Genomic DNA, 56,086 nt, shown 5'->3' on the forward strand with positions numbered 1-56,086 from the left:
CGCCGGCAATACCTTCAACAGGTTGAGCAAGCCAAAGGTCGCCTGCGCCACCAGCCACTGCCGGAAATGCATGAGCGCCAGAACGATGCGGGTGATGACCATCTTCATGGCCGATCAATCCATGCGCAGGACGATCTTGCCGAAGATCTGGCGACCTTCCATCCGCTCGAGCGCGCGGTCGATCTCGTCGAAGGTGACTTCGGTATCGATAACCGGATGAACGATGCCCTGCGCCATCTTCTGCATAGCGTCGGCCATGTTTTCCATGCGGCAGCCGAAGGAGCCGAGGAGCTTGAGCTGCTGTTGGAAGAGCATCATCAGGTTGACGTCGGTCGAGACGCCAGAAGTCGAGCCGCAGGTGACCAATCGGCCGCCGCGCTTCAGGCAGAACATCGAGGCGGCGAATGTATCCTTGCCGACATGTTCGAAGACGACATCAACGCCCTTCTTCTTCGTCAGCTTGCGCACGACGCCTTCGAAGCGGTCCGTGCGGTAGTTGATGACGTGATCGGCACCAAGCGCCTTGGCCTTCTCGATCTTATCGTCGGAACCGACCGTGGTGATCACGGTGCAGCCGATCTTCTTGGCGAGCTGGATGGCCGCCGAGCCGATGCCTGAGCCGCCGGCATGAACGAGAATGGTTTCGCCCGGCTGCAGTTTTGCATTGTCGAACAGCATGTGCTCGACCGTGCCAAAGGTGACCGGAGCAAGAGCGGCTGCAACCGCATCGACGCCCGGAGGAGCCGGCACCAGCTGGCGGGCCGGAATGTTCGCCTTTTCCTGGGCAAAACCGTCGAGGTGGAAGCCGTGGACGCCCGAGACGTGCTCGCAGAGATTGTCTCGTTTTTCGCGACAGGGCTTGCAGAGACCGCAGGTGCGGGCGCCGTAGATCGACACAAGCTGGCCGGGAAGGACGTTGGAAACGCCCGGGCCGATGGCTTCTACGACGCCGGAGGCTTCGGCGCCGATCGTCAGCGGCATCTTGCGCTTGGCGAATGCCATGCCGCGCCAGCCCCATACGTCGATGTGGTTGAGAGCAACAGCCTTGACGCGCAGCGTCACTTCACCGGGACCCGGGGCATCCGGCTCGGGAATATCGACGGCTTCAAGTTTGCGGTCATCGATCAGTTGCAGCGCGCGCATGTACTTCTTTTCCTTCCGGATGCATGAGGCGGGCGCCGACGTTCAAAAATGCGTCATGCCCGGGCATATCCCGAGCATCTGCCAACACTCAATTTCACGTATCAACGTCAATAGATCCTCGGGACAAGCCCGAGGATGACGTCCTTTTTCTGTGGCGCAGGCCTTAGACCGGTTCCAGCGTCATGACAAGGCTGGCGTTCTGGCCGCCAAAGCCGAAGGAGTTGGACAGAACCGCCTTGGGCGAGCCGTCGCGCTTCACATTCGGCACCACATCGAGCTCGATCGTCGGATCGGGATTGGTGTAGTTGATGGTCGGCGGCAGCGTGCCGGTCAGCATGGTCTGGATCGAGAATACGGCCTCCACGGCACCTGCCGCAGTCAGCGTATGGCCGATCATCGACTTGTTCGACGAAGCCGGGATGTTCTTCATGCGGTCACCGAAGACGGCGAGCATGGAGCCATATTCCATCTTGTCGTTTTCGGGCGTCGAGGTGCCATGGGCGTTGATATAACCAATACCGCTTTCATCCATACCCGCGTCTTCGAGTGCGGCGCGAATGGTGGCGATAGCCGGGCCGCCATCCGGCGAGGACCGGGTACGGTGGAAATGATCGGCCTTTTCGCCAAGACCCTTGATGATGCCGAGCACGGTTGCGCCACGCGCAAGCGCGGATTCGACCGATTCAAGTACCAGTGTCGCAGCACCTTCGGCGATGACGAAACCGTCGCGATCCTTGCTGAACGGTTTTGATGCCTTTTCCGGCGGGTCGTTTTGCGTCGACAGGGCCGAAAGCAACGAGAAGCGCACCAGCGCCTCGACGCTGACGGAGCCGTCAGTGGCGGCAACAAGCGCCCGGTCGGTGCGACCCTGGCGGATTGCCTCGACACCAAGCTGGATTGCCGTTGCGCCAGATGCACAGGCGGTCGACAGCGTTACCGGCAGACCGCGCGTGCCGAACATGTCGGCAAGGCGCTCGGAAATCGAGCCGAACTGAACGGCTTCGAGGAAGACCGGATCTGGACGTTCGCGCATGGCAGTCAAGAAGCGATCATAGGCATCGCCCTCGGTCTTCGACGGCGGCGAACGATCGGCAAGCGCAAAACGGTCATGCCATTCGGGCTCGACGGGCGGCGCGGCGAGGAAGAGCGGGCCTTCGAAATCACCCGAAAGACCAGCCTGCGCCAGCGCTTCCTTGGTCGTTTCGCGGGCGAAAGCGAAAGAACGTTCGACGGAATTGTTGGCAGGAACGGCGATAAAATCCACCGTGCCGCTGATGCGGGTCGACAGACCATCGGTCGGGAACCGTGTGATCTTGTGGATGCCCGAAGTACCGGAGGTCAGCGCCGACCAGTTATCAGCAAGCCCCTGACCGAGCGAGGTGATGACGCCCATGCCGGTAACGGCTACGAGCGGGCGGCCAAGGTGGTCGGTGAAGCGGTTGTCACTCATCGTCTACTCCTTCACGCGTTCGCCGAGAGGACGGCAACACCCTCACCGCGCGTGTAACCCACCGTTGTCACCACGGCGTGATTTGCCGGCTTGGACATCGGCTTTTCGTGGTCCGTATCAAAGACCGGGACGAGGCTCTTGCCGTCGAGCGAGAGGGCCGCAAGGACCAGGCCGAGCGGGAACTGGGCTTCCAGCGCGTGACCGGTGACACCACCGAAACCACGGATCGCAGCGCCGTCGAATTCCTTTTCCAGCACGATCTTTTCGCGGGCTGCCAGATCCACAAGGCCGCTTGCGCCGGAAAACACCACCGTGTCGTCGCGCTTGAGGCCGGAGGCGGAGGCTGCGAGACGCGACAGGCGTGTTTCCAGCTTGCCTTCGTCGCGGTTGCCGCGATCACCTTCGACCGCATCGATGACGGCATAGATATGGGCGCCGCGGCTTTCGGCACGGGCGCGGGATTCCAGCACCAGGAATGCGCCGACCGAACCGGTGATCATTCCGCCGCCATTGTCGCCCGAACGGGACCACAGAGGCTGCCATTCGCCTGTCGCATGGGCACGGATGCCTTCAACGAGAAGCAGGATATCGGCGCGCTCGGCGATGAAGGCGCCGCCGACGAGGCTGTGGCTCGACTGGCCTGCCTTGATACGATGAAACGCCGTCTCGACAGCCGAAATGCCGGCAGCCTCTTCACCCATGAAGGTGCGCGAGGAACCGGTGACCTTGTGGACGATCGAAATATTGCCGGCCATCAGATTGGAGAGCTGCGCGAGGAAGAGCGTCGGCCGCAGTTCCGTCGTCAACTTCTCGTTCAGCAGAATGTCGCGGTCGTTGCGCTTCAAGGCTTCATCGACGATCAGCGAATCGACCTTGATGTCGCGCTCACCGCCACCGGCGGCGACAATCATGTCCATCGAGGCGCATGCTTCGGCATCTTCTTTGAGACCGGCGTCATCAAGCGCCAGACCGGCGGCAAAGACGCCGAGGCGCTGCCAGTTTTCCATCTGGCGCTGGTCGCGTTTGACGATCTGGGCGGACCAGTCGATTTCCGGAAGCGGATGGACCGGATAAGGCGCGAAACGCTCGGTTTCCACGGTCGGCTTGCCGGTGGTGGCCGCAGACAGGAGCGCGACATGCGCATCCTTGCCGACGCCCTGGCCGGTGACAATGCCAATACCGGTGATCACAACATCATTGTCAGACTTCATCTCTGTCCTCTTTCGCGGACTTGCAGCTTTTGCCGCGCCTTCAAAGCAAACCGCGACCCATCAGGATCGCGGTTCAAGCTTCTGTTTCATTCCATGCCGTGGCCACAAGGCCGCCGCGCGTTTCCGCGCAACAGTCTTCACCTGCCGGCATTCATCGCAGCGACCAGACCGACTTCCTCTGCACGCTTGCGCACGATCGGCGCCAGCGGGATTTCGGAAAAGGGCATGGTGCGCAGCTTCAGCTGAGCGTCGCAGACCTTTTTGCCGCCGGACGAAATCTTCGCCTTGGTGACAGCATAGCCAGAACCTTCGTGTTCGAGATACGCTTCGATATCGAGCACGGCTTCGGGCTCGACGAAAGCGCGCATCTTGGCGCCGTCAACGGACATCAGGAACGGCATGGCGGCAAAATCGGTGGCGGCAAGCACGAGCATGCCCGACGCCTGCGCCATGGTTTCGATGAGAAGGACGCCCGGCACGAGAGGCATGCCGGGGAAGTGACCTTCGAACACGGGGCTTTTCGCCGGCACGGTAGACCGCGCCGTCAGCGTCTTTCCTTCGAGATCGAGCGTTTCCACCCGATCGATCATCTGGAAATATTCAAGCAGCATCTGGTTTACGGCAGGACCTTAGCCCTTGGCCGCCTTCAGCTCGTCGATCTTGGCGCAGAGGTTTTTCAGAACGAAATACTCTTCGGTCGAAACCTTGCCTTCATTGACTTCCTGGGTCCACTGCTCGAGCGGAATCTTGATGCCGAATTCCTTGTCGATCGCAAACACGATATCGAGGAAGTCAAGGCTATCAATGCCGAGATCGTCGATCGTGTGGCTTTCCGGGGTGATGGTTTCCCGGTCGATTTCGCTGGTTTCAGCAATGATGTCGGCAACTTTGTCGAATGTAGCAGTCACGCCCATGTCCTTTGAGAATAGGTAATTCGTAGCTCCACATAGGGAAAATGGTTCCAAATGCCAATGGCTTCGTTTTTTCGGACGCAAAATTTGCACCGAAACTGTTGCCTAAACAGCAATCGTTGACACCGCAATCATGAAGGCTTGCGACTTATACCGCAATAGAGTGCCTGCCACGCCCGCTCTCAAGATAACGATCGAAGACCGCGGCGATCGTCCGGGTAAACGGCCGCCCCTCCGGCGTAATCGTGAAGGAGGCGTTGCCGACGCGACAGATGTCATCCGGATTGCTGCGGGCAAAAGCGCGGGCCTCGGAAATCAACGCATGAGCGCCGGCCGGAAAATTGGCGAGCAAGGGCATGAAATCGAAGCCGAAATCGCACATCAGCCGCTCGATGACATAGGCGCGCATACGATCATCTTCAGACAATTCCACGCCCCGGACTGCCGCCATCCCCTCGACTTCGACCATGCGCTGATACTCGCCGGTAGCCGGCATATTCTGCACATAGCCCTGCGGCAACTGACTGATGGAAGACGCGCCGAGACCTATCAACGCATCAGCGCTATCGGTCGTGTAGCCTTGAAAGTTGCGCCGCAGCCGGCCTGTCCTTGCCGCAACAGCCATCGAATCAGACGGCTTTGCGAAATGATCGATACCGATCTCCTGGTAACCCGCTTCAATAAGAAGCCGACTGGCAAAATTGCTCTGACGGAAGCGTTCGCCGATATCCGGCAATGCGGATTCGGGTATCATCGTCTGATGTTTCTTCATCCACGGAACGTGAGCATAGCCGAAAAGCGCCACGCGATCGGGCGAGAGGGACAAGATGTCGGAAAGCGTGCGCCCGACGCCTTCCAGCGTCTGATGCGGAAGCCCGTAGAGCACATCACAATTGACCGAACCGACGCCACGTGCACGGACGGCATCAACGACGGACTTGGTCTGTTCGAAGGTCTGGATGCGATTGATCGCCTTTTGGACGGTCGGATCGAAATCCTGAACGCCGAGGCTTGCGCGCGTCAAACCAATCGCCGCCAGCGCGTCATAACGGGCTTCGTCCAGATCGTTCGGATCCATTTCGACGCTGATTTCGGCATCGGCGGCGACATTGAATGATGCCCGCAGACAGGCCATCAGATCGGTCATGTCCTCAGGCTTCAGCATTGTCGGCGATCCGCCGCCGAAATGTATGGCCGTGACCTTTGCACCTTTCGGCACTTTTGCGCCGACAGCAGCGATCTCCAAGCGGAGTGGGGCGAGATAGGTTGTTATCGGATCATAGCGGAGCGTCTGCTTGGTATGGCAGGCGCAGAACCAACAGAGCCGATCGCAATAGGGGATGTGAAGATAGAGCGACAGATTGTTGCCGGTATCCAGTTTGGACAGCCACTGCGAATAGATGTCGCAATTTACACCAGTGTGAAAATGCGGCGCAGTCGGATAGCTAGTGTATCGCGGCACAGAGCCTGAATATTTTGCAAGCAATCTTTCGCTCATCGCACACCTCTTCTCATGTGCCTCAAGAGCTACCTGCGGAATATTTTAGCGACTTTGACTTGGATCAAGCATGAGAAGGGCAACTGAACCAAGTTCGGACCATCGATCGCCGCCTGCAGCGCCGCGCCTTTCGTCAGGTGAATGAGGAGTGCTGTAGCTTTTGAGCAGTGTATCAGGTTTACGAAAATCAATTCCGATTTTCGGGCCAGGTGTGCCGGCGTGGGGGAATGGGAATGGATGCGCAGCTAAAGATTCTGGACATTCACGAGGTGCCGCTGGTGTGTCGCGCCTGCGACGCCCGTCATAGCGGTATCTGTTCGACGCTCACCCCGCTTCAACTCACAGAGCTGAACAAGCATTCGCAACGCAGAGCGGTAGAAGCTGGTACGGAGCTTATCGGCCAGGGCCAGCAGGTTCATTCCTATTCGAATATACTCAGGGGCGTCATAAAGCTTTCGAAGATCATGGCGGACGGACGCCAGCAGATCGTCGGGCTGCAATTTGCGCCGGATTTCATGGGCCGGCCGTTTCTCGGCGAAAGCCTGATGGCAGCGGAAGCGGCAACAGATGCCGAACTTTGCGTGTTGCCGCGAAAAATTCTCGAACGAATGATTTCCGAATCATCGGAACTCGGCAGCCGTCTTCACAACCAGGCACTGACGGAACTGGACGAAGCGCGGGACTGGATGCTGACGCTGGGGCGCAAATCCGCCCGCGAGAAAGTCGCAAGCCTTCTGGTTCTGGTCGCAGCACATGCCGACCCCGACCGGCTTGGTGCCTGCGCCTTCGAACTGCCGCTGTCGCGCGCGGATATCGCAGACTTTCTCGGATTGACGATCGAAACGGTCAGCCGCCAGATGACCAAGTTGCGCAAGGACGGCCTCATTCACATAGAAAACAACCGGCAGGTTTATGTGCCGGATCTCGACAAGCTGGCCGTGACCGCGGGCGGCGACTGACCGCCCGCACACACCACGATTACGGCGTACGTCCTTCGACGAGTACAGCGCGGATTGCTTCGAGTATCGCATCCGGCTGAATGCCGGTGCAAACGAGCTGGCTCGGCACGCCGTCCCAGGCGCTGCCGACATATTTGCGGCCGTGATCCGGTGCCTGGATCGTCTTTCCATCCGCAAGGCCGCCACAAACGACACGAACCGGACCGGTGCGAACTTCAAAGAGATGCGGCTCGGTGAGATAAACGCAGGCGCAGCTGTCGTGCAACGCCATGCCGTCGAGACCGACGCGCTGGCGATAAAAATCGATGTAATATTGCGACAGGTCGGAAAGGAGCCTGAGCTCCGAAGGCCCGGCCTCGACCATTTTCGCCAGATAATCCGATGACATGGTTGTTTTCAGGGTCACGTCGAGACCGATAATCGTGACTTTCCAGGATGCGGTGAAGACGACATCCGCGGCTTCGGGATCGCCGTGGATATTGGCCTCGCCCGCCGGAGTGACATTGCCGTTAACGTCGAAAGCGCCGCCCATGATCACCACGTCCTTGACGAGGGCCGCGATTTCCGGATCGGCCTTCAGGGCGAGCGCCAGGTTGGTCATGCGACCGACGGCGACCAGCGTGACATTGCCGGGATCGGCTCTCACCGTATCGATGATGAACTGCGCCGCCGAACGCTCGTCAATCGGATGGTCGACGTCCAGCGGCACGCCAATATTGCCAAGCCCGTCCTCGCCATGAACGATCGGTGCGAAATGTGCGGCATCACGGCCATCGTCAAAGGCCCGCCCCGCCCCCTTGGCGATGGGCGCTTCGATCTTCCACTGCTGATGCAGGTACTGTGCGTTTCGGGTCGTGATCTCGATCGGAGCATTGCCGAACACTGTCGTGACACCGACGAGATCTATGCCCGGATGGCGGTGCAGGTAGAGGAGTGCCATGGCATCGTCCACGCCGGGATCGGTGTCGAATATCACTTTGAGCATGCGAGCTTATCCAGTCTTTCAATCGAATGCGAAGCCGCGCACCATAACGGCATTCGGATCAGGCGCAATCCCGAGGGCATAAGGCAGAACGCCATCAAGGCAGAGAGGGCTTGTCGGACCGGCCGTTCCATGGAAGAAGGCGGCACCTTCCTGAAATTGCCCTCCTCCGAGCCTGATCCCGTGCCCGATATCGCATTCGAACTTCTGTTCCTCCTGTTTCTTGCCGCCGTTTTCGCCGGCTTCGTCGATTCGATCGCTGGCGGCGGCGGGCTGATCACCATTCCCGTCCTGCTGATCGCCGGCATACCGCCGCTGGAGGCGATCGCGACCAACAAGCTGCAAGGCCAGTTCGGCGCGGCGTCGGCAACGATTGCCTATGCGCGCAAGGGACATATCAACCTGCGTAACCAGTTGCCCATGGCGCTGATGGCAGCCGCGGGCGGCGCTGTGGGGGCAGTGCTTGCTTCGGTTGTTCCGGCTTCGGCGCTGGCCGCCGCCATCCCTTTCCTGCTGATTGCAATCGCGCTGTTCTTCGCCTTCAAGCCCAGCCTGTCGGACACGGATGGGCGGCGGCGGGTGACACCGTTCGTTTTCGGCCTGACCGCCGTGCCGATCGTCGGGCTTTATGACGGCCTGTTCGGGCCGGGCGCGGGCTCTTTCTATATGCTCGGCTTCGTGCTTCTCGCAGGCTTCGGCATGCTCAAAGCGACGGCACACACCAAGCTCATCAATTTCGGCTCGAATTTCGGCTCGTTCCTGGTCTTCGTCGCGACAGGATCGATCCTGTGGAAAGTCGGCTTGCTGATGGGGGTCGGCCAGTTTATCGGCGCGCAGATCGGTTCGGGACTGGCGATGAAAAAGGGCGCGAAGATCATCAAGCCGCTGCTGGTGCTGTCATGTCTTGTGCTGGCGACAAAGCTTCTTGCGGACCCGAACCACCCTGCCCGGCTCTGGCTCGGCTGGTGAGAGGAAGATTACCCCTTCATACGAAGGGGTAGCCCAGCGGCCACGAAGAACACTTCGTCAACCGCGGCGGCAATCTGCTGGTGCAGGCGCCCGGCGTGGTCGCGGAATTCACGCGCCATCCTGTTCTCCGGCACGATCCCTAGACCGACTTCGTTCGAGACAAAAATGATCCGGGCGTCGAGGCTGGAGAGTTCTGCGGCGAGTTCGGCGCAGCGGATCGGGATATCTTCGCCCTCCATCATCAGATTGGTGACCCAGAGCGTCAGGCAATCGACAAGCACCACGCGTCCCGGCCTGTCGATTGCGCCAAGCGTATGGGAAAGTTCGACCGGCTCTTCGTGCGTCACCCAGGATGCCCCACGATCCTCCTGATGGCGGCCAATCCGTTCGCGCATCTCGTCGTCATAGGCTCGACCGGTTGCTATATAATGGCGCTCGAGGCCTGTCGCCTCAGCCAGGCGTTCGGAAAAGGCCGATTTCCCGGAGCGGGCGCCGCCGAGCACAAGAGCTGTTTTGCCGGATAGGATCATTGAGGAAGGTCGCATAGAGGCCAGACGAAACCGGACGATTCGTAGATGTCAGAGGCGTCCGGTCCGTGTTTGGGTTTGTCTGGATTCGTATTGCACGCAGATCGTCGGACATGCGGGGCTTGAAGTCAACAGGTCCCGCAAATCCGAACCGGATCGCCGCCTGCCTGCGCATTTGGACGCACTATTCATTTTGCGACATCGCGTGACGAATTACAGAGGGGCGTCGTGGGTTTGTGAGGCGTATTGGATCGACAAAACATAAGGCGTCGCGACGAGATCGCAGCCACTGAGGAAACACCCAAATGCTCTACGTGTTCAAAAACAGCAATGGCCTGCAGATCGCCTGGAATTCCGAACCCCCCAAGGCATTCCGTCAGACGCGCCCATCGGACATCTCACGCCGCATGTCGCTGTTCGGCTTCATCAGAACATCCAATTCCGGCTGAAGCCGGCACTGCCGATATTCCGGGCTTTCCGGCACATCACGCTGACAATCGGCAGACGATGGATCACAAAGCCGCCTTGATGCCACCTAGGAGAGCATCCTTGCTGCATCACAGCTCTGAAATATCTTAGATATGATGAACTAGCCTGAGGCCTATAAAGAGGCAGCCGGTACGCATTACCAAAATTCCGGCGCCACTGGCGGAGCTCTTGTCCGCGTCACGAAACTTAGCGACACTTCCTTACCGGATGGTTATTGAGGAGTGCGAGAAGCAAACAATATTCACCGGTCACACGTTTTTTCGGTGCACCGCACTTTTTTCTGAAATTTTTTCGCGCCGCTAATCGGCTACAAAAGGTCAAATCTCGGGCGTGACTTTATCGCCATTTATGATCGCGCCGAAGTTGCGCCGATACGGACAGCGCAGATAGGCGGCAATTGATCGTTTTTAGGCCTTCCAAGCAGCACAAATCACGTTCTTCCAAGGAGTTACGAGAAACTCTCGGATAAGCAACGCTGACAGCTGCTGTTGATTTATTTGATTTAAGCCGTACGCTGCCTGCGCTGACAGAAAAATGCGCCCTATCTGTGGCTGTTGACAGGTAGCAAAAAGACGCATGGGGACAGCGACCATTGAGAGGGTGCGGCCTCGTCGCTCCCAGGCGCTTTCATCACGGATTTCGGTAACACCGGCTCCACGTATCGATTGTCAACACCAAGACTGGGAGGTCTTACGATGAAAAAACTCCTCGCTTCCACCGTCTTCGCAGCCGGTCTTTATGGGTTTGCCGGGGCAGCCTATGCCGACTGCGGCTCAGTCTCTATTGCTGAAATGAACTGGGCTTCGGCCGGCGTTGCCGCGAATGTCGACAAGATCATCCTTGAAGAAGGTTATGGCTGCAGCGTTGAACTCGTTACCGGCGACACGATGCCAACCTTTACCTCGATGAACGAGAAGTCGCAGCCCGACATGGCACCCGAGTTCTGGGTCAATGCCGTGCGCACCCCACTTGATGCGGCGGTCAAGGAAGGCAGATTGATCGAGGCCGCCGAAATCCTTGCCGATGGTGCCGTCGAAGGCTGGTGGATCCCGAAATTCCTGGCTGACGCCCATCCGGATATCAAGACCGTCGAAGAGGCGCTCAAACATCCGGAACTCTTCCCTGCCCCGGAAGATCCGTCCAAGGGCGCAGTGACCAACTGCCCATCCGGCTGGAACTGCCAGGTTTCGACGGCCAATCTATATCGCGCCCTCGGCGCCAAGGATAAAGGTTTCGATCTGGTGGATACCGGGTCGGCTGCGGGCCTCGATGGCTCGATTGCCAGCGCTTTCGAGAAAAAGACCGGCTGGCTGGGCTATTACTGGGCACCGACCGCCATTCTCGGCAAGTATGAGATGGTGAAGCTATCCTTCGATGTGCCGCACGACAAGGCAAACTGGGACGCCTGCACCGCGGTTCCGGACTGCGCCGATCCGAAGGTCAATTCCTATCCGACATCGCAGGCCTTCACAGTCGTGACCAAGCAGTTCGCCGACAAGGCGGGTGTTGCGATGGATTATATCAAGGCCCGAAAGTGGACCAATGCGACGGTCAACGGCATTCTCGCCTGGCAGACTGACAACCAGGGCACCAATGCGGACGCAGCCAAGCATTTTCTGGAGACCCAGCCGGACGTATGGACCAAGTGGGTTTCACCGGAGATCGCCGAAAAGGTGAAGGCATCGCTTTGATGCGGACAAGGGAGGCGGCGGATTGCTGCCGCCTCTCCTCCGGATGACCTCACAGAAGCGCGCAGCATAAGATCCCTTATGGGCTGCGACACGCCAAGTCGTCCGCGATGATTGCCAGCCCGAGCATGAAGCGATGCCGGGAAGCCATGCTGGCAAGATGCAAACAGGCACAACAAGGGGAAGAGCATGGCAATCTGCGAGTTCCTGCCACGAGCCTTCTGTCGGTTCCCGGCCATCAGCGACAGTTATATTCGCCAGGCACGCCAAGTCATCGATGACGGTTTTAGAGGCCTCGTGCGGGAATACGGATATATAATCGATGCGCTGAAAGCTCCGCTTCAGTGGTTCCTAAACTATCTCGAGAGGCTGTTCACCACCTCGCCCTGGACGGTCGTTCTGATCGTCATGCTGGTGGTCGTCTATTTTGGCAGCCGAAGCATCCGCATAACCGTCGGCACTGCGATCGGGATGCTGCTCATCGGCCTTGTGGGACTGTGGGAAGACACGATGACGACGCTTGCCATCGTGACCGTGTCGACATTGATTGCCATCATCATCGGCCTGCCAATCGGTATCCTGATGGCGCGATCGGAACGCGTGCAGGGCGTGATAAATCCCATTCTGGACGTGATGCAGACGATGCCCAGCTTCGTCTATCTCATCCCGGTGGTGGTTATTTTCGGGATCGGCAAGGTACCGGGACTGATCGCGGTCGTCATTTATGCCGTGCCGCCAATGATCCGCCTCACCAATCTCGGGATCAGGCTTGTCGACAAGGAGGTATTAGAGGCAGCGGATGCTTTCGGGTCTTCTCGCGGCCAGAAACTCTGGAACGTGCAGATGCCGCTGGCGCTGCCGACAATCATGGCCGGCATCAACCAGACGATCATGATGTCGCTTGCCATGGTGGTCGTCGCCTCGATGGTCGGGGTCGGAGGGCTTGGCCGCAATACGCTGCAGGCGATCAACAATCAGTTTTTCACCTACGGCTTCCTCAACGGTTTTGCGCTTGTGGCGATCGCCATCATCTTCGATCGCACCAGCCAGGCCTTCGGCATGCGGCTTCAGCGTCATTCGGAGGTGGTGCATGGCTAGTCACGGCATAGAGATAAAAGGCCTCTACAAGATCTTCGGGGCAAATGCCCGACAGCATGTGGAGGCGGTGAGGAACGGCCTTTCCAAAGCGGAACTGAATGAACGCTACGGCCATGTTCTGGGGCTGAAGGACATCAACATTTCCATGCCGGCCGGTGGCATTACCGTTGTCATGGGACTTTCCGGCTCCGGAAAATCGACGTTGATCCGTCACATCAACCGGCTGATCGAACCGACCTATGGCGAAGTCGTTTATGACGGTGTCAATGTCTGCGGCATGAACGAGCGGGACCTGCGCGAATTCCGTCGTCACAAGACGGCGATGGTATTTCAGAAATTTGCGCTTTTGCCACATCGTACAGTGATCGAGAACACCGTTTACGGGCTCGATATCCAGGGCATTTCCCGCTCGGAAAGCCTGAAGAAAGGTCAATACTGGATCGAACGCGTGGGGTTGACCGGGTTCGAGAACCATTATCCGAACCAGCTGTCGGGCGGCATGCAGCAGCGCGTCGGCCTTGCCCGTGCACTGACCAACGATGCAGACATCCTGCTGATGGACGAAGCCTATTCGGCACTCGACCCCCTGATCCGCGTCGACATGCAGACCGTTCTTCTCGACCTGCAGGCGGAACTGAAGAAGACCGTGGTTTTCATTACTCACGATCTCGACGAGGCTTTGCGGCTTGGTGACAAGATCACCATCCTGCGCGATGGCCAGGTCGTGCAGCAGGGGACCGGCCAGGAAATCGTTTTGTCACCGGCCGATGACTACATCACCGCCTTCGTCAAGGAGGTGAACCGCGGCCGGGTGATCCAGGCGAAAACGGTGATGAAGCCGTTCGACGGACTGGCGGACGGGGTGCGCATAGAGGCGACCACCACGCTCGAAGCTGCCGCCAAGGCTATGACCGAGAGTGGCCAGACAAAGGCGACGATCATCGACGAAGCAGGAGCGCCCACCGGCACGCTCGACCTGCAGACGATGATGGCAGCCATGGTGACACCCGCCGGTTCCGACACCTCCAAGATGGCGGCTGAGTGAAGACGGAAACAGAAGCGCCGGCGTCGCAGCCGGCGCATATCCTGTTGGTTGAAAGCATATAAAGAGATCCTTATGTCTTACTTTCAGCTTCAGGAGGGTGCCATGCCGACAGCCAATCCATTGACCGCGCTCATTGCAGAAAAGGGCGTTCTGCTGGCGGATGGCGCAACCGGAACCAACCTGTTTGCCGCAGGGCTCGAAGCAGGCGAAGCGCCGGAACTCTGGAACGAGGCGCATCCGGACCGGATCACCAAGCTGCATCAGGATTTCGTCGACGCTGGCGCCGACATCATTCTCACGAACACATTTGGCGGCACCCGCCACAGGTTGAAGCTGCATCATGCGCAAGACCGGGTGTTTGAACTCAACAGGCGGGCAGCCGAGATCGCGCGCGCCGTGGCCGACAAGGCTGGTCGAAAGGTCATCGTTGCAGGTTCTATCGGGCCGACCGGCGAGTTGCTGATCCCGCTCGGGGCTTTGTCCTATGAGGATGCGGTTCAGGCTTTTGCCGAACAGATGGAAGGATTGAAGGCCGGCGGTGTCGATGTCGCCTGGATCGAGACCATGTCGGCGGCGGACGAGATCCGTGCCGCGGCAGAAGCGGCGGTGAAAGTCGGCCTGCCGTACACCTATACCGGATCGTTCGACACGGCCGGCAAAACGATGATGGGGCTTAATCCCAAGGATATCCATGGTGTTGCCGCCGATGTCGGCAGCGGGCCGGAAGCAGTCGGCGCAAATTGCGGCGTCGGTGCGTCCGACATTCTTTCCTCGCTTCTCGACATGACCGATGCCAACCCGGATGCAATCACCATCGTCAAGGGCAATTGCGGCATTCCGGAGTTTCGCGGTTCTGAAATCCATTATTCCGGCACACCGCCGCTGATGGCGGAATATGCGCGGCTGGCGCGCGATGCGGGCGCAAAAATCATAGGCGGCTGCTGCGGTACCTCCTGCGAGCATCTTTCGGCAATGCGTGTAGCGCTGGACAATTATACGCCGCGCCCGCGCCCGACAATCGAAGAAATCGTCGACAAGATCGGCCCGCTCCGCAATAAGACGGCGAGCGAATCCGGTGGCGATTCCGGCCGGGAGCGCCGTCGTCGCCGGAGTTAAGGCAACGGGGACGAACAGAATGACCAGTGTATCGCCAATAGGCAGCCGCGAAACCGTCGCCGAAGGGCTGGCCAGCCTTTCCGAAGACAAACAGAGCTGGCTTAATCTTCTGATGGAAAATCCGGCCCAGGACGACCTGATCCTGGCTGGTCTGCATCTTTATCTCGATCAGGCTTCGGAGGCGCGTTTCCTTAATACGCTGAAGCTCGAAAAATGCGGTGAGTGGCTCGGCAACACAGCGCCGGACCGCCTGCAAATCCGTCTGTCGGAAGCAGGAAAATCCAGCCAGCATCCCGCCTATCTGGCCTTCAAGCAAGGCTTGACCCGCTGCGGTGGTCTGGAGCGGGCCTATCCCAAAGCGCCGGTCTGATCAGCGCGCTAAAGCACGTCGTGATGCTCAAGCTTCGCTTGCCGTGCTTTAGCTCTCTGTTTTTGCGCATGGCTTTATCCCGAAACCAGTGACCACTTTCGGGAGACATGCTGCAGGCCTATCGCTTTAGCGTCTCCGCGAGCCGGACCAGATCCAGGAAACCCGATCGATAACCGAACGGGTCTTCGCCGCGCGCGTTGCGGGCGATATCGAGGATCGAGCCGTAGGAATAGGCTTCAAGCGTCCCGGCGCCCCGCAATTTCTGCCCGAAGGCGGCAATTGCCGTTGCAAAGCGGACATCCTGCGGCGCCGCGTTGAAATCGCTGAAGGCATTTTCCTGTGTCACCGCGGTGGTGATGAGCCTGCTCGTGTCACCATCCGGTTGCTTGTAGCGAAGCTTGACGAAGGCGAGTTCGTCGGAAGCAGGCGTTTCGGATCTTTCGGAGGACGGTTTGCCATAACGCAGCGGATCGTTGAGCACGGCCTCGCTGCCTTTCGGAGTGACCTCGTAGATCGCCGTCACCGCATGGCCAGAGCCGATATCGCCGGCATCGACGCGGTCATTGTTGAAATCCTCCCGTTGCAAGGCACGCGTCTCGTAACCGATCAGCCTGTATTCGGCGATCCGCGCGGGGTTGAACTCGACCTGGATTTTTACATCCTTGGCGATCGGGAAAAGCGTCGACCCCGCCTCCTCCACCAGCGCCTTTTGCGCCTCCGCCAGCGTGTCGATATAGGCGGCCGTGCCGTTGCCATTCTGGGCAAGCGTCTGCATCAGGCTATCGTTGAGATTGCCTTCACCGAAGCCGAGCACCGAAAGATAGATTCCATCGCGGCGGCGATCCTCGATCAGGCGCTTGAGATCGCCATCGCTCGATGCGCCAACATTGAAATCGCCATCGGTCGCCAGCATGACGCGGTTGACGCCATCCTTGATGAAGGCCCGGCGAGCCAGATCGTATGCCGCCTCGATGCCTTGCGCACCGGCGGTGGAGCCGCCCGGCTGCAGCGTGTCAATGGCGTTCAGGATTGCGTCACGTTCGCTCGCGGAAGTGGGTTCGAGCACCGTGCCTGCGGAACCGGCATAGGTAACGATCGATACCTTATCCTCGGGCCGCAGCTTGCCGAGCAAAAGACGGAAGGCGCTTTTCAACAGCGGCAGCTTGTCCGGTGCATTCATCGAGCCGGAAACATCGATCAGAAACACGAGATTGGCGGGCGGCGCGGATGACGGCGCGATATCGTAGCCTTTGATCGCGACGCTCATCAGCTGCGTGCCGGCATTCCAGGGCGTCGGCGTCATCGTGACGGTGGTGCGGAACGGCGTGTCGGCCGATTGCGGGCGCGGCCAGTCATAGGGGAAATAGTTGACCATCTCCTCGACGCGAACACTGTCGGGATCGGGCAACCTCCCCTGCATCAGCGCCCGACGGACGACCGAATAAGAGGCGGTGTCGACATCGACGGAAAAGGTCGAGACCGGGTCGGTCGCGACGCTCTTGACCGGATTTAAGTCGGCATTGGCGAAACGGTCGCCCGCCTGATGTGATTGAAACGCGGCGGGATCAGAACTTGGCGCGCTGGCTCGCGGCGCAGCACGCAGGGCCGGCGGCGCGGCGATGATGTTCTCGTAAATCGGTGCAGGCGCCGGGGCTGCATCCTGCTGAGGTTTCATTGCGGTGACGTTTCTTGCCGCGCCACCCGCAGAGTTTTCCCTGTTCAGGGTTCGTGCGACGTCATCGGCATTAAAGTCCTTTTTCTTGCCCGATGCCGATTCTGCTTCCGATTGGTATTGCACTTCGGCTGGCTGTGAGACGGAAATTCCGGTCGCGAACGGCAGATTGCCACGATTAAGTTCGAAGGTGAGATAGGCGGCAGACGGGACGAGCAGAAGCGTGGCGAGCGCCGAGCCTGCGAGATAGTGATGTCGGGTAATCATGTTATTGCTCCAGATCCGGTTGAGGATGGAGCTTTGACGGTGCCACCAGTTTGTTCCTTGGGTCTGGCTCGCGTTTTTTTCTTCCGCGTCAAAAGCCTGCATGGCGGCGGAAAGCGCACGGGTGCGTGCAGCCTTCGAAGGAGCGGGAGCTGGCGGATTGTTCCGCAATCTGTCGAATTCGTCGGTCATGGTCAGACTGCCTCCTTCCTCAGAAGGTCCTTCAATCGTTTTCGTGCCTCGTGCAGATGCCAGGACACCGTTTTTTCGGAACAACCGATCACATCGGCCGCCGCGGCGTGGCTGAGGCCTTCGGCATAAACGAGCAAAACTGCATCACGCTGCTTTTCCGGCAGGGTACGGACAGCGGCCCAGAGTGCGTCATCGCCGCTACCATCGTGCTCAGGCGGCGGCGAACTATAAAGCGGGTCGTTTGCGAGCCGTTTCTCTTCGCGACTGCGGCGAGCGGCTTGGCGCTGGTGATCGCGTACCGCATTCAGCGTCATTGTGTAGAGCCAGGTACGCAAGGAAGAGTTTCCCCGGAACCCGCGGATCGCCCGGGCAAGCCTTATGCAGACCTCCTGGGCGATATCTTCGGCGTCGCTTGCGACACCGGACCATCGCCAGGCGACCGCGTGGATGAAATCGTAATGCGTCTCGATCAGTGCCGAGAATGCATCCCGGTCACCTTCGCACGCTCTCTTGAGGATCTCGGCGCTCACGCTCGTATTATCCGCTCTCTCGTCTTCTGGAGCTTAGACGCCAGGCGAGAGAAAATCCTTGGGTGTTCAGGGAAAAAATATTCGATCGTCTTCTCGACATAAAAAGGACCGGCCCCTTTTTGTCAGGAACCGGCCCTTTTTTTTAATCTCGTGTCAGCAAGCCGTGTCAGGCTGCGACCGCGGATTCGCGCACGTCATCGAACAGGAAGTGCGCGACGACATATTTGGTCGTGTATTTAGTGCCACTGCCGGAGACGGAATCATCAGATCCGCCATCGGCCGGGTGCCAGGCGTGATAATGCGGATTGTTAGTGATCAGCGTGATCGCCTTGCCGGCAAAGCGTCCATCAAGCCGGTAACGGGCCTCGGCGAGTGGCCAGATCCGTTCGAAATCCTGCTGTGACAGACGAACCTTCAGGGCTGGTCGATTGATCGCATCAAGCTCCACACCATCTTCATTCACAGAAGCCGGAGCCTCCAGCATGACCTCCTCGGCGTTGTCCAGAATGTAGTCAAACTCGTCAGGCCACATACGTTTCATACAGTCACTCCTCCCGGCTGGTTTCATATGTCAGACATCATGAATGTAGCGCGCCTGTTGGCAGACGCAACGTCATTGAGATGCGATGGCGATTTTGACGCGGCTCAGCCCAGCGCCCGCATGTGGAATTTCAGCTGCTCCTTGGGATAGCGGTATCCTTGGCCGACCGGACAGGCATTGCGAGCAAGGCAACCGGAGACCATGCAGCCACCCTGCCCCGACGGCGTAACGAGGTGGCTGCGACAGGTCGAAACTCCGAAATCCGCCGGATCCATGCAGATGGCAGAAACGGGACAGGTGGTCAGGCACGGTTTCGTCTCGCAGACGTCGCAGGCATGTCTCCCAACGGTGACGACCTTTCCGGCATGGGACTTTCCGACCACAGCGGGAAAACCGATCGCGCCACGATAACCATGCCAAGGACCGTATTCCGGATGAATGAGGATGCCGAGCGGAGAAGGCTTCAGGCCTTCTGCGCGCATTGCCCATTGCTGGAACGGTTGCCAGGGCGGATCGGAGGGGAAATAACTTGTGCCGCCAATCTTTTCCGCCAGCGGACAAATGATCTCCTTCGACCATGTGTCGAGCGGATCGGGGCCGTTATTGCGAGTATTCCAGCGGGAGAAAGCCGGCCAGATCGAGCCGCCGGCATTGCCGAGCAGGACAACCGAGGCGGCTGGTTTTCCATCGGCCAGCAGAGGCCCCTCGCCCACGGCAAAATCTACCGTGCCGCGGATCACGATACCGCTCGGCTTAAGCGCGGCTTCAATCTCGCGACAGATGGACAAACGGCCGCTCATCGTCTCAGCGCGGCCCCTTGTATTCATAATGCGGCCGCCAGACGCTGCCCTGGATAAAATCGGCTACCTGCCGTGCGCCGCCTTGCTCCCTGGCGGCCTCGGGCTCTCTTCAAGTAAAGGCGTCGGGCATGGAATCCTTGCGATCCTTGATGAAGGCGAGAAGCGCCTCGTCGATCGCCGGGTCGAGCGGCGGGGCTTCGTAATGATCGAGCCAGGAGCGGCAGAGCGCATTAGCGCGGTCTTCGATGCGCTTGGAGCCTTCGATTTCCCACTGTTCGAAGGAATTGTTGTCGGCAAGCGGCGAGCGGTAGAAGGCGGTCTGGAAATGCGCCTGGGTGTGGGCGCAGCCAAGATAATGGCTGCCGGGTCCAACCTCGCGGATCGCATCAAGCGCTTGGCCCTCGGCCGACAGATCGACGCCTTCCGCCATTTTCTGCATCATGCCGAGTTGATCCTGGTCGATCATGAATTTCTCATAGGACGAAACAAGACCGCCTTCGAGCCAGCCTGCAGCATGGAGAACGAAATTGGTGCCGGCGAGCAGGGTCATATTAAGCGTATTGGCCGATTCGTGGGCTGCCTGGGCATCAGGCACTTTGGAAGCACAAAGCGAGCCACCGGTTCTGAACGGCAGACCGAGGCGGCGGGCAAGCTGGGCTGCCCCGTAGGAGACCAGCGAAGGTTCCGGCGTTCCGAATGTCGGGGCGCCGGACTGCATCGAGATCGACGCGGCAAAAGTGCCGAACAGGACGGGCGAGCCGGGGCGGATGAGCTGGGTGGTTGCGGCACCGGCCAGAACCTCGGCCAGAATTTGGGTCAGCGTGCCGGCAACCGTGACCGGGCTCATGGCGCCCGAGAGGATGAAGGGCGAAACGACCGAAGCCTGGTTATGCCGTGCATAGACTTTCAGTGCACCGAGCATGGTGCCGTCGAAGACCATCGGCGAATTGGCGTTGATGAGGTTGAGCGTGACGCTATTGTTTTCGACAAATTCATCACCGAAGACGAGTTTCGCCATGGCGATCGTATCCTCGGCGCGTTCGGGCGCGGTGACTGACCCCATGAACGGTTTGTCGGAATATTTGATATGGCTGTAGACCATATCGAGATGACGCTTGTTGACCGGCACGTCGACCGGCTCGCAGACCGTGCCGCCGGACGAATGCATCGACGGCGCGAGATAGGACAGTTTGACGAAATTGCGGAAATCCTCGATCGTCGCATAGCGCCTCACCCCGTCGAGATCGCGGACAAAGGGCGGGCCGTAGACGGGCGCAAAGATCGTCGCTTTTCCGCCGACATGAACATTGCGCTCCGGGTTGCGCGCATGCCAGGTAAATTCGCTCGGCGCCGTCTTCAAAAGTTCACGGCACAGGCCCTTGGGGAAATGCACGCGGCTGCCGCGCACATCGGCACCGGCCTTGGCCCAGAGTTCCAGCGCTTCCTCGTCGTCGCGGAACTCGATGCCGATCTCTTCGAGGATCGTGTCGGCATTACGCTCGATCAGTTCCAGCCCCTCTTCGTCGAGGACTTCGTAAACGCCGATCCTGCGGGTGATATAGGGCAAGGATGCGCCGGGGCCGCCGCCGGTGCGGGCCGCGCGCCTGCCGGCTGCTCCCCGCTCGCCCCGACCGCGCCGTCCAGAACCGCCACCCGCGTCCGCCTGCTGGCTGATATCGTCCATGATCTTCCTCGCCTCGATCTCACCTGGTCTTTTGATGGGCATGCTAGGCCCCCGCACGGCGACGCTCCTGCCTTTATGCGTCACGCGCTTGTGTGAGACAGACATTCTATCATGCGCCGCCGAGTGTCGCTTTCCGACGTGCGACGTCGCTTACGAAAGAAAACGCGAAACAAAATACGGTTAGACATAGTTGCGGGTATCGTTACGATCTGGGCGATCCGGAACATCGCCCCCAACCAGGGAAGAGAATTCATGTCCGACGACGACATCATTCTATCGGAGCTTTCCGACGAAGAACTCGTTCAACAGATGCATGACGATCTCTATGACGGTCTCAGAGAAGAGATCGAAGAAGCGACCAATATCCTGCTGGAACGCGGCTGGACGCCCTACGACGTTCTGACCCAGGCTTTGGTCGAGGGCATGCGGATCGTCGGCATCGATTTTCGCGACGGCATTCTGTTTGTGCCGGAAGTGCTGCTATCGGCCAATGCGATGAAGGCCGGCATGGCGATCCTTCGGCCGCTTCTGGCAGAAACCGGCGCTCCGAAACTTGGCAAGGTGGTGATCGGTACCGTGAAGGGCGATATCCACGACATCGGCAAAAACCTCGTCGGCATGATGATGGAGGGTGCGGGCTTCGACGTCGTCGATCTCGGCATCAACAATCCAGTTGAGAACTATCTCGATGCGATCGAGCGCGAGAAACCAGATATCCTCGGCATGTCGGCACTGCTGACGACGACCATGCCCTATATGAAGGTCGTGATCGACACGATGAAGGAAAAGGGAATTCGCGACGATTATGTTGTGCTCGTCGGCGGCGCGCCGCTTAACGAGGAATTCGGCAAGGCGGTCGGCGCCGATGCCTATTGCCGTGACGCGGCAGTCGCCGTCGAGACCGCGAAAGACTTCCTCAGCCGCCGTCACAACCGGATGGCCGCGGGTGCCTGACGGGCAGCGCCGCATCTCAAGCGATGCGGCGCGTTTCTATCGGCCGTCTCGATTTAGTGCGAAGCTGCACGGTCTACACGACGACCGGCGTCCTGGGTGGCGTTCACGGTATTTGCCGTATCCTGACCCATTCCGCGGATCGTATTGCCGCAGGAGCTGAGCGAAACCGTGGTGGCGAAAAGTGCGGCGATAACTGTGAATGTCTTGGCCGTCATGATGGAATACTCCGATGGGTAAGGATCAAAATGTGCCGGAAAGTGATTTTCCGGCTATGGAACGTTCAACTCGCGAAAAAGTTCACGTGATCGCGTGCGGAGCGATCGCAAGGGAAATTCTTGCGGTTTCCAGGCAACAGGGGCTCAACCATATCGACCTCAACTGCCTGCCAGCGATTTGGCATGCCTATCCGCAAAAGATCGTTCCGGGGCTGGAAGCGGCCGTGGCCGAGGCCAGACAAAACGGGTTCGAGAGAATCTTTTTCGCCTATGCCGATTGCGGAACCGGCGGCGAGATCGACCGGCTGTGTGAGCGAGAGGGCATTGCCCGGATCGAGGGGCCGCACTGTTATTCGTTCTTCTCCGGCAATGAGGCCTTCCACGACAAGGCCGACGATGATCTCCTGTCCTTTTTCCTGACGGATTTTCTCGCACGTCAGTTTCGTGCTTTTGTCATCGAACCGCTTGGCCTCGATCGTCATCCCGAACTGAAGCCCATGTATTTCGGCAATTACCGGAAACTCATCTATCTCTCGCAGGAAGAAGACGAGGAGTTGCAGCATAAAGCGCGCGAGGCGGCAGACTATCTCGGGCTGGAATACGAATATCGTTTTACCGGCTATGGTGACCTAACCTCGGCGATCCGCTCGGTGTGATTGTTTCCGGCAAAACATATGAAAGGCATGACGTCGCTTTTCGTCATCTGCGACGTCGTGCGAAGCACAGTCCGAACCGAAGGACCGGTGCATGTTCACGGAGTAATCGGAGGAGCTCATGGCGGATCGCATTGTCGTCTTCTGGCGGGATATCCCGGCCCAGGTGATCATCAAAAAGGGACGACAGACCGCAAAGCGCGAGCTTTCCTTGCGCTTCACCGAGGCGATCGACATGTGCGCCATGCGCACCGGAGCGGCAGAAACCGACGATTACCTCGCTGAATGGCGTAAGGCCGATCCGATACCGGTTTCCGACGACCTGGAAGCTGAGGCGGATGCGGCAGCGGCGGAGCTTGAAGCCGCCTACGACAAGGAAAAACTCGTGGCGCTGGTAAAGGCCGGCGGCCGGGAGAGCGCATAAACCACCGCCGATCCTTTTATCACTCCCCCCTGAACCGGAGATCGCAATGACACGCACCATCGTCGCATCCGCAACCCGGGAAATCGTGATCGGCTTCGACCAGCCTTTCTGCGTCATCGGAGAGCGGATCAACCCGACCGGCCGCAAGAAGCTGGCCGCCGAGATGATCGAGGGCAATTTCGACACGGTCATCAAGGATGCGCTGGAACAGGTGGCGGCTGGAGCGACGATGCTCGACGTCAATGCCGGTGTCACCTCGGTCAATCCGAACGAGACGGAGCCGGGGCTTTTGGTAAAGACGCTGGAGATCGTCCAGGGCATGGTGGATGTACCGCTGTCGATCGACAGTTCGGTAACGGCGGCGATCGAGGCGGCGCTGAAGGTCGCCAAGGGGCGGCCGCTGATCAACTCGGTCACTGGCGAGGAAGAGAAACTCGAAGCGATCCTGCCGCTCTGCAAGAAATACGACGTGCCGGTCGTGGCGATCTCGAATGACGAGACCGGGATTTCGATGGATCCGGACGTGCGATTTGCAGTGGCGAAAAAGATCGTCGAGCGCGCAGCAGATTACGGGATCAAGAGCCATGATATCGTCGTCGATCCTTTGGTGATGCCGATCGGGGCACTCGGGTCGGCGGGACTGCAGGTGTTCGCCCTTCTGCGGCGGTTGCGCGAGGAGTTGAAGGTCAACACGACCTGCGGGCTTTCCAACATCTCCTTCGGCCTGCCGCATCGCCACGGAATCAATGCAGGTTTCATTCCCATGGTAATCGGTGCCGGCATGACATCGGCGATCATGAACCCCTGCCGTCCGCAGGAAATGGAGGCTGTTCGCGCTGCAAATGTGCTTAATGGCACCGACCAGAATTGCGGCAATTGGATCATGACCTATCGTGATTACAAACCTGCCGAAGGAGGTGCGACCGCAGCGGCGGTCCCTGCCCCATCGGCTGGTGGCGGACGGCGTGGTGGAAGGGCCGCACGGGCTGGAGCGGGAGCGAGGGCGGAGTAAGCGACGAGAATGGCTGACGCATCCCGTAGAGATCCCCTCGTCCTGTTCATGCCATCCGGCAAGCGTGGCCGCTTTGCGGTCGGCACGCCGGTGCTCGATGCTGCGCGCCAGCTTGGGGTCTATGTGGAAAGCGTGTGCGGCGGGCGGGCGACCTGCGGACGTTGCCAGATTTCGGTGCAGGAAGGCAATTTCGCCAAACATGGGATCATCTCGTCAGTCGACCACATCTCGCAAGTCGGGCCGAAGGAAGATCGATACGACCGGGTACGCGGGCTGCCCGGAGGGCGCAGGCTTTCCTGTTCGGCACAGATCCTCGGCGATCTCGTCATCGATGTGCCGCAGGATACGGTCATCAACGCGCAAGTGGTGCGCAAGGCAGCCGACGAGCGGGTGTTCGACCGCAATCCGGCAGTGCGCATGTGTTATGTCGAGGTCGAGGAACCCGACATGGAAAAGCCGCTCGGTGATCTCGACCGGCTGAAAGTGGCGTTCGCGACCGACTGGCATTTCGACGATGTCGAAGTGGATTTCCATATCATCCCGCAGGTGCAGCAGATCCTGCGCAAAGGCGAGTGGAAGGTGACGGCGGCGATCCACAAGGATCGCGAGGACGAACGCCCTCGCCTGATCGCCCTTTATCCGGGGCTGAAGAACGAGGCTTACGGGATCGCCTGCGACATCGGTTCGACAACGATCGCCATGCATTTGTCGTCGCTTCTGTCCGGCCGCACGGTCGCGTCTGCCGGCACCTCCAACCCGCAGATCCGATTCGGCGAAGACCTGATGAGCCGGGTTTCCTATGTGATGATGAACCCGGACGGGCGCGGAGCGATGACCGATGCCGTGCGTGAGGCTCTGAACGGGTTGATCGACCGGGTGTGTGCCGACGGTGGCATTTCACGCGCGGACATTCTCGACAGCGTCTTTGTCGGCAATCCGATCATGCATCACCTGTTTCTTGGAATTGACCCGACGGAACTGGGTGGCGCGCCATTTGCGCTGGCGGTCTCAGGTGCCGTCGAGGTGAAGTCTTCGGAAATCGGCCTGCCGATGACTGCCGGTACGCGGACCTATCTTCTGCCCTGCATTGCCGGGCATGTGGGCGCCGATGCGGCGGCGGCGACATTATCCGAAGGACCGCACCGGCAGGACGAGATGATGCTGCTGGTCGACATCGGCACCAATGCGGAAATCGTGCTCGGCAACCGGACGCGTGTCGTTGCCGCATCTTCGCCGACCGGCCCTGCTTTCGAGGGCGCCGAGATTTCATCGGGCCAGCGTGCAGCGCCGGGTGCGATCGAACGGGTGCGGATCGACCCGGTCACGCTTGAACCGCGTTTCCGCGTGATCGGCGTCGAACCATGGTCGGACGAGCCGGGGTTTGCTGAAGCGGCGGCGCAAATCGGCGTAACCGGAATCTGCGGTTCCGGCATCATCGAGGTGATCGCCGAAATGTATCTTGCGGGGATCATCTCGGAGGATGGCGTTGTCGATGGCGGGCTCGCCGCGCGCAGCCAGCGTATTCTCGAAAACGGCCGCACCTTCTCCTACCTGCTGCATGACGGGACGCCGCGGATCACAGTGACGCAGAATGACGTGCGGGCGATCCAGCTTGCCAAGGCGGCGCTTTATGCCGGCGTAAAACTTCTGATGGACAAGCAGGGCGCCGGCCATCTTGACCGGATCGGACTTGCAGGAGCCTTCGGCACGTTCATCGACCCCAAATATGCGATGGTGCTGGGCCTCATCCCCGACTGTGACCTTGAAAAGGTGAAGGCCGTCGGCAACGCGGCGGGAACCGGCGCGCGCATGTGCCTGCTCAATCGCGATTATCGCCGGGAAATCGAAGAAACGGTCAGCAAGATCGAGAAGATCGAAACTGCACTGGAGCCTAAATTCCAGGAACACTTCGTCGCGGCCATGGCTCTGCCGAACAAAGTCGATGCGTTCCCCAACCTCAGGATGGTCGTCACTCTGCCGGAACGAAAGATGTTGGCGGATGCAGGTGCGGATGGCGGACGCAGAAGGCGCCGCTCGCGTGATACGTGAACGGCGCCGGATATTATCTTGAAATGATGTAACTCAGGCCGCGACGGCATCCAGCGAACTGAAGGCATCCTTGATGCTCTCGGCAACCGCCTTGGCCGGAATGGAGAGATTCGGCGCGGTCAAAAGACGAATATCGAACGTGATGAGATCCGGCATGCCTTCCTTGGGCCCGAGAATCTGCATGTCCTCGGTAATGTAGGACAGCGGGAACGGCGCGATCGCCAGGTCGGAAACGACTGCAGCACGCTGTGCCATCGTGTGGGCGCTGGCATAGGCGATCCGGTAAGGCCGCTTCTGTTTATCCAGCTGGGCGATTGCATCATTGCGCCAGACGCAGCCTTCTTCCCAAACGGAGATGGGAATCGGATCGCGCAGATAGGCATTGCCGCATTTGGCGCCGGCCCAGACGAGTTTTTCCGTGTGAATAATCTCGCCACCGGTCGGAAACGGGCGGGTGGCGCAGTTGATCAGTGCCAGATCAAGCCGCTGTTCCTCCATACGCTTGCGCAACAGCGTGCTCTGATCGACAGTTACGTCGACCATGATGCCGGGAAAATGCTCGCCGAAATCCTTGAGGATCTTTGGCAGCAACCTTTCGGAGATATCGTCCGGTGCGCCGAGCCGTACGACGCCCGACAGTTCCGGCATTACGAAGCGCGACACCGCCTCATTGGACAATGCCAGCATGCGTCGAGCATAAGATAAAAGCACTTCGCCGTTCTGGGTGAGCGTCACAGAACGGGCATCACGCAGAAAAAGCGTCGACTTCAACTGCTCTTCCAGCTTTTTGATCTGCATCGAGACTGCCGAGGGTGTTCGCAGTACGACATCAGCAGCTGTCGAGAAATTGCCGGTTTCGGCAATGGCGACGAAAGTGCGCAGGACATCATTATCAAGCAATGGCAGCGGCGTTCTGAACGGTACGGTCATCGGTGCACCCATCAAATTTTCTGAACTTAAGCACCATATCATTTCGTTTGATTGAAAGTCAAACAGGGCGGATACTGCAAAACATCGGAAGCAGGCGTCTTTGCAAAACAGAATTTCATAAGACGTGCGACAGCCATCCGATCGATTGATGGATTGGCCTTTTCCCTCCCAGAAGGAAGCCGCCGAAAATCTGAACGAAATCCAAGGAGCAAGCGAAATGACGACTATCACTTATCTCGACGAGCGCCGGTTGGGCGCCTCATCAAAGCCTCAGACCTCCCACCCGCAGCAGGTCATCTCCCTGTTCGACCGTGCGGTTGCAGCCTGGAACCGCCGCAAGACGGAACGCATGTTGGAAGGACTTCCGCAGGAAATCCGCAAGGACATCGGCTGGCCGACAACGATCGGCAAGTGATGTCCATCCCGGGGTCGACCCGCTATACGAGCCGGATAGTTCCGGCGATACAGAGATATGAACCCTAGACATGGTCCGCCAGCCAGACGCTGCGGACCATGTCGCATTCCGGCAATTTGATAAAATGCAGGAAAAGCCAGGAACCTATCACCAGTGCGACGCCTAGATGTCGCAAAAATGCCATTTCCCTGTCGTCAAAAGCTCTGCTCAAGAATAGCATCCATGCGAGTGTCGCTTTTGAAGCAATGCAAGACCGCATCAAGCGGCGGCAAGGGGAACTACGACAATGGATCTGACCAGCAAGCCACAGGTAAAGAAGCGCACGATCGTCTTCTTTCTCGTTCCACACTTCACCATGCTGCCGTTTTCGGCGGCGATCGAAACGCTGCGGATTGCCAACCGCATGCTCGGTTATTCGGCTTATAGCTGGCGGCTCTGTTCCGCCGATGGCGAAAAGGTATATTCGTCGAGCGGGATAGGTATAGAAGTCAATTCGTCGCTGGCAGACGAAAGACGTCATCTTAGCGGCGAAAACCGACCGAACATGGTTCTCGTCTGCTCAGGTATCTATGTCGAGGAATTCAACAACAAGTCAGTCAATGCATGGCTGCGCGAGACCTATAATCGTGGAATCGCCGTCGGCAGCCTGTGCACCGGAGCGCATGTCCTGGCGCAGGCGGGCCTGCTCAACGGCAAGCGCTGCGCGATCCATTGGGAAAATCTGCCCGGCTTTTCCGAAGCCTTTCCGCAGGCAGAGGTCTATGCCGATCTCTATGAGGTCGACGGCAATCTCTATACCTGCGCCGGCGGCACGGCGTCGCTCGACATGATGCTAAACCTGATAGGCCAGGATTTTGGCGACAACCTCGTCAACCGGGTCTGCGAACAGCAATTGACCGACCGGGTGCGCAACCCGCATGACCGTCAGCGCCTACCGCTTCGCGCGCGTCTCGGGGTACAGAATTCCAAGGTGCTTTCGATCATCGAGCTGATGGAAAACAATCTTGCGGAGCCTTTGTCGCTCATCGAGATCGCCGATGATGCCGGCCTATCCCGTCGGCAGATCGAACGGCTGTTCCGCCAGGAAATGGGCCGTTCGCCGGCACGGTATTATCTCGAAATCAGACTGGATCGCGCCCGCCATCTGCTTGTGCAGTCCTCCATGCCGGTAGTCGAAGTGGCGGTCGCCTGTGGCTTCGTTTCCGCCTCGCATTTTTCCAAATGCTATCGCGAGGTTTATAACCGCTCGCCGCAACAGGAGCGCGCCGAGCGCAAGCTGACGCTCAACACGGCGCGCACCGGCGTCGTTGTTTAATACACATCCGGAGGTGCTGTTTATCCGGCGCCACCCTCGCCTCTCGACGAGGGTCTGTCTGCGTTGCAGCTGCTGAGGCGGCAGTAGATGCTCGGGACAGGCCCGAGCATGATGATCGCCGGATCACGCCTCGTCCTTCAGCGTCTCTTTCTGGGTTATCAGGCGAGCGCTGTGCTGGCCCGAAAGATAGATCCATAACCAGCTCCAGGCGACGGCGAGCCGTGATCGCGTGCCGATCAGGAAGTAGATGTGGGCGAGCCCCCATATCCACCAGGCAAGCCCGCCCTTAAGCTTTATCCTGCCGAAATCGATGACAGCGGCTCGTTTTCCGATCGTCGCAAGACTGCCCTGGTGGAAATACCTGAAGGGTGCCGGCGCAGGCTTGGCAGCCAGACGCGCCTTGATGACTTTGGCCACATAAGCGCCCTGCTGCTTGGCAGCCGGCGCGATACCGGGAACAGGCTTTCCATCGTCCTGTTTGACCGACGCTGTGTCACCAATGACGAAAATGTTCGGATCGTGTGCGGCAGAAAGATCGGGACCAACAATGGTACGCCCCGCCCGGTCGGCCTCGGCACGAATCCATTGTGCGGCGGGAGATGCCTGCACGCCAGCCGCCCAGATGACCGTACGGCAAGGCACGAAGGTTTCGCCGACCGTGACCCCCTCCTCGGTAATCGCAGTTACAGGCTTCCCGGTTCTGACTTCGACGCCAAGCTTTTCCAGCGCTGATTTCGCATAAGCCGACAAATCCTCGGAGAAGGCTGCCAGAACCCGCGGGCCGGCCTCGATCAGTATCACCTTCGTTGCTGTCGTATCGATGCTGCGGAATTCCGGCGGCAGAACTTTCTGGGCGAGTTCGGCAATCGTGCCGGCCATCTCGACGCCGGTCGGACCGGCGCCGATGATGGCGAAGGTCAATAGCGCATCGCGGTCGGCCGTCTTCTCCGAAAGTTCTGCGCGCTCGAAGGCAAGCAGGATACGGCGACGCAGCGTCGTTGCATCTTCCAGCGTCTTGAGGCCCGGGGCGAGCTTTTCCCATTCGTCGCGGCCGAAATAGGCGTGGCGTGCGCCGGTTGCCAGAACGAGCGTGTCATAAGGGATAGCGCGGCCGGATTGGAGGCGAACAAGCTTGGCCTCCGTATCAACGTCGACAACCTCATCCAGAATGGTGGTGACATCCTTCCGATCGCGGTAAAGCCTGCGAATCGGCCAGGCGATTTCCGAGGTTGCGAGCAATGTCGTCGCGACCTGGTAGAGAAGCGGTTGGAACAGATGGTGATTGCGCCGGTCTATCAGGGTTATATCGGCGGAGCTGCCTTTGAGCCCATGAACGGTCTGGATCCCTCCAAAACCACCGCCGACGACGACAATCCTATGCTTGGTCACTGTAAGCGCCCTTTCTTCTGGCAGCTTCAATTGACGCAGGCTCCAACCTCAACGGTGGAGCCGCGCTAACAGTGACTTAGGTTGATAATCCTCAAGAACAAATGCGCTGAGCGCATATCACCGATCCAATTCAAAGTGATCCGATAGGATGCAGACCTCAGACCGCCTGGCCGCAGGCGTGGCGGAAGCGGCGGACGGTTTCCGCCATGCCGAATTCCAAGGCATCGGCCGTCAAGCCGTGGCCGATCGAGACTTCCGCCAGTTTCGGGATACGTTTGACCAGCGCCGGAAGGTTGGCAACCGTCAGATCATGGCCGGCATTGATGCCGAGACCAAGAGCGATTGCAGCATCCGCAGTCTTGCCCAGATCGACAAGAATGTCCGCGCCCTTCTGCGGATCGTCGAAGCAGCCGCCATACGGACCGGTATAAAGCTCGATACGATCGGCCCCCGTGGCCTTTGCCAGTTTTACAGCCTCAAGGTCTCCATCACCATCGGCAAACAGGGACACCCGCATGCCGCCCTTTTTCAGCCGCGCGACAATCGGCTTCAGCATCTCGCCGTCACGGCGAAAATCAAACCCGTGATCGGACGTTGCCTGAGACGGGTCATCAGGCACAAGCGTAACCTGCTCAGGTTCGATCTTTTCACAGAGGGCGAGAAAATCCTCGCTCGGATATCCCTCGATATTAAATTCCGCATGAGGGAACTCGTCATCAATCAACGCCCGAATCGTCGGAAGGTCAGAGAAGCGGATATGCCGCTGATCAGGCCGGGGATGAACCGTCAGGCCGGAAGCGCCCGCCTGAAGTGTGATGCGCCCCAGATTTTCGACGCTCGGCCATGGAAGATCACGACGATTGCGCAGCATGGCAATGGCATTCAGGTTCACGGAAAGCAATGTAGGCATGGCGGGTATCCGTTGATCGAAGGACAATCCTTCTTAGATGACCGACCGCGCAAAAACCACCAACCGAAAACCATGATTGTCATCAAGAATTTTCATCGAAGAGATTTTGGTGCACGGCAAGGTTGGATTTGATCGCATTTTACATTAGATTTATCTAACAGAATTCGCCCACCACCCACCGGACCGAGGCGGCGGACCGGGACTGGCGCGGCGAATTCTGTCACTTCTTTCTTTCTGCAAACAAAGCAGACCGTATCCGAACAGCCCTGGTAACGCGTCATTATCGGGCAGAAGATTTGCGCTTATAAGCCGAAAATATCCTGGTATCCGCAGATTGACGTATCCTGTCTTGTAGAATGTCTATTTTTGCAGTTGCGGCCTGCCCAGGAACCGTGTATCTCGCCTTCACCTTGGCACGGAGTGTAGCGCAGTCTGGTAGCGCATCTGGTTTGGGACCAGAGGGTCGGGAGTTCGAATCTCTCCACTCCGACCATTTATTTCCCAAAAAATCATCTGCTCTAAAGCGCTTAGGCGCTCATCTCAACCCGTTTTGGTGCGAAACAGCCGCAACGTGTTGAGTTGACTGTCTTTAAGTTACGCTCACGATGGTTTTTTAAAGCGGTTTCCGCGAACTCAGCAGTCAGCCGCCATTGTGCAAAGGCTTGCCGATTACCTTGTCGCCGACCTTGATGCCGAGGGCTTTGGTGCGGCCGGCATTGAGTTCCAGCACGTATTTCACCGGGCCGCGCGAATCGATGATGTCGCGAGAAAAAGGGACTGCGTTTTCACGGATATGGGCGATCGACCCGTCGGTCCGGATGAAGACCATATCGAGCGCCAGAACCGTATTCTCCATCCACATGGACACCTGACGTTCCGCTCCGAAATCGAAGAGCATACCGTGATTGGTGTCCATCTGCTTGCGGAACATCAGGCCGTGTTCGCGTTGCGCGTCGTTGAGCGCAAGTTCGATCGTGAAAGGATAAGTCTTGCCGCCGGCGGTGCGAATGGACAGCTCGGATCGTGGAAAAACCACATCCTGTTGCGCCTGCGCCGTCTGCGATGACGCGCCGGCGGCGGCAAAAACGAAGAAAAGCGCCATCAAGGCGCCTTTCATAACATTCCTGGTTTCTGACCGAACTGTTGCAAACATCAATGCGACCGGTTTGTGGGCACGACGTTATCAGGATGGATTTCGGCTGCCATCAACCCCTTGTCGCCAGGTCCAAAGCGCACCAGAACGACCTGACCCGGCCTCAACTCGGTCAGGCCGAAGCGTCGCAATGTTTCCATGTGAACAAAGATATCTTCCGTGCCCTCGCCGCGGGTCAGGAAGCCGAACCCTTTGGTGCGGTTGAACCACTTGACCAGCGCGCGTTCAAGACCGCTCGTCGCCGTCACCTGCACATGGGTGCGTACCGGCGGCATCTGCGATGGATGAACCGCCGTCGACTGGTCCATGGAAAGGATGCGGAAGGCCTGATAGCCGCGATCGCGTCGCTGGATCATCGCCACGATGCGTGTGCCTTCGAGAATGGTCTGGTATCCGTCGCGGCGCAGGCAGGTCACGTGCAACAACACGTCCTGCATGCCGTTGTCCGGCACGATGAACCCGAAGCCCTTGGCCACGTCGAACCATTTCACGACGCCGGTGATCTCGATCAGATCAACCGGTTCACCCGCAAATTCTTCGAAACTGGCAATGCCCTTCGATGACATTCTGTCTGCCATACCTGTCGGCCCCTCGGTTACGCGCCACACATGACGGTTAACTGATTCTTAGAGGATAGATTAACATTGCGCCAACCGTCCAGCGCAAGTCTCGTGTTCTTCTTATTCACGTCCTTTCTATTCGCGGTGGCTTGCTCCAGGCTGGCGGCTGTTCCATATCGAAGATGGCGAAAACGCTTAAATCGAGGGATCCAAATGCGATATCTCCACACTATGGTCCGGGTCAAAGACCTGGATGCCTCCCTTCATTTTTATACAACTCTGCTCGGCCTGAAAGAAGTCCGCCGAATTGAAAACGAAAAGGGCCGTTTCACCCTGGTTTTCCTAGCGGCAAGCGACGATATCGATCAGGCGACAGCCAATCAGGCACCTTGCCTGGAACTCACCTATAACTGGGACACCGAGGATTATACGGGTGGCCGCAATTTCGGCCATCTCGCCTACGAAGTCGACAATATCTATGAATATTGCGAGCATCTGCAGAAGAACGGCGTGACCATCAACCGGCCGCCGCGCGAAGGCCGCATGGCCTTTGTACGTTCTCCCGATGGCATTTCATTCGAAATCCTCCAAAAAGGCGGCAATCTTCCGGTTGCTGAGCCATGGGCCTCGATGCCGAATATCGGCAGCTGGTAATGACTTTTGACGGCGGCGCATTTCGTGTCGCCGTCAACCACTCAGGGTCCACGCAAGCTTGAAGGTAATGATTGACGCTACGCGATTCGCGGCTTCAATCTTTCTCACCAGCCGGAAGGCCAGAGCGTTGACGACCATATCTCCCAGCCATTTTCCCCGTTCCGCCACAGGCACCGTCATCAGGCAGATTGCGTTGACGGGAATTCTGATCACCCTGCTCGGAAGTTGCGCCACGACAAAAAAAGTGGCCGAGGCAGATGATGCGGGCCAGGCGGACACCGCCGCGGCGGCGGTCGACATGCTCGCAAGGGGCGAGACCGCGACAACAGGCTCCCAAAGCGCTTATGTCGATCCGATGGTGACAACCGCGCATGGCCGCAAGATCCCCCAGAAGGGAACGCAGGCTATGGGCATGCGGGCAACTGCTGGCGGCACGCCCACCCACAACGCACTGACACAGACCTATTCGCCCCTTCAGGCATCGATCGCGGGCGCGGTAACCGAGCCGACCGGCGTGCGTGCCGGCAATACAAGCATCTTTTCAGGGCACGCCCAGGCGGCTGGCCCGGAAATGGCGGCGACAATGACGACCGGCTCGACTGCGCTCGATTCCCCCTATCCTGCAGCAAGAGCCATGCCGGCTGGCGGCGTGAACGCAATGACGCGCAGCGTATTCAGCACCGGCACACCCGTCGCTTGTGGCAACGACGTCAATGGAAACATGATAAGCTGCTGATTTCACGAGCCCTTCTCTGGTTTCATACAAGTTTTTACCGCTTGTCATTTTTTTTGCAAAAAACATCGTTTTGCAGCTTGCGGGAAAGAAATCCCCTCTCTATAAGGCACCTCAGCACGCGCCCTTCGTCTATCGGTTAGGACGTCAGATTTTCATTCTGAAAAGAGGGGTTCGACTCCCCTAGGGCGTGCCACTCCCCCTCCGCCAAGTCATTGTTAGAATTACCCAATTACCATCTGATGGCAGTTTGGAATTTTTCTTAATTTGACCTTTGAAAAGTGCATTTTTGCGCTTGCGGTCTTTAATCGACGCCCCTATAAGGGCGCCACAGCACGCGCCCTTCGTCTATCGGTTAGGACGTCAGATTTTCATTCTGAAAAGAGGGGTTCGACTCCCCTAGGGCGTGCCACTTCCTCTCTGCCAAGTCGTTGTTCAAAAGAGCCTATTCGGTTTTGTGGATATTTCTGTTTTTTTCCGCAGAAGATGGCGAAGACACGCATTTTTCGCTTGCGATATCTCCTCTTCCCCCCTATGAGAGCGCTCACCGCACGCGCCCTTCGTCTATCGGTTAGGACGTCAGATTTTCATTCTGAAAAGAGGGGTTCGACTCCCCTAGGGCGTGCCACTTCCTTATCCAAAAATCGGAAAATCATTTTGCCAATGCTGCATCCAGCAGGCGCAACTGTATCCGTCGACTGCCCTGCCAATAGTCTGCGCTCAGGCTTCCGGCGGCATGGATTTGCAGGCCGCGTGATTTCATCAGGAGGTCGCCCAGAGGTGTATCTGCGGCACGGAAAGCGATCCCGTCCAGGCGTGAGCCGTCCATTGCTTCCAGTGTTATCTTGATGTGAGCAGTGCCCACCGGACGGACATCCCTCAAACGATGGGAGGGGATGGCGAAGATCGGCTGCGGATGACCGGAGCCATAGGGCCCGGCTTTTTCCAATTGATCGAAAAGGTCGAGGGTTGCTCCTGATGCCGACAGAGCGCCATCGATCTTCAATGAGTGGCTTGAGACGAGAGACGGCACGCGCGAGGCGGCACTCTCCTCGAAAAATGCCCTCAACGCCCCGAGTTTGGCTCGCTCGACGGTGAGGCCCGCTGCCATGGCATGACCGCCACCCTTCACCAGCAGACCGCTTTCCACGGCCGCCCGCACCATATGGCCCATGTCGAAACCATTGATCGAGCGGCCGGAGCCGGTGCCTTTCCCTTGCGAATCGAAGGCGATCGCGAAAGCGGGGCGCTTGAACTTCTCCTTCAGCCTAGCCGCAAGCAGACCGACGATGCCGGGATGCCAGCCTTCATGTGCGGTGACCAGAACATTGGCGCCCTCGCCGTCTCCGTATTCGGCCAGCACTTCGGCTTCCGCTTCGGCAAGCATCGCCGCTTCCATCGCTTGACGATCCCGGTTGAGTTCATCGAGGCGGGCTGCGATTTCCTCTGCCTGCACGCCGTCTTCGAGGGTCAGTAGGCGGCTGCCGAGCGCTGCATCGCTGATGCGTCCGCCGGCATTGATGCGCGGACCGATGAGGAAGCCAAAATGATAAGGCGTAACCGGTCCCGATAGGCCAGCCTTCCTGAAAAGTGCCGCGAGGCCGAGATTGGTCATATGGCGGGCCGCAATCAGCCCCTTGACCACGTAAGCTCGGTTCAACCCCTTGAGCGGCACAACATCACACACGGTCGCGAGCGCCACGAGATCGATCCACGCAAGAAGATCTAGATTTGCCGCTCGCTTGTCTCCGGCTTCACGCAAAAGACGCGCGGTGGCGACAAGAACAAGAAACACCACGCCGGCGGCGCATAGATGCCCCTGCCCCGACAAATCGTCTTCGCGATTGGGATTGACGAGCGCGACTGCTTTCGGCAGCTCGGTTCCTACCTGGTGATGGTCGATCACCACCACGTCACATCCCTTCGCCGCGGCGGCCGCAAGCGATTCGTGGCTAGTCGAACCACAGTCGACGGTGACGATCAGGCTCGCGCCGCGTGCGATCAACTGTTCCATGGCGGCAACATTCGGGCCATAGCCTTCGAATATGCGGTCAGGAATGTAGATTTCGGCATCGATCTCGAAATGCTTCAGGAAACGATAGAGAAGTGCTGAGGACGATGCTCCATCGACGTCATAGTCGCCGAATATAGCGACACGTTCGCGCCGGCGGATCGCTTCGAGAATTCGCGCCGAAGCCTTGTCGCAATCCGTCAGCGTCAATGGATCGGGCATCAGCGAGCGGATGGTCGGATCAAGAAAGGCCGGAGCGTCGTCCAAAGACACGCCACGCCCGGCAAGAACACGGGCGATGATCTCGGGAATCCCATGGATCTGGGCGATTGCCAGCGCACGGTTCTGCGCTGCCTGATCGAGCCTGGACATCCAGCGCTGCCCGGATGCAGACCGCTCCACTCCTAGAAATGCCCTCTGGACGGGATCCGCGGGTTCCTGGGGCGTTAAAGCGGTAAATGTCTTTGTCGTCATCGGCTATCCATAGCCGACGACGTGCAGAAGCGGAAATGCTTTCGCGTCAAAGCCAGTTGTGAATCAACAACCACACTGCAGCGAACATAGACGCCGATGCAACAGCGAGGATAGCGACAACAAATGAACCTGCCCTTTCAGGCTCGCCATCGTCTTCACCAACCAAATCCTCGTTGAACGAATAAACAAGCTTCAGATACGGCACACTGCTGTGCCCGCTGTGACGCTTGGGTTGGCCGTAAAGGCCGTCACTCATGTCAATAGACATCACGCAAACGCCTCCTCCTGCGATGGTGAATGAGGAGAGTGTACGGCGATTTTCTCCCTGCGACCAGTCATCAAACTGTCATTCGGGAATATTTTCACAAAATACTAAAATAGGGCCAAAGCGCGTCGCCGCTTCAGGTCTACACGCTACGCCTTGGCTTCTTGTTCTTGGCTGTTGTTACGCAGCCGGCCCGAGATTTTTCAGGATGCGCGGGGCCGCTCGATGCGGATCACCTGCGGCTCGCCGACGAGATAGGTCTCCTGCTTGATCCCCTCGACTGCCTTGCGGATCGATGCTTCGGTCGTGGCGTGGGTGACGAGGATGATCGTCTTGGAGGTGTCCGTCTGTGCGGGCTTCGGCCGCTGGACGATCGATTCCAGCGAAATGTTGTTTTCCGCCATGCGGGCCGCGACGCTGGCAAAAACGCCGGTGCGGTCGGCAACCGTCAGGCGGATGAAGTAGCCGCCTTCATGGCTGCGCATCCGGGCCTTCTGGTAGGGAGCAAGTGCGACTGCCGGAGTGCCGAGTACCGGCACGCGCTGCGCACCAGGCTGGCTCTTGGCGATGTCGGCGATATCGCCGAGCACGGCCGAGGCCGTCGCATTGCCGCCGGCACCGGGGCCGACCATCAGAAGTTCACCCAGGATATCAGATTCGATCGCCACGGCATTGGTGACGCCGTCGACCTGCGCAATCACGCTGTCATGCGGCACCATGGTCGGATGAACGCGCTGTTCGATACCGCTTTCGGTGCGCTGGGCAACGCCGAGCAGCTTGATGCGGTAACCGAGATCGGCAGCGGCCAGAATGTCGTCGATCGAGATGTTGGTGATGCCCTCGAGATAGATCTCGTCGGCTGCGATCTTCGTGCCGAAGGCGAGCGTCGTCAGGATCGCCAGCTTGTGGGCCGTGTCATTACCCTCGATATCGAAGGCCGGATCGGCCTCGGCATAACCGAGACGCTGGGCTTCCTTCAGGCACTCCTCAAACGAAAGGCCTTCCTTCTCCATCTTGGTGAGGATGTAGTTGCAGGTGCCGTTCATGATGCCATAGACGCGCGAGACAGTGTTACCCGTCAAGCTCTCGCGCAGCGCCTTGATGACCGGGATACCGCCGGCAACGGCGGCTTCGAAATTCAGGAGCGCGCCCTTTTCTTCGGCAATCGTCGCAAGCTCGACGCCTGAGGCCGCCAGAAGCGCCTTGTTGGCGGTCACCACATGCAGGCCGCGCTCCAGCGCGATCCTGACGGAATCGGCAGCAGCACCCGTGGCGCCGCCCATCAATTCGACGAAGACATCGATATCGGCTTCGGCTGCAAGCTTTTCCGGTGTTTCAAACCATGCCATGCCGGACATGTCGAAGCCACGGTCACGGTTGCGGTCGCGGGCGGTAATGGCAGTGATCTCGATCGCTCGTCCGCATGTCACGGCCAGTTCATTGGCACGTGTCTGGATGATCTTGACCAGCGAAGCACCCACGGTTCCAAGACCCGCGATGCCGACTTTGAGGGCGTCTGCCATTTCGCATTCCCGATGTTTGAAAAAGCGGCCACGAACGGGCCGCTTGAGGATTATGACGGTCGATGACCGACTTAGCGGTGCGTATTCAACGAAATGACGTTGTGCATCGTCTCGTCGACGGTCGAGAAAAACTTCTTGATATTACGGGCCGCCTGGCGGATCCGATGCTCGTTTTCAACGAGTGCGAGGCGAACGTAATCGTCGCCCATTTCGCCGAAACCAATACCCGGAGCGACGGCAACGTCAGCCTTTTCGACGAGAAGCTTGGAGAATTCAAGCGAGCCGAGGTGACGGAACTTTTCCGGGATCTTTGCCCAGGCGAACATCGTGGCAGCCGGCGGCGGCACTTCGAAACCGGCCTTGCCGAAGCTGTCGACCATCACGTCGCGGCGGCGCTTGTAGACATTGCGGACTTCCGCGATATCTGAGCCATCGCCGTTCAGCGCGTGGGTTGCAGCAACCTGGATCGGCGTAAACGCGCCGTAATCCAGATAGGATTTCACACGCGTCAGCGCTGCGATCAGGCGCTCGTTGCCGACGGCGAAGCCCATCCGCCAGCCCGGCATGGAGAAAGTTTTCGACATCGAGGTGAACTCAACGCAGACATCGATCGCACCCGGAACCTGAAGGACCGAGGGCGGCGGATTGTTGTCGTCGAAATAGATCTCGGAATAGGCAAGGTCAGACAACACGATGATGTCATGTTTCTTGGCGAATGCGATGACGTCCTTGTAGAAATCGAGGCTCGCCACAAAGGCCGTCGGGTTGGACGGATAGTTGATGATCAGCGCCAGCGGCTTGGGAATCGAGTGCTTTACCGCGCGCTCAAGCGGCGGGAAGAAGCTGTCGTCCGGCTCTACCGACATGGAGCGGATCACGCCGCCTGCCATCAGGAAGCCGAAGGCGTGGATAGGATAGGTCGGGTTGGGGCAAAGGATGACATCGCCAGGCGCGGTAATCGCCTGCGCCATGTTGGCAAAGCCTTCCTTCGAGCCGAGGGTCGCAACGACCTGTGTATCCGGGTTGAGCTTCACGCCGAATCGGCGAGCGTAATAGGCGGCCTGAGCGCGGCGCAGCCCCGGAATGCCCTTGGAGGACGAGTAGCGGTGGGTGCGCGGGTCCTGAACCACTTCGCACAGCTTGTCGACGATCGCCTTCGGTGTCGGAAGGTCGGGATTGCCCATGCCGAGATCGATAATGTCCGCGCCACCCGCTCGCGCGCTGGCCTTCAAACGGTTGACCTGTTCGAAAACGTAAGGCGGCAGTCTGCGGACTTTATGAAACTCTTCCATCTCTCTTCCCATTGGCGCACGAAGCAGCAATTGAGCGACATCAATGTGTCGCATCCGATTGCTTTGCGGCCAAACAGGACGAAAGGCAAGTGCTAAGAGAGGCGACCCGTTACTTCGAGATGGTGTTCAGCGCGTCAGTGCCATGCTCAGTGGCCAATTTGCGATATTCGGCGACGCGTTTCTTGTATTCAGCTTCGCTGATCGAACCGCTGCGGCGAGCACGAGCAAGTGCTGCCATACGAGGCTCGGTCTTGTTATAATCCTCGTCCTCGATCTGCTCGTTGGCGGCGAGAAGCGTGCGATCGAAGGTTGGATAGGTGCCGGTATCCTTCTTGGCCAGCGGACCCGGCGCGCGTTCAGTCTTAGACTGAGAAATAACGGCCGGCGGCGCGGTGTTGGGGATACCGTCGTCAAGCGCAAAGCTCTGGCTGTTGCAGGAGGCCAGCAGCGGCAATAGAGCCAGAGGTGCCGCGACAGACAAACATCCGATCCCGCGCTTTAGAATTCCCATGGCCTGCCCCATCTCCGTCAATGCCGTCATCGGACCCTGTCCGACCCTGACGCGGGCGGTGATCCGCCATCGTCGTCCTTTCCGGCACTTGTATTCGGTTTCGGGCGCGATGTACAAATGAAAACAACGGTCATGCACGGGAGGCTGCGATTGGCGCAAAAGTCCGACGATCACGGGCATTCCGGACAGGAATTTCCGGGCTTCGATGCGCGTTTCTTCGATGCCTATGCGATCAAGGACCCCCAGTCCCTGATGATGAATGCCGCGCGGGCATTCGAAAATCTGGGTCGCGCCGCCTCCGAATGGCTCGGACCGCGTGAACGCGGCGAGACATCCGATGATCTTTTCGCCGGGCCGATCGGCGATTTCATCAAGACCATGTCGGCGCTCACCGAATACTGGACTTCGGACCAGAAGCGGATGCTCGAAGCGCAGACATTGCTTCTGTCGACCTATTTCGAGATCTGGATGCGCAGCATTCAGCAGGCCGGCGGGCAGCAAGAAAACAGCGCCGAGGCGGATATGGCTGCAAACAAGGACCGGCGCTTCGCCGATGAGGACTGGTATCGCAACCCGTTCTTCTCCTTCCTGCGGCAAATCTATCTTGCAAGCGCCACCTGGGCCGAGAGGCTAGTGAGCGAGGCGGAGGGGCTGGACGAAATCACTAGATACAAGGCCCGATTCTATGTCCGGCAGTTCACAGCCGCGTTTTCACCCAGCAATTTCGCGATGACCAATCCGGAGGTCTGGCGCGCAACGGTGGAAAGCCAGGGCATGAACCTCGTCACCGGCATGCGGATGCTGACCGAAGACGTGATTGCCGGCGGCGGGCATTTGCGGTTGCGCCAGACGGATGCCAGCCAGTTCTCTGTCGGAAACAATCTCGCAATCACGGCCGGCAAGGTGATTGCCCGCAACGAACTGTGCGAGATCATCCAGTATGCGCCATCGACCGAGACGGTGTTCAAGCGACCGCTGGTGATCGTGCCGCCCTGGATCAACAAGTTCTACATTCTCGACCTGACGCCGGAAAAGAGCTTCATCAAGTGGTGTGTCGATCAGGGGCATACGGTCTTCGTCATCTCCTGGGTCAATCCGGACCGTGAGCATGCGGCAAAGGATTGGGAATCCTACATTCGCGAAGGCATCGATTTCGCGCTAGATACGGCCGAACAGGCAACCGGGGAAAAACAGGTCAATGCGATCGGCTATTGCGTCGGCGGAACGTTGCTTGCCGCAACCCTTGCCTGGCATGCGCAGAAGAACGATGCGCGCATCGCCTCCGCCACACTTTTGACCGCGCAGGTGGATTTCGCCGAAGCTGGCGAGTTGAAGGTATTCGTCGATGAGGAGCAGCTTGCCGTCATCGAGGCACAGATGAAGACGAGCGGCTATATGGCGGCATCGCAGATGGCGGCGGCGTTCAACCTTCTCCGCTCTTCGGAGCTGATCTGGCCCTATGTCGTCAACAACTACCTGAAGGGCAAGGAGCCTATGGCCTTCGACCTGCTCTACTGGAACTCCGATTCGACGCGGGTGGCGGCCGCCAACCACGCTTATTACCTGCGCAGCTGTTATCTCGACAACGCGCTCTCTGCCGGCCAGATGAAGCTCGGCGGCGGCTCGATCGATCTCCGCGACATCAGCATCCCGATCTACAATCTCGCCACGCGCGAAGATCACATTGCCCCTGCCCGCTCCGTCTTTCGCGGCAACGCCCTGTTCGGCGGGCCGGTCGAATTCGTTCTCTCCGGCTCCGGGCATATTGCCGGCGTCGTCAACCCACCGAGCCGGACGAAGTATCGTTATTGGGCCCAAGGCGACACAGGTGCCAAGTCTGCAGATACGCTGGACGGCTGGTTGAAGGAGGCGACTGAAACCGCTGGCTCCTGGTGGCCGCATTGGCAGGCATGGGTGGAAGCGCAGGATACCGACCTTGTTCCGGCCCGCATTCCCGGCGACCGAACCCTGTCACCGCTTGGAGACGCCCCCGGCACCTATGTTCTGGCGCGCGCCTGACGGACTTCTCATGCGTTTTCACCCTCCTCTTATTCCCGCCACGCTGGTGCAGCGCTACAAGCGCTTCCTGTTCGACGCCATTCTGGGCGACGGAACGCCGATTACCGGCTCCTGCCCCAATACCGGCTCGATGCGCGGGTTGACGACGCCGGGATCGCGGATCTGGCTTTCCGAGCATGACAGCCCGACGCGCAAGTACCGGCATGTCTTCGAGATGATCGAGGCGGATGGAGAGGTAGTCGGCGTCAATACCGGCATGCCAAACAAACTCACTGAAGAAGCAATCCGCACCGGCCTGATCCCCAGCCTTTCCGGTTATCCGACAATCTTACGGGAGCAGAAATACGGCCGCAATTCGCGGATCGATTTCCTGCTGAAAGGCGACGGCCTGCCGGATGCCTATGTGGAGGTGAAGAACGTCCATTTCAGTCGGCAGGCGGGACTGGCCGAATTTCCCGATACGGTCACCAAGCGCGGCGCCAAGCATCTGGAAGAACTTGGCGACATGGCGGAACTTGGTCACCGGGCGGTGATGATCTACCTCATCCAGAGACCGGATTGCCAAAGCTTCTCGATCTGCGCCGACCTCGATCCGTTTTACGCTGCGGCATTCGCCCGGGCACAGAAACGTGGTGTCGAGGCATACGCACTCAGATGCGCGGTTTCTCCCGAAGGAATAGAACCGCTGGATCTGATCGAAATGAAGCCCCTGCCGGGAGGAATGCAGTCGGAGTTATTGTTCGCCATGGACTAAGGCGGGCGTGCTGCATTATGAACGGGGGAACGATTGAGAGAAATATGATGGTCAATTACATCGAGGCGGTTTCCGCCCCCCAAAAAAACACGGGTGCAATCCGCCTTTACAACACGGCCGACGACTTCGCCAGCATGCGCAAGGCGTGTCTTCTGACCGCACGTTGCCTCGACGAACTCGCTTCGATCATCAAGCCGGGCGTTACCACCGCGGCGATCGACCGGTTCGTTTTCGAATTCGGCATGGATCACGGCGCGCTTCCCGCTACGCTGAACTATCGCGGTTACAAATATTCGGTCTGCACTTCGATCAACCATGTCGTCTGCCACGGCATGCCGGACGACAAGCCGCTGCGCGAAGGCGATATCGTCAATATCGACGTGACCTACATTCTAGACGGATGGCATGGCGATTCCAGCCGCATGTATCCCGTCGGGCAGATCAAGCGTGCTGCCGAACGGCTGCTGGAAGTGACGTATGAATGCCTGATGCGCGGCATTGCCGTCGTCAAGCCCGGCGTGCGCACCGGCGCAATTGGTGAAGCGATCCAGACCTATGCGGAAGCCGAGCGCTGCTCCGTCGTGCGCGATTTCTGCGGCCATGGCGTCGGGCAGTTGTTCCACGATTCGCCGAACATCCTGCATTACGGCAGATCCGACGAAGGGCCAGAATTGAAAGAGGGCATGATCTTCACGATCGAGCCGATGATCAATCTGGGCAAGCCGCATGTGAAGGTTCTTGCCGATGGCTGGACGGCGGTGACCCGCGACCGGTCGCTTTCGGCACAATACGAACACGCAATCGGCGTTACCGCCACGGGCTGCGAGATCTTCACCCTTTCGCCGGGTGGTTTCGACCGCCCCGGACTTCCGCCGCTCGAAAGCTGATCCATGAACAAGCGCCCCGCCTCCTCGCAAGATTCGCATGAACCGGCCGAGGAGACGGGCCGCGACGACCTGTTCGCCGACGAGCGCGGTTATTTTGCCGAACATGTGGGAAAACGGCCGCCGCTCAAGGCGGATCAGCTGCCCGGAGCCGCCGAGCATTATCTCGGGCACCGCGAGCGGTTACGCGACAAATACCGCGACCATGGCGATACGTCGCTCGCCGACTACGAAATCCTCGAACTTCTGCTGTTCCGCTCGATCCCGCGCCGGGACACCAAACCTCTCGCGAAAGCGCTATTGGCCCGTTTCGGTTCGCTTGCAGGCGTGTTTGGCGCCCCGACAAGCCTGCTGCAGGAGGTCAAGGGGATCGGCGAGAGCGTCGCGCTCGATCTGAAACTGGTTGCGACGGTCGGCCAGCGGATTTTGCGCAGCGAGATTCGTGAAAAGCAGGTTCTCTCTTCCTGGTCTTCCGTGATCGATTATTGCCATGCGGCCATGGCCTATGAATCCCGCGAGCAGTTCCGCATCCTGTTTCTCGACAAGCGCAATGCGCTGATCGCCGATGAAATCCAGGGCAAGGGAACGGTCGATCACACGCCGGTCTATCCGCGCGAAGTGGTGCGGCGGGCGCTGGAACTTTCCGCCACCGCCATCATTCTCGTCCACAATCACCCGAGCGGCGACCCGACCCCGTCACGCGCCGATATCGACATGACCAAAACGATCGTGGATACGGCAAAACCGCTCGGCATCACCGTTCATGATCACATCATCATCGGCAAGGATGGCCATGCCAGCCTCAAGGGATTGAGGCTGATCTGACCCCTCGCCCGGTTTTCAGCCGGCGAAATAGGCGTCCTGATCGAGATCTTCCAGCAGGCCGGGTTGGGTTGGCTTCCAGTTCAGCCACGCTTTTGTTTTCGCGCTCGATGCCGGGCTATTCATGCTGGCAAAATGGGCGAACCAGCCGAAATGCGCCGCGGCCTCTTCGTGGTTTTTGGAGACGACCGGCACGCCGAGACGGCGGCCGATCAACTCGGCAATCTGCCTGAACGGGACACCTTCTTCCGCCACCGCATGGTAGCGCGGCTCAAGTGCTCCCCGCTCCAGCGCCAAACGATAGACGTTTGCGGCGTCTAACCGATGGACCGCCGGCCAGCGGTTGTCGCCATCGCCGACATAGGCGGAGACGCCGGTATCGCGCGCCTTGGCGATCAACATCGGGACGAAACCGTGGTCGCCGGTTCCATGAACGGAGGGCGGCAGACGGATCAGAGAGACTTTAACGCCGCGCTCAGCGATTGCCGCCACGGCCTCTTCAGTCGCGACACGGGGAATGACGGATGAGCCGACATTCGGCAGGTCGTCTTCCGTGGCCGGCCGCCCCAGCTGAAGCAGGCCCGTGCCGGATGTCACCAGAAAAGGACGATTGGATCCGGCGAGCGCGTCACCAAGGGCCGCTATGATCGGTCGATCCGCCTCGCAGTTCTCCTTGAACCTGGAAAAATCGTGGTTGAAACCCGTATGGATCACCGCATCGGCCGCAGCAGCTCCGGCCTGAAGGCTGGTAAGATCATCCAGAGACCCAGAATGCACCTCGGCTCCGGCAGCCTGCAACGAAGCATGACTGGCCTCGGAGCGAGACAGGCCGAGAACCTGATGACCCGCAGAAACAAGCTCCCGAACGACGACGGAACCGACAAAACCCGTTGCACCCGTAACAAAGACACGCATATGAAACCCTCATGCTGGCATGTTGACGGATGTCGAATATGATCCGGATGCGGGCGATAAAAGCCGTGACCTTATACCCGTATCGGGACTAACAGGCTGACGACAATGGCAGAGGCGATCGACAAAGCGCGGGACGACAATCCGCTTGGGAGCTACCTGAAGGATCGCCGGGCAAAGCTCGATCCGGCGGAATTTGGTATCGAAGCAACACGCCGCCGCACGCCGGGGCTGAGGCGCGAAGAAGTTGCTCAGCGCGCCAATGTCAGCGCCACATGGTATACGTGGCTGGAACAGGGCCGCGGTGGCTCACCGTCGAGCGATGTACTGGACCGGCTCGCCAAGGCGCTGGCGCTCACCAGCGCCGAACGCGAACATCTTTTCCTGCTGGCGCAGCATCGGCCGCCTGAAATACGCCACCAGCCGTTTGAGCCCATATCAGCGCAATTACAGCGGGTTCTGGACGCAATGACATTTAGCCCAGCCGTACTGCGCACCGCGCTTTGGGACGTCGTCGGCTGGAATGCCGCGGCAAGCGTGGTCATGACCGATTACGCTCTCCTGCCACCGGAAGAACGCAACATTCTGAAGCTGATCTTTTGCAACCAACGGGTTCGCGGACATATGGTCAACTGGGAACGGGACGCTCGCTCGGCGGTCGCGTCTTTCCGTGCCGAAGCGATCAAGGCGGCACCTGCGCAAGCTCTGCAGGCGATGGTCGAAGAGCTCAGCCAGGCAAGCCCCGAGTTCAGTGCGATCTGGCAGAATTACGACATCCAGAATTACGGAGCCGGAACGAAGCATTTCCGCCACGAGATCGCCGGCGACCTGATGATGGAATATTCCTCCTTTACCGTCGATGGCCGGCCGGATCTCGGCCTTGTCGTGTTCACACCGATGACCGAAGCCGATGCCGAGCGCGTCAGGCAGCTGCTCAAGACCGCGCGAAACGACCGATAACCACAGGCATCACTCGAAAGCCATCATCGCTGCACCGCACAATAGTCGTATTCTTAGACAGGCTTGGGCCTTGCTCACGCAGTTGTCTTTTGTCATTTTCGAAAAATTGCCGCATGCAATCAGAATTTTAGAATAGTCGTGTAGATCAGGTCTGGTTGTTTTGGCTGGCGAGACCAGCGGGTTCCAAACGGAGAATTTCATGCACCAGTACGACCTCATCGTGGTTGGCAGCGGACCGGCCGGACGGCGTGCTGCCATCCAGGCGGCAAAGCTCGACAAAAAGGTGCTCGTCGTCGAGCAAGGTCGGCGCGTCGGCGGCGTATCGGTTCATACCGGCACGATCCCGTCGAAGACACTGCGCGAAACCGCGCTCAATCTTTCCGGCTGGCGAGAACGGGGCTTTTACGGCCGCTCCTACAGGGTCAAGCAGGAGATCAGCGCAGAAGACCTGCGCCGCCGCCTGCTCATCACGCTCGACCATGAAGTCGACGTTCTGGAACATCAGTTCGCCCGCAACCGGGTTCAGCATATTCGCGGCAAGGCGAGCTTCGTCTCGAAGGATACGATGCAGATCGTCAAGGATGACGACGACACCGTTCACGTCACGGGCAAAAGCATCCTTCTGGCAGTCGGTACCCGCCCCTATCGTCCGGAATCGATTCCCTTCGATAACAAGACGGTTCTAGACAGCGACGAATTGCTGGAGATCCACAATCTCCCTCGCTCGATCGTGGTGATAGGCGCCGGCGTCATCGGCATCGAATACGCGACGATCTTTTCCGCGCTGGACGCTGCGGTTACCGTCATCGATCCGAAATCGACGCTTCTCGATTTCATCGACAAGGAAATCATTGAAGACTTCACCTATCAGCTGCGTGACCGCAACATGAAGCTTCTGCTCGGGCAGAAGGCCGAGAAGGTGGAGAAACTGGCGGATGGCAAGGTTGCCGTGACGGTGGACACAGGCCGCAGGATCGTCGCCGACATGGTGCTCTATGCAGCCGGACGCGTTGGTGCGACCGATACGCTGAACCTCGCGGCCGCGGGACTGGATGCCGACAGCCGGGGCCGACTTCGCGTCAACCCGGAAACCTTCGAGACCTCCGTGCCTGGCATCTATGCCGCCGGCGACGTTGTCGGCTTTCCGAGCCTTGCCTCCACATCGATGGAACAGGGGCGGATCGCGGCCCGTGTCGCAGTCGGCGCGATGGCCAAGGAGCCGCAGAAATATTTCCCTTATGGCATCTATGCCGTGCCGGAAATTTCCACCTGCGGCCTGACAGAGGAAGAGATGCGGGAGCGCGGCATATCTTATGAATGCGGTGTCGCCCGCTTCCGAGAAACGTCGCGCGGCCACATCATGGGTCTCGATAGCGGCCTCTTGAAGCTGATCTTTTCGCTGAAGACGCGGCGCTTGTTGGGTGTCCATATCGTCGGCGAAGGTGCGACCGAACTGGTTCACATCGGCCAGGCAGTGCTTAACCTCAAGGGCACCGTCGAGTATTTCGTCGAGAACACTTTCAACTATCCGACGCTTGCTGAAGCCTACAAGATCGCTGGCCTCGATGCCTGGAACAGGATGGGGGAAAAACGGACCGAGGAACCCGCCACCAAGACCGTTCAGCTGACGGATACCGCCACTCCAACAACGGTTGAGGTGAATGTCACCGTCGAAAAGAAGAAGGCATCTTCAAAGTAGGCAGTATTCACGACTAACAAAAAAGCCGCTCCTTTCGGGCGGCTTTTTTGTTGTGGCCGATTTTGACCAGCAGATACAAAAATGGCCCCGAAAGGGGCCATTTTCGCAAATTTTCGTCGCGATTAACGCGAGTAGAATTCGACGACCAGCGACGGTTCCATGATGACCGGGTACGGTACATCCGAGAGAGCCGGTACGCGGGCGTAGGTGGCAACCATCTTGTTGTGGTCGACTTCGAGGTAATCCGGAACGTCGCGTTCAGCGAGCGAAACGGCTTCGAGAACCGTGACGAGCTGCTTGGACTTCTGACGGACTTCGATGACGTCGCCGGCCTTGCAACGGTAGGAACCGATGTTGACGCGAACGCCATTGACCGTAACGTGGCCGTGGTTGACGAACTGACGGGCAGCGAAGACGGTCGGAACGAACTTGGCGCGGTAGACGATGGCGTCCAGACGCGATTCCAAGAGACCGATCAGGTTTTCACCGGTGTCGCCCTTGCGGCGGTTGGCTTCTTCGTAGATCGCGCGGAACTGCTTCTCGCGGATGTCGCCGTAGTAGCCCTTCAGCTTCTGCTTTGCGCGGAGCTGAACACCGAAGTCGGAGAGCTTGCCCTTGCGGCGCTGGCCGTGCTGGCCCGGGCCGTATTCGCGGCGGTTAACCGGGGACTTCGGACGGCCCCAGATGTTTTCGCCCATACGGCGGTCAATTTTATACTTGGACGATTCGCGCTTGCTCATCGCATTTCCTTTCGAACGGTTGCACCGGTTTGTTGCCAAACCGGATGAAGGAAACACGCCCTCCTCTGAACCTCGTTTTGGAAGTTCTGACAGGCTTCTCACGAAAGCGATCGGAGAGTGCCACGGGACATGTCAATAAAACACCGGGCGTTGCCACCCGGTGCTGGGCCGGTCTTTAGGGGGCTGTCATGGAATTGTCAACAGCGGAATGGCTTTAAGCCCTTTATTCCGCAGCGATCTTGAGATCGCCCTCATCGGGTGCCTCGGCCGCACCGGGTGCGGTTTCAGCCTGCAGGTCCGGGAACGCGACGATGCGCTTGCCGGCGAAATCCGCGTGGACGACGATCAACCCCTGCTCCTCGAAATAACCGAGAAGGCGCCTCGCGCGGCGCGCGGAATGGGTGCCGTAAGCGCGGGCGATGCGGGCATCAGACGGGCAAGGCTCGGAACCGAGTGCCGCCTTGGCCATCATCAGGAACACGCCCTGAAGGTCATCGGAGACACCATTCGACAGCGAAAGCACGGTCGCCCAGGCCTCGCTCGCCGCCATGGTCGCATCGACGCCGGAACGGGCGATCGCGGTGCGGCGGCGGAAATCGCTGAGCGAGATCGGCGGGCCGGGCAGACGGCGCATGCGGGCGCGCACGAGAAAATCCTGATAGAGGACGCTGTCGGTCCGATAAGCCGATTGCGGATCGTCGAGAATTTCCGACATCACCGCCATCAGCCGCTCTTCGCGCTCTTCTTCAGTCAATTCCGGCATGGCCACACGGGATTCGTTGGCCGCTGGCTGAACTGCTGCCGGCGTCGAACGGGAGAGTTCAGCCAGAATATCGGTGGTCGGGCGTGGCGTCGGTGTCGGGCGGCGAACTGCGGTGATCGGCCGGGCGAATTCTTCCGGATCCGGCGTGAAGATCAAGTCTTCGACATCCTGCGGCGCATCCGGCAGCGGCATCAGCTTGGGGCTGGAGGAGCGCGCCGAGGTTTCGACATTGCCGATGACGATCGGCAGCGGGCGGCGCGACAGAGCCGGGCCGAGAGCGACAAAATTGCCGCGCTTCAGGTCGCGGAACATTTCCGCCTGGCGGCGATCCATACCAAGCAGGTCGGCCGCTCGCGCCATGTCGATATCGAGGAAGGTACGGCCCATCAGGAAGTTTGAGGCTTCGGCCGCAACGTTCTTGGCAAGCTTTGCCAAGCGCTGGGTTGCTATGACGCCGGCGAGACCACGCTTACGGCCGCGGCACATGAGGTTGGTCATCGCGCCGAGCGACATTTTTCGGGCATCTTCTGAGACATCGCCGCCGACTGACGGCGCAAACATCTGCGCTTCGTCGACGACAACGAGAACCGGGTACCAATAATCGCGATCGGCATCGAACATGCCATTCAAGAAGGCGGCCGCGGCACGCATCTGCTCTTCGAGATCGAGACCTTCGAGCGTCAGCACGCAGGAGACGCGGTTCTTGCGGATGCGGTTGGCGATGCCGGCGAGTTCGGCTTCGGTGCGTTCGCCATCGACGACCACATGGCCGTATTTATCCGACAGGGTGACGAAATCGCCTTCCGGATCGATGACGACCTGCTGCACCCAGGGGGCAGACTGTTCCAGCAGGCGGCGCAGAAGATGCGATTTTCCCGAACCGGAATTGCCCTGAACAAGCAGACGCGTCGCCAGAAGCTCCTCGATATCGAGCTTGGCCGGCGCTCCGCCGGTCACAGTTCCCATATCGATGCCGACTTGCACTATGCTGCCCTCGTATGCCGTAGATTGGTGGTTTGCCGGCAGTCTTGCTGCGGTGACACAGCGCGCCGACCCCTCCCCTTAACAGAGATCGAGATTCGTTTCTGCGGGAAAGAGAGAAAAATCACAGTCTTTGAAATTCGACTTCTGCGATCAGGCAGCGGCCCGTTTGAAGCCGAGCGACAGAAGCCCCGCACCGATCATCAGTGAACCGCCGGTGCGATTGACGATGCGCTGAACCCTGGGCTTGCGGATCGTGTTGCGCGCCATCGAAGCCAGAAGACCGTAAAGTGCGGCATTGATGGTCGCGAGAACCAGAAAGGTCACTTCAAAGACCGCCATCTGGAAGAAGAGCGGCCGCGTCAGATCGAGGAACTGCGGCAGGAAAGCGACGAAAAAGACGATGCTTTTCGGGTTGAGCGCCGTCACCGCATAGGTGTGGAGGAAGACGCGAAATGGTCGGACGACCGGCGTATCCGCCTCTTCGACGGCTTCCGCCTGTGCAGAAACAGGAGCGCGCCAGAGCTTGATGCCCAGATAGATGAGATAGGCGGCGCCGACCCATTTCAACACCGTGAACAGCATGGCGGATGTCGCGAGCAGCGCACCGAGGCCGAGCATGGACGCGGTCATGGCAGTGAAATCACCAAGAGCCACCCCAGCCACCGTCGCGCTTGCCACCTTGCGACCATGGCTCAGTGCATAGGATATGACGAGAAGGATGGTCGGTCCCGGAATTGCCAAAAGCACGGCGGAAGCGGCGACGAATGCAAGCCAGTGTTCGAGCGACATGGAAGTTTCCTCAGGTAGATAAGCAAGATCAAGTCACGGAAAGATCCGCATGACAAGTGTGCGTTTCAGGCGCAGCGGCGCCAGCTGTAAAGAATGTCAGGCTCGTATTGTTCGTTGTCTGCGCCATCGGTTTCGCGAACGGCCTCAAATCCCTGACTTTCATAAAAATGCCGGGCACCGGTATTCTTCTGAAAGGTCCAGAGATTAAGGCGCGCATGACTGGCCTTGGCGAGATAGAGAAGGCGAGAGCCGATGCCCTGCCCCTGCATGTGCGGCAGGATATAAAGTTGATCGACCCAGCCCTGGCGGAACGCGATGACGCCGATCAGTTCACCCTCTCGCGTGGAGCCCCAGATGGCGCAATTCGAGAACAGGTATCCCGACCAGAAAGCCCGATCCTCTTCCGGCTTGTGAAGGCCGGCGAGCCATGGAAGTCGCGCATGGAATGTGGTGCGAAACACATTCGATGCGGCCTCCATGTCTGCCAGGGCCAGTTGGCGGCAGGTCAGACCGTCGCTCACAGGTAGTTCCTCCAGTCGACGAACCGGGACTGCAGGACGAAATCGACCTCCGGAACGTTCTCCGGCAAACCGATATCCCGAAGCATGTGATTGTCGAGATCGGACGAGCGGTTTGCCGAAAACGGCGAAGAGCGCCTGACGAGGGTCGCGACAAGTGCCTTTATCAGACGCCAGGGACCGTGGCGCCGGTGAAGAGCGTCCATTTCTGCCGACAGAACATCGGCAACCATTACGTGCATTTCACGCATAGCTTTTCCGCCCCGCTTCGCGCATGCGAGCGGGTCCTTTCGTGGTTTTGGAAAGACGCGCGCGGAAGTGCTAACGGCGATAGCCGCCAGACGGATAGACCGGTCACGTCAAATCGAGTTTAGATCGAGAAAGATGCCAAAAGGCGGATTCCGGGCGTTATCAGCCGCGGAAAGCCAGTCCGAGCAGATTGCGCGGGTAATTCACCCGCATGGTTCGGACCAATCCGCCAGAGAGGCGCATGTAAGCAGAAAATGTATTCATCGATGCTCTCCCTTGCTTGAGTTGCGGATGCTGGAACATTGCACGCTCTTTCCAAACGCGCAAGCACTCACAATCGAAAATTGCACTCAAAGGTATTTTTGTTGCACAAGGGCAACAGTCGGCGATCAGGCCATGCCTCAGCCGGTGCGCAGGCCAAACCCCTGCATCAGACGGCGGGTGGCAAAATCCGGATTACCCGAGGTGAAGACGGCAAAGTCGAAACCTTCGGGATGTTCAGCGCCTTCGATGAGCGGCGCTTTGCGTCGTGCCTGCCTTGCTATTGCTTCAGCTGGGTCGAGCCAGTCGACGGGCCAGGGCGCAAGACGCCGGAAGAGATTGGCCATGAAGGGGTAATGCGTGCAAGCAAGCACGACGATATCGGTCTTCTCGCCATCCTTCTCGACGAAACATGGGGCGATCTCGGCGAGCACCTCGTCATCGGAAATCGCCTCGCCGCGGATATAACTTTCCGCCATGCGGGCGAGATTTTCGGATCCGACGAGGCGGACATGACACTGGGTGGCGAAGGACTGGATGAGATCGCGCGTATAGGCGCGCTTGACGGTGCCGGGAGTTGCCAGAACCGAAACGAGGCCGGAACGAGTGCGTTCGGCCGCGGGCTTGATTGCCGGCACGGTGCCGACGAAGGTCATGTGCGGGAATTTTTGGCGCAGTGCGGCACCGGCAAGGGTGAAAGCCGTATTGCAGGCGATGACGCAGATTTCGGGCTGATGTTCCGCAAGAAGCTTTTCGAATAGCGAAAGGATGCGGCTCTGCAGAGCGCCCTCCTCCCAACTGCCATAGGGAAAGGCTGCATCGTCGGCAACGTAAACGAAACCGCGCTCGGGCATCAGCACGCGCGCTTCACGCAGCACCGTCAGCCCACCAATGCCCGAATCGAACACCAGTATGGGCTTCAGCTCATTCGCCGCTGTCATTCCCCTCTGTCTCCCCTGAATCTGAAGCCTTCTTCTGTCTCGGGACAATCTTTTCCGGCCATTTCCGCGGAAAGCGATCAAGCGAGCGTATAACACCGCGAAACACGCTGATCTCCTGTTCGGAAAAGGCCCGACGCGACAGGACGGCACGAAGGTTGTCGATCATTTTGGGCTTTTTTTCAGGCGGATGGAAATAACCGCGGGCATCCAGCGCCTCTTCGATATGCTCGAACATACCGAGCACCTGCTCCTTCGTCGAAGGGTTCTGTTCGATCGGCTGGAAGCGTGTCTCTTCAAGGTCGTCCATGCCCGACTTCATCCAGTCATAGGACATGAGAAGCACGGCCTGGGCAATATTGAGCGACGCGAAGGCGGGGTTTACCGGGAAGGTGACGATCTCGTCGGCAAGCGCCACTTCTTCATTGTTAAGGCCCCAGCGCTCACGGCCGAAGAGGATTCCGGTCTTTTCGCCCGCCTTGAATTTTTCCCGCAGGGTGGCGGCAGCAAAGACCGGCGAGCGGACGGGCTTGAAGCCGTAACGCTCGCGGGCCGTCGTGGCATAGACGAAGTTGAGGTCGCTGATCGCCTCTTCCAGCGTGTCATAGACCTTGGTGCCGTCGATGACGTGATCGGCCTTGGAGGCGGCAGAGCGCGCCTTTTCATTCGGCCAGCCATCACGCGGGTTGACGAGGCGGAGTTCGACGAGGCCGAAATTGGCCATGGCGCGGGCGACCATGCCGATATTTTCGCCGAGTTGCGGCTCGACCAGAATGATCGCCGGTCCTTCGGCAATGAGTTCACGTTCGCTATTGGTGCCCGACATATTCGTCTCCGCTTGTTCTTGGAGCCGGGCAATAGACCCGTCGGCCAACAACGGCAAGCCGGTTATTGGCTCTTTTGCTCATCTGCTGCCGGCGGATAAAGGCGATTGAGCAGATTGGCGACCATATCCGCCCCATGTGCGGCGCCCTGCCCCGGTGCCGGCAAATTGCCGCTTGCAGCAGCATGGCGCGGCGTCTTGATGGAAAAACAGTCAGCCTTCCTGGCTGTGGCCTTCTCCAGCGCCTGCCTTGCATTATCAATCGCTCGGTGCATTTCCGGGTCGTTGCCGTTTCCAGCATTTGCAAAATCCCGCGCCAGGATCCGGGCCCAATAGGAGGTGGCGAGGAAAATCGCCAATGTCTGGCGGATCGGCCCCGGCCGGGTGACCAGCGACCATGCACTGCCCAGCGGACGCGCAGCAACGGTCAGGTCTCGGTAAGTCTCATCGAGGCGGTTCGACAATTCGATCAGCCGGTAGCGGCTTTCCCCGTTGTCCACCGCCTCCAGCAACTGTCCGAGCGCGTCGTACCATCGGGCAACCGCCAGTTCGACGGTCGAGCGGGTGGAGGATGGAAAGATGACGAAGGCGACGAACATGCCGGCGATTGAGCCGATCACCGTTTCCTCCAGCCGCAGCAACAGGACCTCGTATGTGAGCTGGCCGATCAGGCCATAGACGAGGCAGAGAACGATGGTGACGAAGAAACTGAGGAGCGCGTAGGAGACCTGCAGGTAATAGAAGGCCAGAAAGACACAGACGGCCGCAAGGCCGACAGTCGTTGTCGTATGACCGGAAAGCAGCGTCGCTAAGGCAAGGCCGATGGCAACGCCGAGCAGCGTACCGACCGATCGCTGGATCGCCCGCAATGCCGCATCGCCACGCGAGCGGGTGTTGTTGAACACGAGAAATGCCGTCAGCACGGCCCAGAACCAGCGGTCACGGGAGAGAAGCAGCCCGAAGACCATGGCGATGCCGGAGGCGATAGTGATCTGGACAGCCGCACGCACAAGCGGGTTCTTCCAGGAGAAATCCGGTTTCACCGGCGGCCCTGCCCGCGGCACATCACCAAAGGCCATCAATTGCTGGAAAGCCCGGTCGGTGGCGGCCTCACGCAGGGCGGAGGAAGCCCGCTGTAGCCATAACAGCGCGTGGACGCTCTGCCTCTTCCGCTCTTCACCGGCCGCAATAGAAGGGTCTTCCGCAATCCGCTTTGCCGCGACCGCATCATCATGGAGCACGGCACTCACCAGTGCGGCGGGCGGCAAGGCCCCAAGCGACTGCACGATCACGCTTTCGGCAGCGAGGTGAAGGTCGAAGATGGCGATCGAGACGGCCATTACGGGACTGCTGTCACTTGGCATGGAGCCGTCAGCATTGCGCGGGAGAA

General features: G+C 59.1%; 57 protein-coding genes and 4 tRNA genes (2 of these 61 only partly in view). 27 read left to right on the forward strand and 34 right to left on the reverse strand.

Annotated features, from left to right (window positions below):
• The 7 genes from ACI3K0_RS23465 to hemN form a co-directional block, all read right to left on the reverse strand.
• A protein-coding gene (locus ACI3K0_RS23465) for a lipid A biosynthesis lauroyl acyltransferase (RefSeq protein WP_404946352.1) crosses the window boundary here: on the reverse strand, positions 1-108 show its 5' portion. It extends 828 nt beyond the left edge of the window; only the first 108 of its 936 coding nucleotides appear in the window; its start codon is at positions 106-108; the stop codon falls past the left edge of the window.
• Positions 109-114: 6 nt separating this feature from the next.
• On the reverse strand, positions 115-1,143 hold the full coding sequence (locus tag ACI3K0_RS23470; protein WP_148146471.1) for a zinc-binding dehydrogenase: 1,029 nt from the start codon (positions 1,141-1,143) through the stop codon (positions 115-117).
• Between the two features lie 163 nt (positions 1,144-1,306).
• Positions 1,307-2,593: a beta-ketoacyl-ACP synthase gene (locus ACI3K0_RS23475; RefSeq protein ID WP_183821802.1), complete on the reverse strand. Its 1,287-nt coding sequence runs from the start codon at positions 2,591-2,593 to the stop codon at positions 1,307-1,309.
• Between the two features lie 11 nt (positions 2,594-2,604).
• Positions 2,605-3,804 carry a beta-ketoacyl-ACP synthase gene (locus tag ACI3K0_RS23480; RefSeq protein ID WP_183821805.1) on the reverse strand — a complete coding sequence of 400 codons (1,200 nt, stop codon included), beginning with the start codon at positions 3,802-3,804 and terminating at the stop codon, positions 2,605-2,607.
• Positions 3,805-3,941: 137 nt separating this feature from the next.
• Entirely contained in the window at positions 3,942-4,415 is a 474-nt protein-coding gene (locus ACI3K0_RS23485; RefSeq protein ID WP_148146468.1) for a 3-hydroxyacyl-ACP dehydratase FabZ family protein, read from the reverse strand.
• Positions 4,416-4,433: 18 nt separating this feature from the next.
• Positions 4,434-4,718 (reverse strand): acyl carrier protein, encoded by a 285-nt coding sequence (locus tag ACI3K0_RS23490; protein WP_092662234.1) that lies wholly within the window; start codon positions 4,716-4,718, stop codon positions 4,434-4,436.
• Positions 4,719-4,863: 145 nt separating this feature from the next.
• Positions 4,864-6,213, reverse strand: coding sequence for an oxygen-independent coproporphyrinogen III oxidase (gene hemN / locus ACI3K0_RS23495; RefSeq protein WP_404946353.1), 1,350 nt, complete (start codon positions 6,211-6,213; stop codon positions 4,864-4,866).
• 233 nt (positions 6,214-6,446) lie between these two features.
• On the opposite strand from hemN, the gene ACI3K0_RS23500 reads away from it, so the two are divergent.
• The gene (locus tag ACI3K0_RS23500) at positions 6,447-7,172 is read left to right on the forward strand and encodes a Crp/Fnr family transcriptional regulator (protein ID WP_148146466.1); all 726 of its coding nucleotides are present in this window, start codon (positions 6,447-6,449) and stop codon (positions 7,170-7,172) included.
• Positions 7,173-7,191: 19 nt separating this feature from the next.
• Here ACI3K0_RS23500 and ACI3K0_RS23505 read toward each other — a convergent pair whose 3' ends face one another.
• Complete coding sequence (locus tag ACI3K0_RS23505) at positions 7,192-8,157, reverse strand: nucleoside hydrolase (RefSeq protein WP_183821809.1); 966 nt, start codon at positions 8,155-8,157, stop codon at positions 7,192-7,194.
• A 129-nt stretch (positions 8,158-8,286) separates the two neighbouring features.
• On the opposite strand from ACI3K0_RS23505, the gene ACI3K0_RS23510 reads away from it, so the two are divergent.
• A complete protein-coding gene (locus ACI3K0_RS23510; RefSeq protein WP_183821811.1) occupies positions 8,287-9,123 on the forward strand; it encodes a TSUP family transporter in 837 nt (278 codons plus the stop codon).
• 8 nt (positions 9,124-9,131) lie between these two features.
• Here the strand turns inward: ACI3K0_RS23510 and cobU are convergent, their stop codons facing one another.
• Positions 9,132-9,653, reverse strand: a complete 522-nt coding sequence (cobU, locus tag ACI3K0_RS23515) for a bifunctional adenosylcobinamide kinase/adenosylcobinamide-phosphate guanylyltransferase (protein ID WP_183821813.1) — start codon at positions 9,651-9,653, stop codon at positions 9,132-9,134.
• Positions 9,654-9,955: 302 nt separating this feature from the next.
• Between cobU and ACI3K0_RS23520 the strand changes: the two genes are divergently transcribed.
• The 6 genes from ACI3K0_RS23520 to ACI3K0_RS23545 all read left to right on the forward strand — a co-directional run bounded on the left by ACI3K0_RS23520 (position 9,956) and on the right by ACI3K0_RS23545 (position 15,456).
• Positions 9,956-10,099: a hypothetical protein gene (locus ACI3K0_RS23520; RefSeq protein WP_183821815.1), complete on the forward strand. Its 144-nt coding sequence runs from the start codon at positions 9,956-9,958 to the stop codon at positions 10,097-10,099.
• 735 nt (positions 10,100-10,834) lie between these two features.
• A complete protein-coding gene (locus ACI3K0_RS23525) occupies positions 10,835-11,830 on the forward strand; it encodes an ABC transporter substrate-binding protein (RefSeq protein ID WP_183821817.1) in 996 nt (331 codons plus the stop codon).
• Between the two features lie 186 nt (positions 11,831-12,016).
• The gene (locus tag ACI3K0_RS23530; protein WP_148146461.1) at positions 12,017-12,925 is read left to right on the forward strand and encodes a proline/glycine betaine ABC transporter permease; all 909 of its coding nucleotides are present in this window, start codon (positions 12,017-12,019) and stop codon (positions 12,923-12,925) included.
• Positions 12,918-13,970: a glycine betaine/L-proline ABC transporter ATP-binding protein gene (locus tag ACI3K0_RS23535; RefSeq protein WP_183821821.1), complete on the forward strand. Its 1,053-nt coding sequence runs from the start codon at positions 12,918-12,920 to the stop codon at positions 13,968-13,970. The genes ACI3K0_RS23530 and ACI3K0_RS23535 overlap by 8 nt, the downstream gene beginning before the upstream one ends.
• 102 nt (positions 13,971-14,072) lie before the next feature.
• On the forward strand, positions 14,073-15,086 hold the full coding sequence (gene bmt / locus ACI3K0_RS23540; protein WP_404946354.1) for a betaine--homocysteine S-methyltransferase: 1,014 nt from the start codon (positions 14,073-14,075) through the stop codon (positions 15,084-15,086).
• A gap of 19 nt (positions 15,087-15,105) precedes the next feature.
• On the forward strand, positions 15,106-15,456 hold the full coding sequence (locus tag ACI3K0_RS23545) for a hypothetical protein (RefSeq protein WP_404946355.1): 351 nt from the start codon (positions 15,106-15,108) through the stop codon (positions 15,454-15,456).
• 118 nt (positions 15,457-15,574) lie between these two features.
• On the opposite strand, the gene ACI3K0_RS23550 is transcribed toward ACI3K0_RS23545, so the two are convergent.
• The 5 genes from ACI3K0_RS23550 to ACI3K0_RS23570 form a co-directional block, all read right to left on the reverse strand.
• Positions 15,575-17,584, reverse strand: a complete 2,010-nt coding sequence (locus ACI3K0_RS23550; RefSeq protein WP_404946356.1) for a vWA domain-containing protein — start codon at positions 17,582-17,584, stop codon at positions 15,575-15,577.
• 2 nt (positions 17,585-17,586) lie between these two features.
• Positions 17,587-18,114, reverse strand: a complete 528-nt coding sequence (locus ACI3K0_RS23555) for an RNA polymerase sigma factor (protein WP_404946357.1) — start codon at positions 18,112-18,114, stop codon at positions 17,587-17,589.
• Between the two features lie 166 nt (positions 18,115-18,280).
• Positions 18,281-18,646 (reverse strand): hypothetical protein, encoded by a 366-nt coding sequence (locus ACI3K0_RS23560; protein WP_183822440.1) that lies wholly within the window; start codon positions 18,644-18,646, stop codon positions 18,281-18,283.
• Positions 18,647-18,759: 113 nt separating this feature from the next.
• Positions 18,760-19,455 (reverse strand): 4Fe-4S dicluster domain-containing protein, encoded by a 696-nt coding sequence (locus tag ACI3K0_RS23565; protein WP_183821826.1) that lies wholly within the window; start codon positions 19,453-19,455, stop codon positions 18,760-18,762.
• A gap of 109 nt (positions 19,456-19,564) precedes the next feature.
• Positions 19,565-21,139: a trimethylamine methyltransferase family protein gene (locus ACI3K0_RS23570; protein ID WP_183822442.1), complete on the reverse strand. Its 1,575-nt coding sequence runs from the start codon at positions 21,137-21,139 to the stop codon at positions 19,565-19,567.
• 252 nt (positions 21,140-21,391) lie between these two features.
• On the opposite strand from ACI3K0_RS23570, the gene ACI3K0_RS23575 reads away from it, so the two are divergent.
• Positions 21,392-22,093 (forward strand): B12-binding domain-containing protein, encoded by a 702-nt coding sequence (locus ACI3K0_RS23575; protein ID WP_112507838.1) that lies wholly within the window; start codon positions 21,392-21,394, stop codon positions 22,091-22,093.
• Between the two features lie 53 nt (positions 22,094-22,146).
• Here ACI3K0_RS23575 and ACI3K0_RS23580 read toward each other — a convergent pair whose 3' ends face one another.
• Positions 22,147-22,308: an entericidin A/B family lipoprotein gene (locus tag ACI3K0_RS23580; RefSeq protein WP_148146456.1), complete on the reverse strand. Its 162-nt coding sequence runs from the start codon at positions 22,306-22,308 to the stop codon at positions 22,147-22,149.
• 14 nt (positions 22,309-22,322) lie between these two features.
• Between ACI3K0_RS23580 and ACI3K0_RS23585 the strand changes: the two genes are divergently transcribed.
• The 4 genes from ACI3K0_RS23585 to ACI3K0_RS23600 all read left to right on the forward strand — a co-directional run bounded on the left by ACI3K0_RS23585 (position 22,323) and on the right by ACI3K0_RS23600 (position 26,446).
• Entirely contained in the window at positions 22,323-22,964 is a 642-nt protein-coding gene (locus ACI3K0_RS23585; RefSeq protein WP_404946358.1) for a DUF1638 domain-containing protein, read from the forward strand.
• A gap of 118 nt (positions 22,965-23,082) precedes the next feature.
• Positions 23,083-23,385, forward strand: a complete 303-nt coding sequence (locus tag ACI3K0_RS23590) for a virulence factor (RefSeq protein WP_148146454.1) — start codon at positions 23,083-23,085, stop codon at positions 23,383-23,385.
• Between the two features lie 46 nt (positions 23,386-23,431).
• Positions 23,432-24,397, forward strand: a complete 966-nt coding sequence (locus tag ACI3K0_RS23595; RefSeq protein ID WP_183821828.1) for a methyltetrahydrofolate cobalamin methyltransferase — start codon at positions 23,432-23,434, stop codon at positions 24,395-24,397.
• Between the two features lie 9 nt (positions 24,398-24,406).
• Entirely contained in the window at positions 24,407-26,446 is a 2,040-nt protein-coding gene (locus ACI3K0_RS23600) for an ASKHA domain-containing protein (protein ID WP_404946359.1), read from the forward strand.
• A 33-nt stretch (positions 26,447-26,479) separates the two neighbouring features.
• Here the strand turns inward: ACI3K0_RS23600 and ACI3K0_RS23605 are convergent, their stop codons facing one another.
• Positions 26,480-27,418, reverse strand: a complete 939-nt coding sequence (locus ACI3K0_RS23605; RefSeq protein WP_373289340.1) for a LysR family transcriptional regulator — start codon at positions 27,416-27,418, stop codon at positions 26,480-26,482.
• A 175-nt stretch (positions 27,419-27,593) separates the two neighbouring features.
• Here ACI3K0_RS23605 and ACI3K0_RS23610 point away from each other — a divergent pair, with 175 nt between their 5' ends.
• Complete coding sequence (locus ACI3K0_RS23610; protein ID WP_183821830.1) at positions 27,594-27,791, forward strand: hypothetical protein; 198 nt, start codon at positions 27,594-27,596, stop codon at positions 27,789-27,791.
• A gap of 286 nt (positions 27,792-28,077) precedes the next feature.
• Positions 28,078-29,106 (forward strand): GlxA family transcriptional regulator, encoded by a 1,029-nt coding sequence (locus ACI3K0_RS23615; protein WP_148146450.1) that lies wholly within the window; start codon positions 28,078-28,080, stop codon positions 29,104-29,106.
• A gap of 123 nt (positions 29,107-29,229) precedes the next feature.
• Here ACI3K0_RS23615 and ACI3K0_RS23620 read toward each other — a convergent pair whose 3' ends face one another.
• Positions 29,230-30,495 (reverse strand): NAD(P)/FAD-dependent oxidoreductase, encoded by a 1,266-nt coding sequence (locus ACI3K0_RS23620; RefSeq protein WP_183821831.1) that lies wholly within the window; start codon positions 30,493-30,495, stop codon positions 29,230-29,232.
• Positions 30,496-30,652: 157 nt separating this feature from the next.
• Positions 30,653-31,405, reverse strand: a complete 753-nt coding sequence (locus tag ACI3K0_RS23625; RefSeq protein ID WP_183821832.1) for a pyridoxine 5'-phosphate synthase — start codon at positions 31,403-31,405, stop codon at positions 30,653-30,655.
• Between the two features lie 416 nt (positions 31,406-31,821).
• Between ACI3K0_RS23625 and ACI3K0_RS23630 the strand changes: the two genes are divergently transcribed.
• Positions 31,822-31,898: transfer RNA gene (locus ACI3K0_RS23630), tRNA-Pro, on the forward strand.
• A gap of 147 nt (positions 31,899-32,045) precedes the next feature.
• Here the strand turns inward: ACI3K0_RS23630 and ACI3K0_RS23635 are convergent.
• On the reverse strand, positions 32,046-32,522 hold the full coding sequence (locus tag ACI3K0_RS23635) for a DUF192 domain-containing protein (RefSeq protein WP_183821833.1): 477 nt from the start codon (positions 32,520-32,522) through the stop codon (positions 32,046-32,048).
• Between the two features lie 35 nt (positions 32,523-32,557).
• Entirely contained in the window at positions 32,558-33,136 is a 579-nt protein-coding gene (locus ACI3K0_RS23640; RefSeq protein ID WP_148146447.1) for a cold-shock protein, read from the reverse strand.
• Positions 33,137-33,331: 195 nt separating this feature from the next.
• Between ACI3K0_RS23640 and gloA the strand changes: the two genes are divergently transcribed.
• The 5 genes from gloA to ACI3K0_RS23665 all read left to right on the forward strand — a co-directional run bounded on the left by gloA (position 33,332) and on the right by ACI3K0_RS23665 (position 35,133).
• Positions 33,332-33,772, forward strand: a complete 441-nt coding sequence (gene gloA / locus ACI3K0_RS23645; protein WP_183822444.1) for a lactoylglutathione lyase — start codon at positions 33,332-33,334, stop codon at positions 33,770-33,772.
• 127 nt (positions 33,773-33,899) lie between these two features.
• Entirely contained in the window at positions 33,900-34,508 is a 609-nt protein-coding gene (locus ACI3K0_RS23650; RefSeq protein ID WP_183821835.1) for a hypothetical protein, read from the forward strand.
• 118 nt (positions 34,509-34,626) lie between these two features.
• Positions 34,627-34,701, forward strand: a tRNA-Glu gene (locus ACI3K0_RS23655).
• Positions 34,702-34,842: 141 nt separating this feature from the next.
• A tRNA-Glu gene (locus ACI3K0_RS23660) sits at positions 34,843-34,917 on the forward strand.
• Positions 34,918-35,058: 141 nt separating this feature from the next.
• Positions 35,059-35,133, forward strand: a tRNA-Glu gene (locus tag ACI3K0_RS23665).
• Between the two features lie 24 nt (positions 35,134-35,157).
• On the opposite strand, the gene recJ is transcribed toward ACI3K0_RS23665, so the two are convergent.
• The 5 genes from recJ to ACI3K0_RS23690 form a co-directional block, all read right to left on the reverse strand.
• Positions 35,158-36,990 (reverse strand): single-stranded-DNA-specific exonuclease RecJ, encoded by a 1,833-nt coding sequence (gene recJ, locus ACI3K0_RS23670; protein WP_183821837.1) that lies wholly within the window; start codon positions 36,988-36,990, stop codon positions 35,158-35,160.
• Between the two features lie 46 nt (positions 36,991-37,036).
• Entirely contained in the window at positions 37,037-37,258 is a 222-nt protein-coding gene (locus ACI3K0_RS23675) for a hypothetical protein (protein ID WP_183821839.1), read from the reverse strand.
• 200 nt (positions 37,259-37,458) lie between these two features.
• Positions 37,459-38,778, reverse strand: coding sequence for a homoserine dehydrogenase (locus tag ACI3K0_RS23680; RefSeq protein ID WP_148146443.1), 1,320 nt, complete (start codon positions 38,776-38,778; stop codon positions 37,459-37,461).
• Between the two features lie 71 nt (positions 38,779-38,849).
• Entirely contained in the window at positions 38,850-40,070 is a 1,221-nt protein-coding gene (locus ACI3K0_RS23685) for an LL-diaminopimelate aminotransferase (RefSeq protein WP_183821841.1), read from the reverse strand.
• A gap of 109 nt (positions 40,071-40,179) precedes the next feature.
• Entirely contained in the window at positions 40,180-40,611 is a 432-nt protein-coding gene (locus ACI3K0_RS23690; RefSeq protein ID WP_404946360.1) for a hypothetical protein, read from the reverse strand.
• A 120-nt stretch (positions 40,612-40,731) separates the two neighbouring features.
• Between ACI3K0_RS23690 and ACI3K0_RS23695 the strand changes: the two genes are divergently transcribed.
• Genes ACI3K0_RS23695 through radC form a run of 4 tightly spaced genes read left to right on the forward strand, consistent with a single transcriptional unit; the run spans position 40,732 to position 45,063 of the window.
• Positions 40,732-42,600: an alpha/beta hydrolase gene (locus ACI3K0_RS23695; protein WP_246435749.1), complete on the forward strand. Its 1,869-nt coding sequence runs from the start codon at positions 40,732-40,734 to the stop codon at positions 42,598-42,600.
• 10 nt (positions 42,601-42,610) lie between these two features.
• Positions 42,611-43,354 carry a DNA/RNA nuclease SfsA gene (gene sfsA / locus ACI3K0_RS23700; RefSeq protein WP_404946361.1) on the forward strand — a complete coding sequence of 248 codons (744 nt, stop codon included), beginning with the start codon at positions 42,611-42,613 and terminating at the stop codon, positions 43,352-43,354.
• A 47-nt stretch (positions 43,355-43,401) separates the two neighbouring features.
• Positions 43,402-44,241 carry a type I methionyl aminopeptidase gene (gene map / locus ACI3K0_RS23705; protein ID WP_183822447.1) on the forward strand — a complete coding sequence of 280 codons (840 nt, stop codon included), beginning with the start codon at positions 43,402-43,404 and terminating at the stop codon, positions 44,239-44,241.
• A gap of 3 nt (positions 44,242-44,244) precedes the next feature.
• A complete protein-coding gene (gene radC, locus ACI3K0_RS23710) occupies positions 44,245-45,063 on the forward strand; it encodes a DNA repair protein RadC (RefSeq protein WP_183821845.1) in 819 nt (272 codons plus the stop codon).
• A 15-nt stretch (positions 45,064-45,078) separates the two neighbouring features.
• Here radC and ACI3K0_RS23715 read toward each other — a convergent pair whose 3' ends face one another.
• A complete protein-coding gene (locus ACI3K0_RS23715; RefSeq protein WP_183821847.1) occupies positions 45,079-45,975 on the reverse strand; it encodes an SDR family oxidoreductase in 897 nt (298 codons plus the stop codon).
• Positions 45,976-46,080: 105 nt separating this feature from the next.
• On the opposite strand from ACI3K0_RS23715, the gene ACI3K0_RS23720 reads away from it, so the two are divergent.
• Both ACI3K0_RS23720 and sthA read left to right on the forward strand, forming a co-directional pair.
• Positions 46,081-46,932, forward strand: coding sequence for a helix-turn-helix transcriptional regulator (locus tag ACI3K0_RS23720; RefSeq protein ID WP_183821849.1), 852 nt, complete (start codon positions 46,081-46,083; stop codon positions 46,930-46,932).
• A 199-nt stretch (positions 46,933-47,131) separates the two neighbouring features.
• Complete coding sequence (gene sthA / locus ACI3K0_RS23725; RefSeq protein WP_246435750.1) at positions 47,132-48,631, forward strand: Si-specific NAD(P)(+) transhydrogenase; 1,500 nt, start codon at positions 47,132-47,134, stop codon at positions 48,629-48,631.
• Positions 48,632-48,753: 122 nt separating this feature from the next.
• Here the strand turns inward: sthA and rpsD are convergent, their stop codons facing one another.
• The 8 genes from rpsD to ACI3K0_RS23765 form a co-directional block, all read right to left on the reverse strand.
• Entirely contained in the window at positions 48,754-49,371 is a 618-nt protein-coding gene (gene rpsD, locus ACI3K0_RS23730) for a 30S ribosomal protein S4 (protein ID WP_148146435.1), read from the reverse strand.
• 223 nt (positions 49,372-49,594) lie between these two features.
• The gene (locus ACI3K0_RS23735) at positions 49,595-51,118 is read right to left on the reverse strand and encodes an ATP-binding protein (protein ID WP_148146434.1); all 1,524 of its coding nucleotides are present in this window, start codon (positions 51,116-51,118) and stop codon (positions 49,595-49,597) included.
• A gap of 150 nt (positions 51,119-51,268) precedes the next feature.
• Positions 51,269-51,907 carry a LysE family translocator gene (locus ACI3K0_RS23740; RefSeq protein WP_183821851.1) on the reverse strand — a complete coding sequence of 213 codons (639 nt, stop codon included), beginning with the start codon at positions 51,905-51,907 and terminating at the stop codon, positions 51,269-51,271.
• A 65-nt stretch (positions 51,908-51,972) separates the two neighbouring features.
• On the reverse strand, positions 51,973-52,428 hold the full coding sequence (locus ACI3K0_RS23745; protein WP_343062357.1) for a GNAT family N-acetyltransferase: 456 nt from the start codon (positions 52,426-52,428) through the stop codon (positions 51,973-51,975).
• Entirely contained in the window at positions 52,425-52,676 is a 252-nt protein-coding gene (locus ACI3K0_RS23750; protein ID WP_148146431.1) for a hypothetical protein, read from the reverse strand. The genes ACI3K0_RS23745 and ACI3K0_RS23750 overlap by 4 nt, the downstream gene beginning before the upstream one ends.
• 399 nt (positions 52,677-53,075) lie before the next feature.
• On the reverse strand, positions 53,076-53,876 hold the full coding sequence (gene murI / locus ACI3K0_RS23755; protein WP_183821853.1) for a glutamate racemase: 801 nt from the start codon (positions 53,874-53,876) through the stop codon (positions 53,076-53,078).
• Positions 53,860-54,699 (reverse strand): RNA methyltransferase, encoded by an 840-nt coding sequence (locus ACI3K0_RS23760; RefSeq protein WP_183821855.1) that lies wholly within the window; start codon positions 54,697-54,699, stop codon positions 53,860-53,862. The genes murI and ACI3K0_RS23760 overlap by 17 nt, the downstream gene beginning before the upstream one ends.
• Before the next feature lie 62 nt (positions 54,700-54,761).
• Positions 54,762-56,086, reverse strand: partial view of an FUSC family protein gene (locus ACI3K0_RS23765; protein ID WP_404946362.1) — the 3' portion only. It continues 676 nt past the right edge of the window; the window shows 1,325 of its 2,001 coding nt (coding positions 677-2,001); the start codon falls outside the window, past its right edge; the stop codon is at positions 54,762-54,764.

It is taken from the genome of Rhizobium sp. ZW T2_16 (genome assembly GCF_044987325.1).
Classification (GTDB): Bacteria; Pseudomonadota; Alphaproteobacteria; order Rhizobiales; family Rhizobiaceae; genus Neorhizobium; species Neorhizobium cellulosilyticum.

Coding starts and splice junctions, on each gene's coding strand:
- ACI3K0_RS23545 (WP_404946355.1), top strand. CDS start 15,106: ATGACCAGTGTATCGCCAATAGGCAGCCGCGAAACCGTCGCCGAAGGG.
- ACI3K0_RS23520 (WP_183821815.1), top strand. CDS start 9,956: ATGCTCTACGTGTTCAAAAACAGCAATGGCCTGCAGATCGCCTGGAAT.
- hemN (WP_404946353.1), bottom strand. CDS start 6,213: ATGAGCGAAAGATTGCTTGCAAAATATTCAGGCTCTGTGCCGCGATAC.
- ACI3K0_RS23560 (WP_183822440.1), bottom strand. CDS start 18,646: ATGTGGCCTGACGAGTTTGACTACATTCTGGACAACGCCGAGGAGGTC.
- radC (WP_183821845.1), top strand. CDS start 44,245: ATGAACAAGCGCCCCGCCTCCTCGCAAGATTCGCATGAACCGGCCGAG.
- ACI3K0_RS23525 (WP_183821817.1), top strand. CDS start 10,835: ATGAAAAAACTCCTCGCTTCCACCGTCTTCGCAGCCGGTCTTTATGGG.
- ACI3K0_RS23595 (WP_183821828.1), top strand. CDS start 23,432: ATGACACGCACCATCGTCGCATCCGCAACCCGGGAAATCGTGATCGGC.
- recJ (WP_183821837.1), bottom strand. CDS start 36,990: ATGACGACAAAGACATTTACCGCTTTAACGCCCCAGGAACCCGCGGAT.
- ACI3K0_RS23600 (WP_404946359.1), top strand. CDS start 24,407: ATGGCTGACGCATCCCGTAGAGATCCCCTCGTCCTGTTCATGCCATCC.
- ACI3K0_RS23740 (WP_183821851.1), bottom strand. CDS start 51,907: ATGTCGCTCGAACACTGGCTTGCATTCGTCGCCGCTTCCGCCGTGCTT.
- ACI3K0_RS23720 (WP_183821849.1), top strand. CDS start 46,081: ATGGCAGAGGCGATCGACAAAGCGCGGGACGACAATCCGCTTGGGAGC.
- ACI3K0_RS23580 (WP_148146456.1), bottom strand. CDS start 22,308: ATGACGGCCAAGACATTCACAGTTATCGCCGCACTTTTCGCCACCACG.
- ACI3K0_RS23685 (WP_183821841.1), bottom strand. CDS start 40,070: ATGGAAGAGTTTCATAAAGTCCGCAGACTGCCGCCTTACGTTTTCGAA.
- ACI3K0_RS23510 (WP_183821811.1), top strand. CDS start 8,287: ATGGAAGAAGGCGGCACCTTCCTGAAATTGCCCTCCTCCGAGCCTGAT.
- ACI3K0_RS23715 (WP_183821847.1), bottom strand. CDS start 45,975: ATGCGTGTCTTTGTTACGGGTGCAACGGGTTTTGTCGGTTCCGTCGTC.
- ACI3K0_RS23635 (WP_183821833.1), bottom strand. CDS start 32,522: ATGAAAGGCGCCTTGATGGCGCTTTTCTTCGTTTTTGCCGCCGCCGGC.
- ACI3K0_RS23565 (WP_183821826.1), bottom strand. CDS start 19,455: ATGAGCGGCCGTTTGTCCATCTGTCGCGAGATTGAAGCCGCGCTTAAG.
- cobU (WP_183821813.1), bottom strand. CDS start 9,653: ATGATCCTATCCGGCAAAACAGCTCTTGTGCTCGGCGGCGCCCGCTCC.
- ACI3K0_RS23585 (WP_404946358.1), top strand. CDS start 22,323: ATGGGTAAGGATCAAAATGTGCCGGAAAGTGATTTTCCGGCTATGGAA.
- murI (WP_183821853.1), bottom strand. CDS start 53,876: ATGACAGCGGCGAATGAGCTGAAGCCCATACTGGTGTTCGATTCGGGC.
- map (WP_183822447.1), top strand. CDS start 43,402: ATGGTCAATTACATCGAGGCGGTTTCCGCCCCCCAAAAAAACACGGGT.
- ACI3K0_RS23570 (WP_183822442.1), bottom strand. CDS start 21,139: ATGGACGATATCAGCCAGCAGGCGGACGCGGGTGGCGGTTCTGGACGG.
- ACI3K0_RS23505 (WP_183821809.1), bottom strand. CDS start 8,157: ATGCTCAAAGTGATATTCGACACCGATCCCGGCGTGGACGATGCCATG.
- ACI3K0_RS23475 (WP_183821802.1), bottom strand. CDS start 2,593: ATGAGTGACAACCGCTTCACCGACCACCTTGGCCGCCCGCTCGTAGCC.
- ACI3K0_RS23625 (WP_183821832.1), bottom strand. CDS start 31,405: ATGCCTACATTGCTTTCCGTGAACCTGAATGCCATTGCCATGCTGCGC.
- ACI3K0_RS23470 (WP_148146471.1), bottom strand. CDS start 1,143: ATGCGCGCGCTGCAACTGATCGATGACCGCAAACTTGAAGCCGTCGAT.
- ACI3K0_RS23675 (WP_183821839.1), bottom strand. CDS start 37,258: ATGTCTATTGACATGAGTGACGGCCTTTACGGCCAACCCAAGCGTCAC.
- ACI3K0_RS23550 (WP_404946356.1), bottom strand. CDS start 17,584: ATGACCGACGAATTCGACAGATTGCGGAACAATCCGCCAGCTCCCGCT.
- ACI3K0_RS23535 (WP_183821821.1), top strand. CDS start 12,918: ATGGCTAGTCACGGCATAGAGATAAAAGGCCTCTACAAGATCTTCGGG.
- ACI3K0_RS23690 (WP_404946360.1), bottom strand. CDS start 40,611: ATGACGGCATTGACGGAGATGGGGCAGGCCATGGGAATTCTAAAGCGC.
- bmt (WP_404946354.1), top strand. CDS start 14,073: ATGCCGACAGCCAATCCATTGACCGCGCTCATTGCAGAAAAGGGCGTT.
- ACI3K0_RS23500 (WP_148146466.1), top strand. CDS start 6,447: ATGGATGCGCAGCTAAAGATTCTGGACATTCACGAGGTGCCGCTGGTG.
- ACI3K0_RS23760 (WP_183821855.1), bottom strand. CDS start 54,699: ATGTCGGGCACCAATAGCGAACGTGAACTCATTGCCGAAGGACCGGCG.
- sthA (WP_246435750.1), top strand. CDS start 47,132: ATGCACCAGTACGACCTCATCGTGGTTGGCAGCGGACCGGCCGGACGG.
- ACI3K0_RS23610 (WP_183821830.1), top strand. CDS start 27,594: ATGACGACTATCACTTATCTCGACGAGCGCCGGTTGGGCGCCTCATCA.
- ACI3K0_RS23575 (WP_112507838.1), top strand. CDS start 21,392: ATGTCCGACGACGACATCATTCTATCGGAGCTTTCCGACGAAGAACTC.
- rpsD (WP_148146435.1), bottom strand. CDS start 49,371: ATGAGCAAGCGCGAATCGTCCAAGTATAAAATTGACCGCCGTATGGGC.
- ACI3K0_RS23750 (WP_148146431.1), bottom strand. CDS start 52,676: ATGCGTGAAATGCACGTAATGGTTGCCGATGTTCTGTCGGCAGAAATG.
- gloA (WP_183822444.1), top strand. CDS start 33,332: ATGCGATATCTCCACACTATGGTCCGGGTCAAAGACCTGGATGCCTCC.
- ACI3K0_RS23640 (WP_148146447.1), bottom strand. CDS start 33,136: ATGGCAGACAGAATGTCATCGAAGGGCATTGCCAGTTTCGAAGAATTT.
- ACI3K0_RS23490 (WP_092662234.1), bottom strand. CDS start 4,718: ATGGGCGTGACTGCTACATTCGACAAAGTTGCCGACATCATTGCTGAA.
- ACI3K0_RS23590 (WP_148146454.1), top strand. CDS start 23,083: ATGGCGGATCGCATTGTCGTCTTCTGGCGGGATATCCCGGCCCAGGTG.
- ACI3K0_RS23605 (WP_373289340.1), bottom strand. CDS start 27,418: ATGATATGGTGCTTAAGTTCAGAAAATTTGATGGGTGCACCGATGACC.
- ACI3K0_RS23485 (WP_148146468.1), bottom strand. CDS start 4,415: ATGCTGCTTGAATATTTCCAGATGATCGATCGGGTGGAAACGCTCGAT.
- ACI3K0_RS23530 (WP_148146461.1), top strand. CDS start 12,017: ATGGCAATCTGCGAGTTCCTGCCACGAGCCTTCTGTCGGTTCCCGGCC.
- ACI3K0_RS23680 (WP_148146443.1), bottom strand. CDS start 38,778: ATGGCAGACGCCCTCAAAGTCGGCATCGCGGGTCTTGGAACCGTGGGT.
- ACI3K0_RS23615 (WP_148146450.1), top strand. CDS start 28,078: ATGGATCTGACCAGCAAGCCACAGGTAAAGAAGCGCACGATCGTCTTC.
- sfsA (WP_404946361.1), top strand. CDS start 42,611: ATGCGTTTTCACCCTCCTCTTATTCCCGCCACGCTGGTGCAGCGCTAC.
- ACI3K0_RS23480 (WP_183821805.1), bottom strand. CDS start 3,804: ATGAAGTCTGACAATGATGTTGTGATCACCGGTATTGGCATTGTCACC.